This is a genomic window from Microbispora sp. NPDC004025 (genome assembly GCF_053604425.1).
This window is the reverse complement of sequence record NZ_JBSGHN010000002.1, coordinates 226278-283948: the sequence shown is the minus strand read 5'-3', so window position 1 is coordinate 283948 and position 57671 is coordinate 226278. Positions and strand designations below refer to the sequence as shown.

The following is a 57671-nucleotide window of genomic DNA, read 5'->3' as shown; positions in this document are numbered from 1 at the left end:
CCAGCACGCGGTAGCCGTTCGCGGTCAGGCTCTCCTCCACCTCGTCCCGGTCGCGGAACCGGAGAGTCGAGTCCGACGTGACGACCGCGCCGTCCGCCGGGAAGGTGTAGGTGTAGCGGAAGGACACCAGCGGCGGGCTCACATCGGTGACCTCGAGACGCCGCTCCACGACCCCGGCCTCCGGCAGGTCGAGGACGACCGGGCCGGTGTCGGAGGCCCACTCCTCCCAGGCCCGGCGTTCGGGGCGTCTGGTCTCGAACACCAGATGACCCTGCGGGCGGAGCGCGGCGTGGACGCCGCGGAGCGTGCGCGACCATTCGTCGTCGGTGAGGAACACCTGCGCGACGTTCCCCGTCATGACGGCGAGGTCGGCGCCGAACGGCGGCAGGCGGGTGGCGTCGCCGTGGACCCAGGTGACCCTTCCGGCTGGGTCTTTCGATTCGGCGACCCGCAGCGACGCCTCGGCGGGGTCGACGCCCATGACCGTGCGTCCCGCGTCGGCGAGCAGGACCGCCAGGCACCCCGTCCCGCAGCCGACGTCGAGCACCCGCCCGGCGTCCAGCTCGTCGGCGATGCGGAGGTAGGCGCCCAGGTCGTCACGGTCGCCGTCGAAGGCGTCGTAGACGGCGGCCAGGCGAGGGTGGGCGAAGATCGCGTCAGGCACTCGGCGACCATACCCCCGCACGCCGCCCATCACCCTGCGCGGCCCTGCCGCCACTGCTCCATGACCTGCCGGAAGGCCTCGCTCACGAGCAGCAGGAGTTCGGCGGAGTCCTCGAAGCGGGCGCCCGCCGGGGTCGCGGCCCCGAGGATCTCGGCTCCACGCCGCGACGCGGCCACCAGGGCGTCGTTCATCCGCAGGGATGCCTGCATGGACCGCAGCCAGATCTCGTCGTCGATGACGTAACGCTCGCGCCGCGCGCCGGGGATCCGTTCCCGCCTGAGCATCCCCTGCTGTTCGAGGAAGGCGACGGCGTGCGAGATCGACGCGGGGCTGACGCGGAGCCGCTGCACCAGGTCGGCCGCGGTGGCAGCGCCGGAGTCGGTGACGTACAGGCAGGCCAGCACCCTGGCCTCCATCCGGGGCAGCCCCTGCTGGACGAGGAGAGCGATGAAGGTCTCCGTGAAGTCCTCGACCGCCCGGGGGTCGCGTCCGTGGCCGCTGTCGGGGATCGGCGGGGCCGGAGGCTGAGCCGTTCTGCGCCGGCGCGCACGGTGCCGGGTGGCCTCGTGCGCGCGGTCCGCCCCGTAGCCGCCGGGTCCGCCGTTGCGGGTGACCTCCCGCATGATGGTCGAGGCGGGCCGCCCCAGCCGCCGGCCGATCTCCGCGTATCCGAGCCCCTCGGCCAGCCCCGCGGCGATGTGCCGGCGGTCCTCGTCGGTGAGTCTGCCTCCGGGCATCGGCGATGGTCTCCTGTCTGTCACACGCGCGGAGCCGTGCGCCCCACGCCCGCTGCACAGTATGCATTCACTCAGACCCCATTGCAAAGAGCGTCTGATCGTCCATTGCGTTCGCTCGCATTGTCATTGCAATTACATCCACTAAAGGGAGGTAGCGCAGGGCTTCGCATGCTCTTTTCTGTTGACTGATCGATGAACGCAATGTAGCGTCACAGGCGTTCAGAGATTTCCGAATGACAGTGGAGATTCACGATGGGAAACGGTCTTTCCGCGGCAGGGCTGCGCAGAGTGCGTGAGGTGCTGACCCGGCACGTCGAGTCCGGGAGGATTCCCGGCCTCGTCGCGCTGGTGGGCCGGGGTGACGAGACGTATGTCGAGGCGATCGGGACGATGCGCCACGACGGTGGCGCGCCGATGCGCCGGGACACGATCTTCCGGATGGCGTCCACGTCCAAGCCGGTCACGATCGCGGCGGCGATGGTCCTGCTCGACGAGTGCAGGCTGCGGCTGGACGACACCGTGGACGCGTGGCTGCCCGAGCTCGCCGACCGGCGGGTGCTGAGGCGGGTCGACGGCCCGGTGGACGACACCGTGCCGGCACGACGGCCGATCACCGTCCGGGACGTGCTGTCCTCCACCTTCGGGCTCGGCATGGACATGACGTCGCTGGGCACGCCGATCATGAACGCGGTCTTCGAGCGGGGGCTCACGCCGAATCTGCCGGAGCCGATGCCCGAGCCGGATGAGTGGATGCGCCGCCTGGGCGAGCTGCCGCTGATGCATCAGCCCGGGGAGCGCTGGCAGTACCAGATCAGCAGCGATCTGGTCGGTGTGCTCGTCTCCCGGGTCACGGGACAGTCGTTCGAGGAGTTCCTGCGCGAACGCGTCTTCGAGCCGCTGGGCATGAAGGACACCGGCTTTCACGTGCCCGCCGACCGGATCGACCGGCTGCCGGCCCTTTACGCCCCCGATCCGGGGACCGGCGAGTTCCTCGTCTGGGACGAGGCCGAGGGGGGACGGTGGAGCGAGCCCCCGGCGTTCCAGGGCGGTGGCGGCGGGCTGGTCTCCACCGTCGACGACTACCACGCCTACTTCCGGATGCTGCTGAACGGCGGCAGGCACGAGGGCGAGCGGATCCTGTCCCGGCCCGCCGTCGAACTGATGACCACCAACCGCCTCACGCCCGAGCAGAACGCCGCGAGGAACGCGATGGCCGTGAACAACGTCCACATCTCGCACGGCCAGGGGCAGCACGGCGGCTGGGGGTTCGGGATGGCGGTGCGCACCTACCGCGGCGACTACGCCTCCGTCGGCCAGTTCGGCTGGGACGGCGGAAGCGGCACCGCGGCCTACGCCGATCCGGCCGAGGGACTCGCCGGAATCCTGCTCACCCAGGTCGGGGCGTCCACCCCGGATTCGATGCGGCTCGTCCACGACTTCTGGACCACTCTCTACCAGGCGATCGACGACTGACACCGGGCTCGGGCCCGGTGGGCCGCAGCCCGCACCTGGAAGGGCCACGCCGAACTCGGCGTGGCCCTTCCGCATGCGCGGAGGCCGGGGCCGAGCGGGCGCGGCCGGTCGGCGATCCCGCCGGCGGCGAAGCCGGTCACGTTCCGCCCTGACGCGGCTGACCTGGGAGTCCGCCTGTGCGCGGCCATGGGCGGGCGGGGGAGGTGTGACGCCCGATTGCCATCACCCTACTTATTTGGTAGGAAATGCATGTGTATCGGGCATCATGGTTGGTGCGGCGCCGGCACGTCGACCTGTGCCGTCTGAACGGCTCGGCCTGTCGCTCCTGAACCTCGACATCCCGGTCGGCGTGGTCACCCTCGCCGGCCGTCCTCCTTCCGTTGCCGTCCGCCGTGCCCGCCTCCGAGCGGCGCGGCCCGGCGCTCTCGCCCCCGGAGCGACCACTGTGACGTCCTCCCCCTCCAGATCCCTCCCCGCCGCCCGTCCGCCGGACGCCGTGCCCCCGGTCCCGTCACCCGCCGAAGGGCCGCGCACCGGCCCGCCGCCGGCCCGGCGGGGGCGCGGAGCACGCCGGGCCGGCGTACGGGTGCTGTCGCTGCTCGCGCTGCTCGCCCTGTGGCAGCTGGCGGCGGTCGCGGCGGACAACCCGTCGTTCGTGCCCGCGCCCCGGGCCGTATGGGACCAGCTCGTCCTGCTGTCCACCACGCACGACGGCGTCCGCGGCTACGGCGGCCACCTGCTCGTCGAGCACCTGGGAATCAGCCTGCGCCGCATCCTCATCGGCTCGGCGCTCGGCGTCGCGGCGGGGCTCGTCCTCGGCGTCGTCCTGGGCACGGTGCCGTGGATCCGCCTCGTGGCCGAGCCGGTCGTGACCTTCGTACGGGCCCTGCCGCCGCTGGCGTACTTCAGCCTGCTCATCATCTGGTTCGGCATCGACGAGACGCCGAAGCTGTGGCTGCTCGCCATCGCCGCGCTCCCGCCGGTCGCCGTGGCCACCGCCGCGGCCGTCCACGGCGCGCCCACCGGCCTGGTGGAGGCGGCCCGCGCGCTGGGCGCCTCGCGGTGGGACGCCGTCAAGGACGTGGTGCTGCCCGCCGCGCTGCCGGAGATCTTCACCGGAGTCCGGCTGGCCGTCGGGGTCGCGTACTCCTCGGTCGTCGCGGCCGAGACCGTCAACGGCGTGCCCGGCATCGGCGGCATGGTCCGCGACGCACAGCGCTACCTGCAGACCGACGTCGTGGTGCTCGGGCTGCTCGCCATCGGCCTGTCCGGGCTGCTGATCGACGGTCTGCTGCGCGCCGCGGAGACCCGGCTTATCCCCTGGCGCGGCCGCGTCTGACCTCGTCCCGCCCGCCGAACCTCGTCAACCCCCCTTAAGTCCAAAAGGAACTGCCCGCCATGTCACGACCACGCCTCACGCGTCTGCTCCCCGTCGTCCTGGCCGCCACGACGGCCGCCGTACTGGCCGCGTGCGGCAACGGCACCGCCTCCGGCGGAGGCGGGGGCGGCGACGGTACGGCGGAGCGCACCATCCGCATCGCCTACCAGGCGTTCCCCAGCGGCGACCTCATCGTGAAGAACAAGGGCTGGCTGGAACAGGCGCTGCCCGGTTACACGATCAAGTGGACCAAGTTCGACTCGGGCGCCAGCGTCAACACCGCCTTCGTGGCCAAGAGCGTGGACATCGCCGCCATCGGGTCGAGCCCGGTCGCGCGCGGGCTGTCCGCGCCGCTGAACATCCCCTACCAGGTGGCGTTCGTGCTCGACGTCGCCGGAGACAACGAGGCACTGGTCGCCCGTGACGGCGCCGGCATCTCGTCCGTGGCGGACCTGCGCGGCAAGAAGGTGGCCACGCCGTTCGCCTCGACGTCCCACTACAGCCTGCTCGCCGCCCTCGACAAGGCGGGGGTGCCGGAGTCCGCGGTGACCCTGGTCGACCTGGAGCCGCAGGACATCCTGGCCTCGTGGACGCGCGGCGACATCGACGCCGCCTACGTCTGGCTGCCGACGCTGGACGAGATCAAGAAGACCGGCAGGACGCTCATCAGCAGCCGCGAGCTGGCCACGGCGGGCAAGCCGACCCTCGACCTGGGCGTGGTGTCGACCGCGTTCGTCCAGGCGCACCCCGACGCGGTCGACGCCTGGCGCAAGGTCGAGGCCAGGGCGCTCGACCTGATCGCCGGCGACCCCGACGCCGCCGCCCAGGCGGTCGGCGCCGAGCTCAACCTCGGCAAGGACGAGGCCAAGGCGCAGCTCAGTCAGGGCGTCTTCCTCAAGCCGGCCGACCTGGCCTCGCCCGAGTGGCTCGGCACGCCGGACAAGGTCGGCGGCCTGGCGCAGAACCTGGTGAGCGCGGCGCAGTTCCTCAAGGACCAGCAGAAGATCGACGCGGTGCCCGATCTCGCCACGGTGGAGCGGGCGATCTACACCAAGGGACTCCCCGATGTCCTCGCACCCTGACGCGCCCGCTGGCGCGGAAGTCGCCGCCGTGCCCACCGGTCCGGACGTCGCCGCCGTCCGCCTCGAAGAGGTCGAACACGTCTACGGCGGAGGGGGAGGGCCGGTCACCGCTCTCGGGCCGATCTCCCTGACCGTCCCTCCCGGGACCTTCCTCGTGCTCGTCGGGGCCTCCGGGTGCGGCAAGAGCACGCTGCTGCGGCTCGTCGCGGGCTTCGAGAGGCCCACCTCCGGCACCGTGCTGACCGGCGGCGCCGAGCCCGTCCCGGGCAGGGGCGCCGGGATCGTCTTCCAGCAGCCGCGGCTGTTCCCGTGGAAGACCGTGGGCGGCAACGTCGAGCTGGCCCTGCGTTACGCCGGCGTGCCCCGCGCGGAACGCGCCCGCCGGGTGCCGGAGCTGCTGGAACGGGTCGGCCTGCACGACGTGGCGGACCGCCGGATCTGGCAGATCTCCGGAGGGCAGCAGCAGCGCGTGGCGATCGCGCGGGCGCTGGCGGGCGACGACCCGCTGCTGCTGCTCGACGAGCCGTTCGCCGCGCTGGACGCGCTCACCCGCGAGCGCCTCCAGGAGGACCTGCGCCGGGTGAGCGCGCAGACCGGCCGCACGTCGGTGTTCGTCACCCACAGCGTCGAGGAGGCCGTGTTCCTCGGCAGCCGCGTCGTCGTGCTCACCCGGCGGCCGGGCCGGATCGCGCTCGACCTCGACGTCGGCCTTCCGCGCACCGGCGTGGAACCGCACGAACTGCGCGCCCTTCCCGAATACGCCGCGCTCCGCGCCGAGATCGGCCAGGCCGTGCGCGCCGCTGCGGTGTGACGCACCACACCACCAACCACGAGGAGAGTGAGATGACCACACCGACCGCCGTCCGGCTGGACCTGCGACCCCTCGGGCCCCACTTCGGCGCCGAGGTCGAGGGGCTGGACCTGGCGACCGCCACCGACGAGGACCTGGCCGCGGTGCGTGCCGCACTGGTCGACCGGAAGGTGCTGTTCTTCCGCGGGCAGAGCCTGGACGACGACGGGCAGGTGGCGCTCGGGCGCCGTCTCGGCGAGCTGACCGCGTCCCATCCGGTCGTCGGGGGCGTCGACGAGGCGCATCCCGAGATCTACGCACTCGACAGCGCGGACAACGGCTTCGCCGACGTCTGGCACACCGACGTCACGTTCATGCCGCGCCCGCCGCTCGGCTCCATCCTGCGCGCCGTGATCCTCCCGCCCACCGGCGGCGACACGAGCTGGGCCGACGCCCAGCTGGCCTACGACTCCCTGTCCGGACCGGTGAAGGAGCTGGCCGACCAGCTCACCGCGGTCCACGACGGCAACCGGGAGTTCGGCTACTACCTGGCCCAGCGCCGCGGCGGCAGGGGCAACCTCTGGGACGGCGAGGTCGTCACCCGGCTGGAGCCGGTGGAGCACCCTGTGGTCCGGGTCCACCCCGAGACCGGCCGCAAGGGGATCTTCGTCAATCCCGGGTTCACCTCCCACATCGTGGGCGTGTCCGAGGCCGAGAGCCGGGCCATCCTGGACCTGCTCTACGCCCACCTCACCAAGCCCGAGCACATCGTGCGCCACCGCTGGAGGGTCGGCGACGTCGCCATGTGGGACAACCGGAGCACCGCCCACTACGCCAACCGCGACTACGGTGACGCGCACCGCGTCATGCACCGCATCACCCTGCGCGGCGACCGTCCCTACGGCCCCGGCCGCTCCAGCCGCTCCGGCCGTACCGACGGGTGAGGGGGCGCTCCGGCGCGCCGGCGTAAGGCGGCGAGGACGACGCTCATGACGAGCCCGGCCAGGAAACAGGCCATCCCGGCCCAGAACCGCTGCCCGGGCTGGTACCACTGCGCGGGGAGCTCCACCCCGTCGGGTGTGTAGACGTCGTAGAGCGGCTTCGGCTCCACCCATGCCACGAGTGCGAGCACCCAGAAGACCGCCGCGCCCAGGAAGAGGACGACGGGGATCGCGTACCACAGAGCCCTCGGCGCGGGCCGCCGCGTGCGACGTGCGGACATGATTCACGATAGCCGGGCGGCCCCCCGGATCCACGCTTACCCCGAGGCGACGAGAGCGGGTCCGGAGGGTACGGGCGTGTCCCGTGCCGCCGGGGCCCGCGGCGGCCGGCGCCCGAACGCCGCCGTCGTCCGCCGTCGTCCGCGGGCGGTCAGCGTCCGAGGTGCCGGTCGAGGAAGTCGCGGAGGGTCTCGGCGAGCTCTAGGCGGTGGTCCGACAGGGCGTGGTCGGTGTCGAACACCCGGTGCTCCAGAAGCGGCACCGGGTGCGCGGCGTACGCCGCCACCACGGGCTCGTGGTGCTCGGCGGCGGGGGTGACGGTGTCGCGCCCGGCCGTGCCGACGAGCAGGACCGGCCGGTCCGCGAGCCGCGGGGCGAGCCCGGCGAGGCTCCACGCCTCGCCCGCGGAGGTCATCTCCTCGACCAACGCCTCGCCGCTGGTCCCCTTCAGCGGAAGCAGGTCCTCGCCGAACCCCTCGACGTACGCCGCCCGCAGCGTCTCGTCCTTCCGGCAGGCGACCCCGACCCGGCCGAAGTCGAAGGCGGAGACCGACGCGACGGCCCTGATCGACGGGTCGGCCGCCGCGGTGGTCAGCGCGGCGAAGCCGCCGAAGCTGTGCCCCGCCAGCGCAAGCCGGTCCCGGTCGAGGCGGTGCGCCGCCGCGAACTCCCGCTCGCGTACGGCCGTCGCGACGCGGGCCGCGTCCTCCAGCGCGTTCGCCCACGACCAGGTGCCGCCGACGCCCCAGGAGCCGCGGTAGTGGAAGACGAGGGAGGCGTACCCCGCCCGGCGCAGGTCCTGGGCCAGGTCGAAGTTGCGCTCGTGCCCGGGGAAGCCGTGCAGCAGCACCACGATCGGGTGCGGCCCGGGCCCGGCGGGCAGGTGGAGGACCCCCAGCAGGGTCTCGCCGCCGCTGTCGAACGTCACGGCGGCGTTGGCGGCAGGTGTGTCGAGGCTCATCCGACTCCCACTGTCGATCGGACCGGTTGACGTGATCGAGGGTAGAAGCCGGCCGGGAGCCGTCGTCGCGCGGGTCGCCGGTGGTCGCCGGCGCCCCGCGTACCGGGGGCGCCACCGCTAACCACGGCGACCCCCGGAACACCACGGCTACCCCCAGGGCCGCCACGGCCACCTTCCGGAACACCACGGCGACCTTCCGGAACACCACGGCTACCCCCCGGGGCCGCCACGGCGAATCACGGGGCACCATGGCGCTCCGCCGGGCCCGCCCGCGCCTGCGCACGAGCAGGGCCCGGCGGAGCGCCTCCCGCGTGAGGTCGCCCACCGCGCCTCCCGCGTGGTGCCGCCCACGCGCCGACGCGCCGTGTCTACCGGGCGGGGCCCGGCCGGGTGGTCGTGGCGGCACCGGTCACCCGGGCGTAGCCGGCGGGCCGGCTGGTGAAGGCGCCCCTGCCCCGGGTCCGCCCGCGCAGCGCGGTCGCGTACCCGAAGAGCTCGGCCAGCGGCACGGTCGCGGTGACCACCACGGTGCCTGCCGCGGTGCCTGTCACGGTGCCTGCCCGGGCGCCCGCCCGCGCCGCCGAGCCGGTGACCCGGCCGCGCCTGGCCGCCAGGTCGCCCAGCACCCCGCCGACGGCGTCCTCCGGCACGGTGACGGTGACCTCGGCCAACGGCTCCAGCAGAGCCATCTCACCGGCACGCAGCGCCTCCCGCAGCGCGAGCCGCCCGGCCGTCCGGAACGCCATCTCCGAGGAGTCCTTCGGGTGGGTGGCGCCGTCGGTGAGCGTGACCCGCAGGCCGGTCACCGGATGACCGCCGAGCGGTCCCTCGGCGAGGGCGTCGCGGCATCCGGCCTCCACCGCCCCCACGTATTCGCGAGGCACCCGGCCGCCGGTGACCGTGGACCGGAAGACGAAGCCGTCGGCGTCGTCCAACGGCTCCACGTCGAGCACGACGTGGGCGAACTGTCCCGCGCCGCCGTCCTGCTTGACGTGCCGGTAGAGCAGCCCGGACACCCCGCGCACGACCGTCTCCCGATAGGCGACGCGGGGCCGCCCGACGGAGACGTCGAGCCCGTGAGCCCGGCGGAGCTTCTCCACCGCGACCTCCAGGTGCAACTCGCCCATCCCCGACAGCACCGTCTGGCCGGTCTCGGGGTCGGTGCGGACCGACAGCGAGGGGTCCTCGTCGGTCAGCCGGGCCAGCGCGGTCGCCAGCCGGTCCGCGTCGCCGCTTCCGCGCGGCTCGACGGCCACGGAGACCACCGGCGAGGCCGCGACCGGCGGTTCGAGGACCAGCGGCGCGCCGGGAGCGCAGAGGGTGGCTCCGGCACGGGCCGCCTTGACCCCGGCCACCGCGACGATGTCCCCGGCCGTGGCCCGGTCCGTCTCGGTATGCCGGTCGGCCTGCACCCGCAGGATGCGGCCGATCCGCTCGATGCGCCGGGCGCCGGCGTCCAGCACGACGTCCCCCCTCCTGATCGTCCCCGCGTACACGCGCAGGTAGGTCAGCCGCCCGGTGGCGGCGGCGTGCACCTTGAACACCAGCGCGGCGAACGGCGCCGCCGGATCGGCCGGCCGCTCCTGCCCGGCTCCGTCCCACGCGCCGTGTACGGGCGGCACGTCGGGCGGTGCGGGCAGATAGGCCACGACGGCGTCCAGCAGCGGCTCGACGCCCCGGTTGCGGTAGGCCGACCCGCACAGCACCACCACGCCCTCGCCCCGCAGGGTCAGGTCGCGCAGGGCGGCGGCGAGAGTCGCCGCCGAGATCTCCGGCCGGGCGCAGAACTCCTCCAGCGCCGCCGGGTGGAGCTCGGCCACCGTCTCCTCGAGCAGGCGGCGGCGCCGGCGGGCCTCGTCCCCGAGGGCTTGCGGCACCGGTCCCTCCATGGCCGTGTCGCGGCCGGCGTCCCACGTCAGCGCCCGCATCCGCAGCAGGTCCACCACGCCGGTGAACCCGTCCTCGCGTCCGATGGGCAGCTGGACGACCAGCGGCGTGACCCGCAGCCGCGCGCGGATCGACGCGACCGCCGTGTCGAGATCGGCGCCGGCGCGGTCCATCTTGTTGACGAACGCGACGCGCGGCACGCCGTAGCGGTCGGCCTGCCGCCACACCGACTCGCTCTGCGGCTCCACGCCCGCGACGGCGTCGAACACCGCGACCGCGCCGTCGAGCACCCGCAGCGACCGCTCCACCTCGTCGGAGAAGTCCACGTGGCCCGGGGTGTCGATCAGGTTGATCCGGTGGCCGTCCCACAGGCAGCTCACGGCCGCGGCGAAGATGGTGATCCCGCGGTCGCGCTCCAAGGGGTCGAAATCGGTGACGGTGGTCCCCTCGTGCACCTCGCCGCGCCGGTGGACGGCGCCGGTGAGGTAGAGGATCCGTTCGGTGACGGTGGTCTTGCCCGCGTCGACGTGGGCGAGGATGCCCAGGTTGCGGATGCCGGTCGGCGGGACGAGGTGATCGTGTCTCAGGTCGGCGCGCATGGCCATGCCCTTCGGGAAGGTTCCTACGGCGGCGGGCGCGATTGGCCTGACGAGACGGACCGGCCGGATTCAGGCCGGACGGGACCCCTGAAAGGGACGCCATGGGGGAGCTGCCGGAGCCATGACCGGGCCTCCGGTTCGACCCCCTTCGACCAGGGGCGTGGAGTTCGTCAGGAACGTCCGGTGCGGGCCGCGCGGCGGGCACCGGGAAGCGACGTGGACACCAGGATCACCTCGTGCCGCGACCGGAGGACGACGACCGCGATGCGCTGGCGCACGGTCAACTCCTCTCACTCGGTCAGGCGCGCGCAGCGGCATGCGGCGCGCGTGATCATTGCCGAGTGTACGGAAACGGTCCCGGGCCGCAAACGCGTTTTCCGGCCGTTCCCCCGCGTAACGATCTTCACGATCACAAGAGAAGATCTGACGGACACCTTTCACGGGATCCGATGGGAGAGCGCATGCAGGTCCACGACCTGTCCGAGGGCGACGACGTCCTCACCCGCGTCGTGGGGGTCGCCCACCGCGCCACGGAGCGGTACGGCCTGTCCCCGGACGCCGCCGTGACGTTGCTCAACGTGTCGGAGAACGCCACCTTCAAGGTCGACGACGGCGGCACGACGGCGATCCTGCGGGTCCACCGGCTCGGCTACCACTCGCCGGAGGCCATCGCCAGCGAGCTCGCCTGGCTGGAGGCGCTGCGCGACGACGCGGGCGTCGTCACCCCCCGCGTGCTGCCGGCCTGCGACGGGTCGCGGGTCGTCACGGTGGAGGACCCCGGCTTCGAGCCCCGCCACTGCGTGATGTTCGAGTTCCTGCCCGGCGCCGAGCCGGCCGAGGACCGGCTGGTGGAGGAGTTCGAGCGGCTGGGCGCGCTGACCGCCCGCATGCACCGCCACGCCCGCGCCTGGGCGAGCCCTCCGTCCTTCACCCGGTTCCACTGGGACCTGGACGCCGCCTTCGGCCCGGTGCCCCGGTGGGGCAGATGGCAGGACGGCCTGGGCGTGGACAAGGAGGCGCACGCCGTGCTGGCCCGGCTGGAGGCCGAGCTGCGCCGCAGGCTGGAGCGGTTCGGCAAGGGCCCGGACCGGTACGGGCTCATCCACGCCGACCTCCGCCTGGCCAACCTGCTCGTGGACGGCGCGGCGGGGATCGGCGTCATCGACTTCGACGACTGCGGCCTCGGCTGGTACCTCTACGATCTCGGCGCCGCCCTGAGCTTCATCGAGCACCGTCCCGAGGTGCCGCACATGGCGGAGGCGTGGGTGCGCGGCTACCGGTCCGTGCTCGACCTGCCGAAGGAGGACGAGGCCGAGATCTGGACGTTCATCATGTTCCGCCGCCTCCTTCTCGTCGCGTGGATCGGCTCCCATTCGGCCGCCGGCATCGCCGGGGAACTCGGGGCCGGTTACACCCTGGGCAGCTGCGAGCTGGCCGAGCGCTATCTCAGCGGATCATGACGGCGCGGGCGGACTCCTGGGCGGTGCGGGTGGCGAGCGCGCCCGTCAACTTCGGCGTCTACCGCCCCGGCGGCACGCCGCTGAAGCCGGGCGAGATGCTCGCGACGATGCGCGAAGCCGGGTACGACGGCACCGACTCCGGGCCGATCGGCTACCTGGGCACGGCGCGGAGCCTGCCCGCCCGCCTCGCGGAGCACGGTCTCGGGCTCGCGGGCGGGTGGGTGGACCTCCGCTACGGCGACCCGGACGGCTTCCGCGAGGACCTGGCCGCGCTCGACGCCGCCCTCGACGTGTTCGCCGCCGTCCGCGACGCCGCGTACGGCGCCGGGTCCGACGGCCCGGGAGGCGAACGGGACGGGCGGGCGGCGGGGAGGACGTGGACGGCCGACCCGCGGTTCGCGCCGCGGCCCACGCTCGCGTGCCCGGACCGGCCCGAACGGTTCGCCCGGCCCGGCATGCCCCCCGACGCCCGGCTGTCCCTGCCCGACGGCGACTGGCCCGCGTACGCCGCGCGCGTCGGGCAGGCGGCGGCCCGCTGCCGCGACCGCGGCCTGGAACCCGTTTTCCATCACCACCTGGGCACCGACGTGGAGACCCCGGAGGAGATCGAGCGGCTGCTGGGCCTGACCGACGTCTCGCTGTGCCTGGACACCGGGCACCTGTGGCTGGCCGGGGGCAACCCCGTGGCGGCCATCCGCGATTGGTCCCCGCGCATCCGCCAGGTGCACGTCAAGGACGCCTCACGGGACATCCTCGCCCGGGTCCGCGCGAGGGGCGGCGACCTGTGGGATCTGGTCGCGGCGGGAGGTTTCCCGCCGCTCGGGCGGGGCGACCTGGACCTGCCCGCCGTGCTGGCCGAGCTGCGGCGGTCGGGTTACGAGGGCTGGATCGTCGTCGAGCAGGACGTCCCGGCCTTCCGCGCCGCCGACGCCGAGGCCCTCGATCGGGCCGTCGCCGACCAGCGGGCCAACCGTGCCGCCTTCGGCGAGGCCCTGCGCGCCGCCGGCCTCGCCTGACCGCCCGCCTGACCGCCCGCCCGGCCGGAGCGCGGAAGGCGGCGTGAGGCGATCATTGGGACATGACGACCAGCGAGATCTACGCCGGGTTCGCCGCTCGGGAGGCGCGCGGCGTGTCCCCGGCGTACGAGCGCCTGGCGCTCGCGGTCTCCCGCGACCGCGACCTGCTCGCTCTGCTCGGCACGCTCCCGCCGGCGAAGCGGCAGCCGAATCTGCTGTTCGGCGTCGTACGGTTCCTCGGCGGCCCGGTCGAGGACCCCGCCGCGTTCCGCGACTACACCCTGGGAAACTGGCCGGCGGTCGAAGCGGAGATGCACACCCGGGCCACCCAGACGAACGAGGCCGGGCGGTGCGCGGTGGTGCTCCCGCTGCTCGCCGCGCTGCCGCAGCCGCTCGCCCTGCTGGAGGTCGGCGCCTCGGCCGGGCTGTGTCTCTACCCCGACCGGTACGCCTACCGCTACGGCGAGCACCTGGTCGGGTCCGGCGAACCGGTCCTGGACTGTGCCGCGACCGGGGTGGCGCCGCCGGCCCGCCTGCCCCGGGTCGTGTGGCGGGCCGGGATCGATCTGAACCCGCTCGACGTGACCGACCCCGCGGACGTCGCATGGCTCGACGCCCTCATCTGGCCGGAACACGTGCACCGACGGGCCCGGCTGCGGGCCGCGGCGTCCGTCGCCGCGGCCGAGCCGCCGCTGCTCGTGCGCGGCGACCTGGTGGACGACCTGCCGGCGCTGGCCGCGCAGGTGCCGCGGGGCGCGACGCTGGTGGTGTTCCACACCTCGGTCCTGTACCAGGTGCCGGCGCCGAGGCGGCGGGCGTTCGCCGAGCTGGCCCGCGGGCTGCCGGGGCACTGGATCGCGAACGAGGCCCCGGACGTGCTTTCCTACGCCGGGCTGCCGCCCCCGCCGGGCGCGGCGCTGTTCAACGTGCTCGCGCTGGACGGGACCCCGCTCGCCTGGACCCGGTCGCACGGGCAGGCGATCGCCTGGTTCGCGTGACCAGGGACGGCGGCCGGGGTCCGCGTCCGAGGGCTCGACCGGGGGCGGACCGGCCGCGGCGGTCCTACGGCTTCGATCACTGCATGCGGCGCAGTTTGCGCAGGAACGCCCAGAGGCCGGACCTCGGGCGCCAGTCGCCGCCGTCCTCGGCCGCGGGCGACGGCTCGGCGCCGGCCTCGGGTCCCGGCCAGGGCGCGGCGCCGAAGCTCGGGTTGAGCTGGTAGCGCACGTGCAGGGAGAGCGGCGTGCGGATGAAGGGGGAGGGGCGCCAGGCGAGCTCGTCGCGCGGGACCGCGAGTTCGAGCGTGGAGAACCGGTCGAGCAGCCGGCGCACGGCGATCGTGGACATCTGGGTGGCCAGCCGCTGGCTCGGGCACCTGTGCGGGCCCGCGCCCCACGCGAGGTGGGCGCGGGTGCTGCGGACGGTGTCCCGTAGCGCCGCGGTGAGCAGCGGGTCGGTGTGGGCGCCCGCGATGGACAGCATCACCGGGTCGCCGGCCGCGATCGTGAAGCGGCCCAGTCTCAGATCCGTCCTGGCGTAGCGGAAGGTCACGTTGGCCAGCGCCGGGTTGAGCAGGGCGACGCGGTTGACGGTCTCCTCGATCGCGCCGACCGACACGGTCTCCCGCATCCGGGGGTTGGTGACCACCTCGATGATGACGTTGCAGATCAGGCTGCCGGTGAAGTCGAGGAAGCCGGACAGCATGAACAACTCGCGGGCCAGTTCCTCGTCGGTGAGGTCGGGCTTCGCCTCGAGCATGTACGACGGAAGGTCGTCGCCCCGCCGGTGCCGCTTGACCGCGGCCAGTTCGTGAAGGGCGGCGAAGAGCCGCTGGTACGCACCGGCGGAGTCGGGGCCGTCCAGCAGGCGCCACTGGTCCATCACCATGTCCTCGCCCCGCTCGATGGTGACGCCGAGCAGGTGGTTGGCGACGAGCAGCGGGAACGGCCGCCCGTACTGGGTGACGAGGTCCGCCCATCCGATGGGCCCGCCCTCCGCCATCACGCCGATGAGGTCGTCGCAGAACCGCAGCATGGCGCGTTCCAGCCGCTGCGCCTGCCCGGTTCCGGGCTCCTGGAACGGGCGGAGCCCCGCGGTCCAGGCGCCGCGCAGGCCGCGGTGCCTCTCCCCGTCGTGGAAGCCCGAGTTGTCGGCCTGCAGGAGCGCGAGCAGCGGCCAGTCGGCGGGAACGCGCCCCTCCGCGTACGCCCGCCAGTTGTCCACGCGCTTGCTCCACAGGTCGCCCGGGTTCTGCATGACGTGCAGCACCTCGTCGTAGCCGATCGCCAGCCAGACCGGCACGCCGAGGAGGTCGACCGGGGCCACCGGGCCGTACGTCGCGCGCAGGCGCTCGTGGACGAGCGCGGGATCGGTCTCGTAGTCCTTGGTGAGCAGGGGTTCCAGCGGTAACGAGATGAGACCTTCCACGGCCGACGCGGACCGTCTGTCGGAGATCATGGGCGTGCGCCTGCCTTTCGGGTCGCCGAGCCGCTCCTCAGGCGATGCGAACCTCGGTATGCGCGGCGATCTTAGAGCGTCCGCCCGCAAATGTCAGCGGCGGATCTGTCGTAGATCGCTGGTAGGAATGCGCCATCGACCGACGTACAGGAACGAGTCATCCGATGGCATCAGTGATCTTCCGCGAGGAGACCGGGGCAGGCCGCGCGCTGGCCGAGTTCTCCCTGCCGGGGCTGCCCGGACGCGTCACGGCCCGCGAGCTGGTACGGCTGCGCGTCCGTGAGGAGGTGGCCCGCCACAACGCCTCTCCCGCGCGGCCCTCGCGCGCCCCGCTGACTCCGGCCGACGCCGAGGCGGAGCGCACCCGGAGGCCGGACTGGGAGAGGCAGGCCGACGCCGCGGAGGCCGCGTTCGCGCGCAACGGCTTCCTGCTGCTGGTGGGGGACCGGCAGATCGAGGACCTGGACGCCGAGATCGACCTGACCGCCGACCCGGTGGTGTCGTTCGTCAGGCTCGTCCCCCTCGCCGGAGGCTGACATGGACGCACGTGACCACCTGGACGAGGCGGCCGAGGGCGGGATCTACCAGCTCCTCGCGGCCTACAGCCGTGGAGAGCCCGTGTCCGGAGACGACCGGCGGCCGGATCACCGGCCCGCCGAACGCCCGGCGGAACCGGTCGTGGTCGTCGGCGGCACGCGGCTGTCGGCGCAGGGGAGACGCCTGTACGACCTGTTGACCGGCGCGACGGCGGACTTCTCGGAGTGGCCCCGCGCCACCGGGCTGAGCGCGGCCGAGCTGGGCGCCCTGATCCCCGCGGCGTACCGGGTCGTCAAGCGGGGCCACGGCGGCATGGCGGCGCGCTTCGCGGTGGAGAACGAGGCGAAGGAGCGCCAGCCGCTGTTCACCCCGGCGGCGTGCGCGGACCTGTTCGACGCTCTGGTGGACGGATTGGCGACCCGGAACTGGGCGGACCTGTGCGTCGGGGCCGGCGCGCTGGTCCGGTGCCCCGAAGGCGCCCCGATCGACCGGCTGGCCGGTCCGGCCCGCACCGTGGTGGAGTTCCTGCTGGGCAACGGGCGGCGGCTGGACGCGCCCTTCCCGCTGCTGGCGGCGGCCGGTCTGGCCGGGCTGGACGCGCAGGTGGCCGGGCGGCTCACCGCGGGGCGCGGGCCGCTGGCCGCGGCCGAGATGGAGCTGCTGCTCGGGTGGGGGGTGGAACGGCGGGCGCTGTTCGCCGAGACCGTGGGGGACCGCTCCTACAACGCCTCGCCGCCGTTGCCCGACGTCTGGGAACGGCTGGCCGCCGTCGCCGATTACGTCGACTTCGCCCGCGCCACCCTGGAGGCGGCCGAGGCCCGGGTCGCCGCGATCCACGCTGGGGAACTGCCGTACCAGGCCGACAAGGCGTTCGCCGGGGGCGAGAAGGAGACGATCGGGCGGGCCGTACGGCTGGCGCTCTTCCGCGACGAGCCCTGGCTGCCCGACCTGCTGGAACGGCTGGTGCGCGGCGTGGCGGTGGCGCCCTCGAAGGCCAGGACCCTCCCCTCGCAGGGGGTGCTGTTCGAGATCGCCCGCGCGACCGAGGACCACCCGACCCCGGAGGCCGTCGCGGCCCTGCGCGCCGCCAGGCAGGAGATCCGGCACGCGGGGGCGACCAAGCGGCTGGACCGCATGCTCAAGCGCGTCGAGCCGGCGCTGGCCGACCGGGTGGAGGTCGCCTTCCGGCTGCCCGACGGGCGGCTACGGCGGACGCTGGGCGAGCACACCGCGGTCATCTCCGTCGACGGCGAGGTCGAGCTGTCCTGGTGGCAGGGGGACAGGAAGCTCAAGTCGGTCCCCGCCGCCGTCAGACGGGAGCACCCCGACGAGGTCAAACGGCTCCGTCAGCTGGCCAAGCAGGTCCGCCGGCAGCAGGCGACGCTCGTCAGGGCACTGGAGACCGGGTACACCCACGAGGTCACGCCGCACTATCGCCGGCTGGAGGGGCACCCGATCGCGGACCGGCTCATCTGGGACTTCGAGGTGTCGCCGGGGGTGTGGCGCAGCGAGCTCGGGCTGCGCGTGCCGGACGTCCCCGTGCGGCTGTGGCACCCGGCCCGCGCCACGGCGGACGAGGTGCGCTCCTGGCGGGACCACCTGATCGAGACCGGCCTGCGCCAGCCGTTCAAGCAGGCGTTCCGCGAGGTGTATCCGCTGACTCCGGCCGAGGAGGCGACCGCTGTCCACTCCGACCGCTTCGCGGGGCACGTGACCCGCTATCACACGCTGTACGCGCTGTTCCAGCAGCGCGGCTGGCAGGCCGGCTACCTCGGGCCGTGGGACGGCGGCGGCGACGGGCAGGCGCGGCGGACGCTCGCCGGGGGACGCTGGCGGGCGACGCTCTTCCACGACTACCTCTGGGAGGAGGAGGGGTACGCCGCCCTCGGCCAGGTCCGCTTCCACCGCCTGGACGGGGACGGCTGGCGGGAGGCGCCGTTGACGCGGGTGCCGCCGCTCGTGTCCAGCGAGGCCATGCGGGACGTGGACCTGTTCGTCGCGGTGGCGTCGATCGCGGCCGACCCTGAGTGGACCGGCCGGGGCGGAAACGGGCTGCGCGAGTACTGGCACAGCCACGGCTTCGGGGACCTGTCGGAGACCGCGCGGGTGCGCCGCGACGCGCTCGCCCGGCTGCTGCCGCGTCTGGCGGTCGCGGAGCGCTGCTCGCTGACCGACCGTTTCCTGGTGGTCCGGGGCGACCTGCGAACCTACAAGATCCACCTGGGTTCGGGCAACGTCCTGATGGAGCCGGACGACGCCTATCTGTGCGTCGTCCCCCGGAGCTCCGGGAAACGGCTCTTCCTCCCCTTCGAGGAGGACGGGACGCTGTCGGTCATCGTGTCCAAGGCCCTCCTGCTGGCCGCCGACACGCGGATCACCGACCCGTCCATCATCCGGCAGATCGGGCGGTGACCCGGGCCGTGATCCGGGTGGTGATCCGGGCCGGGGCCGGCGCCGCGACGTAGTGTGGCGGCATGACGCTGGAGCTCGACGGCAGGATCGTGAGAATCACGAATCCGGACCGCGTGGTCTTCCCGCGGACCGGGCACACGAAGCTCGATCTGATCTCCTACTACCGGGTGGTCGCCGAGGGAGCGGTGCGCGGCGTGGCCGACCGGCCGGTGATACTGAAGCGCTTCGTGCACGGCGTCGACAAGGAGGCGTTCTTCCAGAAGCGCGCGCCCGCCAAGCGCCCGGAGTGGGTCGAGGTCGTCGAGCTGAGCTACCCCTCCGGCCGCACTGCGGACGAGGTGGTGATCCGCGATCTCGCCTGCCTGCTGTGGACCGTGAACCTGGGCTGCGTCGACCTCAACCCCCATCCCGTACGGGCCGAGGATCTCGACCACCCGGACGAGCTGCGGATCGACCTCGACCCCGTGCCCGGCGTCGGCTGGGAGCAGATCGTCCGGGTCGCCCTGGTCGCCCGCGACGTGCTGGAGGAGCATGGTCTGACCGCCTGGCCCAAGACGTCCGGCTCGCGCGGGTTCCATGTCTACGCCCGCATCGAGCCGCAGTGGACCTTCCGCGAGGTACGGCGGGCCGCCGAGGCGGTGGCCAGGGAGGTCGAACGCCGGGAGCCGGACGTCGCCACCAGCCGGTGGTGGAAGGAGGAACGGCAGGGCGTCTTCGTGGACTACAACCAGAACGCCCGCGACCACACCGTCGCCTCCGCCTACTCCGTGCGGCCGACCGGTCTCGTCTCGGCCCCGCTGACCTGGGACGAGGTGCCCGGGTGCCGGCCGGAGGACTTCACGCTCGCGTCGATGCCCGACCGCTACGCCGAAGTGGGCGACCCGTGGGCCGGGATGGACGAGCGGGCCGGCTCCCTGGACGCGCTGCTCGATCTGGCCGAGGCCCAGGGCCCGCGACCGGACAGGCCTGCGGCCCCGTCCGGGCAGGGGCGGCGACAGCCGGTCATGCCGCTCGTCGAGATCGCCAGGGCGGCCACGCGCGAGGAGGCGATGGCCGGGCTCGAGCGGTGGAAGGCCCGCCACCCCGAGGTGGCCCGGCTCCTGCGGCCGGCCGACGTCCTGGTCGACTCCATGCGGGGGCGCAGCTCCGTGTGGACGAGGATCCGGGTCAACCTCCGGCACGTCCCGGAGCCCGACCGGCCCGGCCAGGAACCGCTGGAGGTCGACTACGACCCCTGGGGCTAGGTCATGTCTCCCTAGCGATCAGCCCGGGCCGTAGACCTCCCACAGCTCGCCGAGGAAGAACCGGCAGAAGCGGGCCACGGCCGTCGCACCGTCCGGGCCTGCCGTACGGAAGGTCGTGAGCATCCGCACGAGGTCGGACGGCAGGATGCGCAGCGTCCCGGCGGCGACCACGGCCGCCCGCTCGTCCCCGTCCTCCTCGACGTGTCCCTCCAGCAGGCGGGTGTGCAGGGTGGAGGTGTCCAGCCACAGGCGGGTCGGCGCGCCCGGCTGGATCTCCTTGCGCCCGGCCAGCGTGCGGGCGCGGCCGTCGGCGTCGTAGAAGTGCAGGCGGTAGCGCATGCACCGCTGCCCGGCCGTCTCCCCGGGGACGAACAGGTTGAACGATCCCCGGGCGAGGGGCCGCCTGCCTCCGCACAGGTCGGCCTCGATCCAGCCCTCCGCCCTGGCCTCGTGCCCGGGCTCGGCGAGGAACCGCTCGATGTCGTCGATCGTGATCGTGAGGCGGAAGGCGAACGGGAAGCCCCCGGCCGCACTTCCACGGGCCGCACTCCCACGGGCCGCGCGGCCGGGCGGGCCGGGCAGCAGGAGCCCCCGCATCTCCTCCACGAACCACAGCGAGGTGCGGCCCTCGAACACGCTCGGCTCGTCCTGCGGGCCCGCCGCGAAGGCACGCGGGCTGTCCGCGGCGGCGGCCGGCGCTTCGGGGGCAGGCGCTTCGGTGCCGTCCGCCGCCGGCCGGGCCGCCGCCCCCACCGGCACGGCCTCCGCCTCGATCGGGGACAGCTTCGTCACGGACGCGGTGACGGACGCGCGGGTCTCCAGGATCCGGGAGCACATGCGGTCGGCGAGCGCGGCGATCGTCAGCGACGGGTTGGCGCCGACCGGCCCGGGAAGGGCCGCGCCGTCCGCGACGTACAGCCCGGGGAACCCGAAGACCTCCCCGTACGCGTCGCACACCCCCTCGCCCGGATGGAGGCCCATCGGCGCGCCGCCCAGCGGATGCACGGTCATGACCCGTTTGCGCCACCACGGCGGGCTGTCGGCGTACTCCGCGCCGAGCACGTCGCCGATCCTGCGCATGATGGCACGCACCCGGTCGAAGTAGTCCTCGCTCGTCTCGGCCGTCCACTCCACGTCGAGGCGGCCGTCACGCAGGCGCAGCCTCCCGTCGGGGACGTCGCGGCCCATGCCGAGCAGCGGCAGCGAGGTGCCCGACAGCTCGCCCCGGCCGATCAGGTCGGCGATCTCCGCCGACAGGTTGGTGTCGTGGGTGACGATGTTGCGCAGCCGCCGCAGCAGGAACCGCGCGACGCGGCCGGGCCCCATGGTCGCGCCCTCGGCCAGGTAGTCGACGAACTCGGGATAGCCGCCGTCCTCGATGTAGGCGCCGCGCCCGTCCGCGCCGTCGTCGAGCCGGATCGCGCTGGTGATGACCGGTCCGCGGCTCGCCCGGATGGGCCGGGTCCTGGTGCGGTCGGTGGCCCGCAGCAGGAACGCCAGCATGTCCCCGTTGCCGCAGAAGCGCGTGCCGAGGGCCGCGCTCAGGCCGGGGAAGGCCGCCCGGTTCTTCAGCAGCAGATGCGACGTGCCGTACGTGCCGGCGGCCAGGACGAGCCGGTCGCAGCTGATCGTGTGCGGCCCGGTCGACCGCGGCGGGGCGTCGCCGTCCTCGGCCGTGTCGTCCCCGCGCGGCATGTGCTCGACGTACTGCACGTCGTAGCCGCCGCCCACCCGCGGCCGGACGCGCCGCACCTCGTGCAGCGCGCGCAGGTCCGCGCCGTGGTGCCGGGCGGCCGACAGGTAGGTGTGGTCGAGGCTGTTCTTCGCGCCGTCGTTGCAGCCGATGTCGCACTCGCCGCACAACCGGCACGTACGGCGCGGCACGCCGTGCAGGTTGCCGTACGCCGCGGCGGCGACCGGCACACCCTGGCAGGGCTCCGCGTCCGGCGACGGCGCGAAGCTGACGGCCAGCGGCGGAAGCCGCCAGTCGAGCCCCAGCTCGGCCGCCGCGTCCCGCATCGCGAGAGTCTTCAGCGTGCCGTCGAAGCCGGGATGGCTGAGCGGGTACGGCGCCACGCCGATCATGCGCTCGACCGCGTCGTAGTGCGGATCGAGGTCGGCCCTGGTCACCGGCCACGACTCGTAGCCGCCGTCCGGCAGGGCCTGCTCGTGGACGAACCAGTCCTCGTCCTTGCGCAGCATGACGTTGGCGTAGATGAGCGAGCCGCCGCCGAGGCCGCTCGCCACCACCGAGTCGCAGTCGGAGAAGCTCCAGATGTCGTACATCCCGTACAGGCCCTCGGCCGGATCCCAGAAGGCCCGGCCGAGCTGTGCCGGGCCGCGCGGGAAGTCTCCCGGCGCGTACGCCCTGCCACGCTCCAGGACGACCACCGACAGCCCCGCCTCGGCGAGACGGTAGGCGGCGACCGCGCCGCCGAAACCCGAACCGACCACGACCGCGTCGACGTGTTCCATGAATGAGGTCTCTCAGTGCCGCTTCAGCGACCGCTGTGTCGCTTCAGGAAGTCGAGGATGTGCGGGAAGACGTCCCGGTGCGCGTTCGCCCCGATCAGGGGGTCGATGTGCCCGTAACCGGGCAGGATCCGCAGCTCGTGCCGTCCCGGCGCCGCCTTGGACAGCACGCGGTGGCAGACGATGTTCGAGTCGGTGAAGACGTCGTTGCGGTCGCCGGTGAGGAACAGGATCGGCGTGTCGACGTCGGCCGCGTTGACCAGGTAGTCGTCGGGCAGCGCGGCGTAGCGCGGATCGCCGGTGTCGGACTTCACCGCCCGCCCGGCCGCCACCATCTTCCGCACGTGCCGGTAGTAGTGCAGGTCGCAGGCGCCGTTGAGGTCGGCGAGCCGCTCGTGCACGTGCGTTCTCCGCGCGAGGTTGCGGTGGCGGTACATCGCGGGCCTGCCGCTGCCCCACATGAAGCTCTGCATGTGGCAGGCGGCCTCCCGGCATTCGGGATGGAGGAAGGAGACGGCGCGGGCCAGCAGCCACCGCCGCGTCAGCGGAGGCGCGTCCCTGAACCGGGGGTCCAGGTACGACAGGCCCGTGCCGTACTCCAGCAGCACCGGACCGAGGGTGAGCTTGAGCCGGGCCCAGGGGTGGACCCTGGGCGTCAGTGCGACGCTGTTGGCGACCACACCGGCGATCCCGCTCACGGCCCCGGAGAACAGGCTCATATGGAAGGTCACCGACCCCAGGCAGTGGGCCACCACGTGGATCCGCCGCGCCCCCACGTGGCGGCGGATCTCGCGCAGTGCTGCCGGGTGGTCGTACTGGGCGATGTCGTCCAGCGTGTCCCTGCGGGTCTCCATGGCGTACGGAAACCTGCTGCTCATCCGGAAGTCCAGCGCCCACACGTCGCCGAACCCGCTGTCGTGCAGGAACCTGACCAGGTTCGTGTGCTCCGGCATCACGAACATGTCGCTCGACGAGGTCAGGCCGTGCACGAGCAGCACGACGTCGTCCGGCGCCCCCTGCGCCCGCGCGTCGTCCCGGCGGAACCGGGTGAGCTGTAACCCCAGTCCGTCCTCGGTGGCGAACGGATGGACCGTGACCTCGGCGTTCCCCACGCCGTCGAGCGTGAACCGGGGTATGCGGTGTCCCATGCGATCGCCTTTCTGCCGGGGATACGATCGCAGGCCGCCCCGTACCGGCGGCATCGTGGAAAACCCGTACTTGTCGGGAATCACCGTTTGAGCGCGGTCGCCACGCCGACCCGGGAGGTGACCTCCAGCTTGGCGAAGATCCGCGACAGGTGCGTCTCCACCGTACGGACGCTGAGGAAGAGCCGCTCGGCGACCTGCTGGTTGGTCAGCCCCTCGGCGACGAGCAGCGCCACCTCCAGCTCCCGGGGCGACAGCCCGAACCGGGGGGCGTCCCCGCCCGCGGCGGTGGTCGCGCCGCCGCCCACCCGTACGCCGAGGCGGCGAAGCTCCCGCTCGGTGCGCGCCTTGAGCGCGCGGGCGCCGCAGGAGTCGAAGATCTCGGCCGCCGCCCGCAGGTGCTCCCGGGCACGGGCGCGGCCGTCCGGCGTCCCGAGGCGCGCGAGCCCGGCGGTGAGCAGCGCCCGGCCCGCGTCGAGCCGCCGCTCGCCCGTGCCCAGCTGGGCGGCCGCCTCCTCGGCGGCCGCGGCCGCCGCGCCCGGGTCCCGGCGCGACAGCGCGTGCGCGCGGGCGAGCGCGGCGAAACCGCAGTACGCCGGCAGACGCGGGTCCTCCAGCCGCGCGGCGAGCGCCGCCCAGCGCGCCGCGCCCGCGGACGCGTCCGCGGGCGTCTCCGTGCCCGTCCCTGCGCCCGTCCCCGCGCCCGTTCCAGTGCTCGTTCCAGTGCTCAGGGAGGCGTCCGCGTAGGCGAGCGTCTCGCACGCCTGGAGCAGCGTCCCCGGGTCCAGGCGCGGCGACTCGAACCGGTTGCACGCGTCCAGCACCGCCTCGACGCCCTCGGCGTACCTGCCCGCGTTGACCAGGGCCTGCCCGCGCGCGTAGCGGGCCGTGGCCTCCCACGTCTCGCCCGCCCCGACACCGCGGTGCACGGCCTCCTCGCCGGCCCGCAGCGCCGCGTCGTCGTCGCCGCTCCACGACTCGACCAGGCAGACCTGGGTGAGCGCGAAGACGAGCTGCTGGCCGGAGTCGAGCAGCCGCGCGCCCTCGACGGACTCCTCGGCGGTGGCCGCGGCCTCCGCCAGGCGGCCCATCGCCACCAGCGTCTTGGCCCGGCCCGCCAGGAGGTTGGTCAGGATGTAGCTCTGGCCGGTCGACCGGGCCACGGCCGCCGCCCGGTCGAAGTGCCGCAGCGCCTCGCCGTACCGGCCGAGGTGGGACTCGGCCCAGCACAGCCAGGCGATGGCGTCCAGCCATTCGGACAGGTGCTCGTCCGGCGCGTCCGCGAGCAGCTTGCCGGCGATCTCGGCGTAGCGCAGCGCGTCGTCCGTACGGCCGGCGGCCAGGGCGGGCATCGGGCGCAGCGCCGCGACCGCGACCGCGAGACCGGGCTCCCAGTCGTCGGCGTTGTCGGGCATCAGGTCGAGCACGGCCTGCGCGGCCCGGAAGTCCACCCGCATCATGCTCTCGGCGACCAGGCGCATCCGCATCGGCACGGCGGCGGCCGCCCGCGGGTTCGGCATGCGGCTCAGCTCGTCGAGCAGCAGCGCCCGCGCCTCGTGCGGGCGGTCCAGCTGGCGCTCCATCAGCGCGCAGACGCGGGCCGCCCGGCCCCGGCGGGGATAGTCGTCCTCGGGCAGCATGCGCAGCAGCTCGCGGGCGGTGTCGCGGCCCTCGGCCAGCCTGCCGCTGATGCCCTGCGCCCAGCTCAGCTCCATCATCAGGGCGAGCCGGCCCTCCCGGGCGGCGGCGTCGTCCGGCATGAGCCGCAGCGCCGCCTGCAGCCAGTGCGCCGAGGCGGCCGGCGCGTGCGCGGTGACCGCGCGGGCCGCCGCCACCAGCACCTCCGCCGCCCGCTGGTCGCCGAACGACCCGGAGTGCTCGACGTGGTGGGCCTGCACGGTCGCGGGAGCCCCCAGCTCCGCCAGGTGGGCCGCGATCCGCGCGTGCGCGCCCAGGCGCCAGCCCGCCGCGGCGGACTCGTAGACCGCGCGGCGCACGAGGGGGTGGCGGAAGCGGAACCGCCCGCCCGCGCTGCGGACGATGTCACGCTCGACCAGCTCGTCCAGCGCGGCGAGCATGCCCTCCGGCGGCACCTCGGCGGCCACGGCGGCGATGGCGGGCTCGAACTCGTCGGCGGCCACGGCGGCCGCCTGGGCCACCAGCAGCGCCCCGGGGGACAGGTCGCCCAGCTCGACCTGGAGCGCCGCGAGCATGGTCGGCGGCAGCTCGGCGACGTCGGTGCCGCCCATCCGGGCCAGGGCCTCGAGGTAGAACGGGTTGCCGCCGCTGGCCTCGTACAGCGCCGTGCCCCGCCCCCGGCTCACGCCGGGACCGAGGAACTGCCGGACCTCGGCCGCGCTGAGCGGGCCGACCGCGACCTCGTGCCCGCGCGGCCCCGCCGCCGCGGCGAGTCTGGCGACGCGCGGGGCGGCCTGGGCCGGACGGTAGGCCACGGCCATCAGCACCGGCCCGGCGGGCGGGTGGCGCACGACGTGGTCGAGGAACTCCATCGTGCCGTCGTCGGCCCAGTGGACGTCGTCGAGGACCAGCAGCAGGCCGGAGGGCCCGGCCAGCGCGCCCACGAGGTGGCGTACGGCCCGGTAGAGCCGGTAGCGGGCCAGGCCGCTGCGGTCGTCGGACAGGGCCGGTTCGTCCCCCGCCGGGCCGCCGCCGGAGGCCAGCCCGGGGAAGACGCCGGACAGCAGAGCGGCCTGCCCGGTCCCCACGGCCCGGGTGACCTCGTCGCGGCGGGCGTCGAGGTGGTCGTCGAGCGCGTCAACCAGGGCGCTGTAGGGCAGCATCTGCTCGTATTCCGCGGCGCGTCCCCACAACGGGGTGAAGCCGTCCCGGCCCGCCATCGCCATCAGCTCGCCGAGCAGCCGCGTCTTGCCCGCGCCCGGCTCGCCGACCAGCGCGAGGAACTGGAACCCGTCCCGCCGGCTCGCGGCCATCGCGCCTCTCAGCGCGGCCAGCGCGTCCCGTCGTCCGACGAGCGGCGCGGCAGTGCCCGAGACGACCGGCCCGGCCGCGCGTCCATCCATCCGCACCCCACACGCGAATACGCGGGCCGCCCCTCACCAGCCGCGCACACAACTCCCAGTAAATGCACTTTACAGATCAACAGAGCGTACAGGGGTGGCAGCTCGGCATTAACCCCTTCTGGAAAGTATTCGAAAAGGAACCGGTCAGTTCGGGCGATTCCGGGATCAGGGGAGCATGGCACCGGGTACGGGACGCCTCGTTCACACATCGCCACCGCGGAGGTGCCAGGTGCTGGACCGGATCGCCGATCCCAGGGGGCGGCGCACGCCGTACGGACCTCCCGACGCGGTGGAGCGGCTGGCGGCGGCCCTGCCGAGCCACATGCGCGACGCGCTCCCTTCGGTCATCCGTCTCGGCAGCCCCTGGCCGGTGCGCGTGGACGTGTTCCTGGAGGACGGCCTCACCGAGCAGCAGGTCGAGCGCTGGGCCCGCGCCGTGTCGGCGGCGGGCTGGGGCGACAACGCCGTCGACCTGGCGGTGCGCGGCGGCCGGGTGGCCGGTGTACGCGGCCGGGCCGGCGACCGCGTCAACCACGGCAGGCTCGACCCCCGGGAGTGGCACGCCTGGCAGCCGCGCGCGGAACGCCTGACCCGCCCGCTGGTTCGTGAGGGCGGGGTACGCGAGGGCGGGCGGCTGGTCGAGGCCACGTGGGAGACCGCGATGGACCGCGTGGTCGCGAGGTCGAGGGAGCTGCTCGCCCGCCCCGGCGGCTGGGGCCGTCTCGCCTTCCACACGGGCACCCGGCTGTTCCTGGAGGAGCACTACACCCTCGCCGTCATCGGCAAGGCCGGGATCGGCACCCCGCACATGGACGGCGACACCCGCTGGGGTGCGGCGGCCGCCGCGGCCGCGCTCGCGGCGAGCTTCGGCGCCGACGGACAGCCCGGCTCCTACACCGACGTGGACCACTGCGACGCGCTCGCGCTGTGGGGGCACGACTGCGCCGCCTCCCATCCCGTGCTGTGGGAGCGGATGCTCGACCGGCGGCTCGGGCCCGGGCCGCCCGCCATGATCGTGGTCGGGCCCGAGGGAACGGCGGCCGCCGCGGAGGCCGACGTCCACCTCGCCGTACGTCCCGGCACCAACGTGGCGCTGCTCAACGGACTGCTGCACGAACTGATCGCGGGCGGCTGGCACGACGCGGCGTACGTCGCCGCGCACACCGTCGGCTTCGAGCACCTGTGGCGAACCGTCGAGGCCTACCCCGCGAAACGGGCGGCGGAGATCTGCGGGGTGCCGGTCGCGCTCATCGAGCAGGCAGCCGAGATCCTGGGCGCGGCCGAGCGGCTGGTGTCGACGGTGGGCCAGGACTTCCTGGGCTCCAACCAGGCGACCGCCGCGGCCTGCCAGGTCAACAACGTCCACCTGCTGCGCGGCATGCTCGGCCGCCCGGGGGCCGGGCTGTTCCAGCTCGGCGGGCCCGGGTGCGACGCGCTGGAGACGGGCTCGGCCGCGGACCTGCCCGGGCTGCGCAACTGGGCCGACACCGGGCACGTGCGCGAGCTGGCGGACCTGTGGAACGTCGATCCCGCCGTCATCCCGCACTGGGGGCCCGCGACGCACGCCGGACAGATCCTCAGGTACGCCGAGGAGGGGTCGCTCGGGCTGCTGTGGATCATCGCGTCCGATCCCGCGGCCACGATGCCCGGTCTCGACCGCGTCCTCGGTCGGGAGGACCTGTTCGTCGTCGTCCAGGATCCGTACCTGACCGAGACCGCGCGGCTTGCCGACGTGGTGCTTCCGGCGGCGGCCTGGGGCGAGAGGACCGGCACCGTCACCGGCGCCGACCGCACGGTGCACCTGTGCGAGAAGGCGGTCGAACCACCGGGGGAGGCCAGGACGGACCTCGCCATCCTGCTCGACTACGCGCGGCGGATGGACCTGCGCGACCGGGACGGCCGGCCGCTCGTGCACTGGACGGACGCCGAGTCGGCGTTCGAGGCGTGGAAGGCGTGCACCAGGGGCCGTCCGTGCGACCACACCGGGATCACCTACGAGCGGCTGCGGGCCGGCGGCATCCAGTGGCCCTGTGTGCCCTCCAGCTCCCACGGCGCCGAACGCCTGTACGCCGGAGGGCGCTTCGCCACCAGCCCGGGGCACTGCCAGACGTTCGGGGCCGACCTCGCCACGGGGGCCGAGTACGGCGAGGAGCGGTACCGCACCGGGGACCCCGGGGGACGGGCCTTCCTCCACGCCGCCGACTTCGAGCCGTCCCCCGAGGTCGCCGACGACGAGCACCCCCTGGTCCTCACCACCCGCCGGGCGCTGCGCCGCTTTCCCGCCCGCCTGGCGCGGCTCGGCGACGCCGTGCCCGAGCCGTGCCTGGAGGTCCACCCCGGCGACGCCGCGGTGCTCGGCGTCGAGGACGGCGACCTCGTCCGGGTCGAGTCGCCCCTGGGCGTGCTGGAGGCCGTCGCGCGCCTGTCGGGCGTACGCCCCGGAGCCGTGGTCCTGCTGCTCGACGGGCAGGGCGAGGCCGTGACGCGGGCGGCGGAGGAGCTCACGCAGACCGCCTGGGACGCGGTGTCCCGCCGGCCGCTGCACACGGCCGTGGCGGTCCGGCTGGTGAAGGCCGGGCGGCGCGGGGACGCCTCGCCGGAGGAGGGTCTGTGCGGCGCCGCCGCGCGCCTCGGCCGCGGTGTGACCGTGCGGCCCGAGGTGACGGCCGCAGCGGGAGGAGGGGAGGCGCCGGAACGGTACGAGGAGGTCTGACGTCCGCGTTCGCCGGAGATGAGGTGGGTCGGCCTACCGGAAGGAAGCGACGAGAGATGGTCCTTGCGCGCACACGTACCGCTGGGGGGGACGTGGCCCGCGGGTGGGGCGCTCCGTGAGCGAGCATCTGGCGCGCTACCTGGAGACGCTCTCCCGGACGCAGCACGAGCTGTCGTCGGGGTTCCGCGCCCTGCGGCGCGGCCATCCCCGTGAGCCCGACCTGTGCGGCGTCTGCGAGCGGCTGGCCGCGCAGTGCCGTGATCACGCCGAGCGGCTGAAGCCCTTCCTGCGACGATACCGTTCCGGCGGATCGCGCGATCCGCGCGCGATCGGGGCCGAGCCGAGGACGGCGGGGCTGAGACCGCCGGCCTTCGAGGCGCCGCGCCTGGAGACCGCGAGTTTCGACGCCGGGGCTCTCGACGCCGGGGGTTTCGACGCCGGGGGTTTCGACGCCGCGGCTCTGGAGACGGCCGATCTCCAGCGGGTCGTCCGCGCGGCCGCTGAACGGGAGCGGGCGGGCGTCGATGCCGCGGACCCCGGAACGGCACGTCGTGCGCGTGTGACACCGGGGCGGGGCGGCGGGGACGGCGGCGGCCTCGTGCTGCTGCGGGACCTGCACGGGCTGTATCTCCTCGCGACGGAGTGCGATCTGTCCTGGAGCGTGCTCGAACAGGCCGCCCGCGGGCTCAGGGACGACGATCTGCTCGACCTCACCCGCCACTGCGCCCCCGAGACGGCCGTCCACCTGCTGTGGCTGCGTACCCGGATGCGCGAGGCCGCACCGCAGGTGCTCGCCGTCCCGCGTTCGGAAAACGACGACAAAGTCCGTCATTTAGAAGAAATCTAGATCTGAGTCGTAAGATTTCCGAAGTAAATTGATTGTGCGCGTACGGGATAATTGGTAGAAGATTATCTCGGTGCTGGAACCGGCAGGGGAGCCGGCCGCGCCCATCGTGACACCGGTGCTCAATGGCGGGGGCCGTACCGGTGGCGGCGGAAAGGTTTCGTCCGGGAATCGGGCTGCCGTGATTTCGACGGTGGCGCCGGCCGTATGTCAGCGGCCGGCGCCGCCACAGGTGGAGGCGTCCACGGGGACGGAGAGGCGGCCGGTCCGCGGCGCCGTCTCCATCACCCGGTTTCCATCGCCCGGCCGGGCCGGATCACTTCGCGGCCTCAAGGGCCTGGAACGCCGAAGGCCGGATCCGCTGATTCCGGATCCGGCCTTCGAACCGTGGTGGACGATACTGGGATTGAACCAGTGACCTCTTCCGTGTCAGGGAAGCGCTCTCCCGCTGAGCTAATCGTCCGTGCCCGGATATGGTCCGGGCTCCGAGCGGAAGACGGGATTCGAACCCGCGACCCTCACCTTGGCAAGGTGATGCTCTACCACTGAGCCACTTCCGCAGCCATCGCTCGGGTTTCCCCGGCGACGCGTGAACAACTCTAGCGGATTCCCGGGGGTGCCGGTGCCAACCGGCCTCGATCCCGTACGCGGACGCGCGGCCGTGACCGAAGTGGGACGAGACGTTGACCTGCCGGGGAGGCCGCGCGCACGATGAGGCCGCGACCGTACGCAGGAGGGGGTTCCGCCATGGCGAAGGTGCTCATCATCACCGGTGACGCGGCCGAGGACCTGGAGGTGATGTATCCGTACCAGCGGCTCCTGGAGGAGGGCTACGAGGCGCACATCGCGGCGCCGTCCGCCAAGAAACTCCAGTTCGTGGTGCACGACTTCGTCGACGGCTTCGACACCTACACCGAGAAGCCCGGCCACACCTGGGCGGCCGACGCGGCCTTCGCCGACGTGGACCCGGACGAGTACGTCGCGCTGGTGATCCCGGGCGGGCGCGCCCCGGAGTACATCCGCGGCGACCGGGACGTCCAGGAGATCGTCCGCCACTTCGCCGACGCCGGAAAACCGATCGCCGCGCTGTGTCACGGGCCGCTGGTGCTCGCGGCGGCCGGGGTGCTCAAGGGCCGGGAGAGCAGCGCGTACCCCGCCTGCGCGCTCGACGTCGAGAACGGCGGCGGCACGTGGGTCGACAGCGAGGCCCACGTCGACCGGAACCTCGTGACCGGGCGGGCCTGGCCGGACCACCCGGCCTGGATGCGCGAGTTCATGAAGGTGCTGCGCGCCGCGGCCCCGGCGATCTGATCGCCGCACCGACCGGCCGAGGGGCGGATCAGGGCTCCTGACCGCCCCGGCCCGGCTCGCATCCCTCCGGCGCGGCCACCAGCGAGCGGTCGCCGGCGACCATCGGGGGCGAGCCGTTGATGATCCGCGGAGCGTGAGCCAAGGGACTAGAGTCGCCCGCCGTGACCGAATCCGTTTCCTACCTCACCGCGACGGCGGAGGCGTACGACGCCGTCGCCGACCTCTACGCCGAGCTCTTCCGGGACTCGCTCGGCGGCCTGCCGCTGGACCGCGCGATGCTCGCCGCGTTCGCCGAGTCCGTACGGACCACCGGTGCCGGGCCCGTGGCCGAACTCGGCTGCGGCCCCGGCTATGTGACCGCGCACCTGCGCGACCTGGGACTGGACGTCTTCGGCGTCGACCTGTCGCCCAGGATGATCGAGCTCGCCCGTGAGGCCTATCCCGATCTGCGCTTCGAGGTCGGGTCCATGGACGCGCTCGACCTCGCCGACGGCGAGCTGGGCGGCATCCTGTCCTGGTACTCGGTCATCCACACCCCGCCGCGGGAACTGCCGCCGTACTTCGCCGAGTTCCGCCGCGTACTGGCCCCCGGCGGCATCCTCCTGCTCGGCTTCTACGAAGCCGAGGGCGGTCCGGTGTCGGAGTTCGACCACAAGGCGGCGCCGGCGTATCGCTGGCCCATCGACGACCTCGCCGAACTGGCCCGCGAGGCGGGTTTCACCGAGATCGGACGGATGCTGCGCCGGCCTCTCGAAGGCGAGCGGTTCCGCCAGGGCCGTCTGCTGATGCGCCGGAAATAAAGGCCTTCGGCGCGACCGTAAATCCGAGCGTACGCGAAATGGGTTAGGGTCCCGCGGTGCCTGAGGTGTTCCGGATGGCCGGTGACGGAGGTGACCGTGCGAGTTCCAGCGATTACGGCGGCAGGAAAGGCCGCTGGGATCCCTGACCCGGCTCCTGCGCGTTTCCGGCGTTCGCGAGTGGCCGGACTGCTCGTTGTCGCGATATGCGTGGCGCTGGGCGGGGTCGCGGTGTGGTTCGTCTCGACGTCCGCCCGGCGCGCACACCGGATGCTGGCGGTCGTCGGGAACGCGACGCGTGTCGCCCATCCGGAGTATCGAGTGCGCCTGCAGCCTCCGGAGGGAATGTTCTCCCTCACCCTTCCTCTGTCCGTCGAGCGCCAGTCCTCCGGCAGTTCGAGTGGGAGGCAGGACGTGGTGGAGAACCCGCTGGGCGATCTCACGGTCGTGCCCTCGTTCCCCAGCACGGATTTGACGAGGTACCTGCGAGAATTCACCGGCGGCCAGGGGCCGGATCCGGCTGTGAAGAAGGCGGCGGAACGGGAGATCGGCGAGCTCGGGGACGCGATGTGGGCGACGGCCCTGGTGGAACTGGCGAAGCCTCTCGCGGAGCCGGACCTGATCGACGAGATGAAACCGTACGGGTTCGGCCCTCAAGGCTGGGACAAGTACTTCTTCATGTCACCGGCGGGTCCCGGGACCAAGCCGATCTTCTGGTCGACTCTGGACAGCTGTGCCGAACGCGGCCTGGACGGATGCGACGACCACTCCGCGACGAAGCAGTTTCAGCAGTGGGTCGGCCTGTTGACCGACGACGATCGCCCCAACCTGCGCAGACTCGGTCTTGATTCGGACGTCTTGCGCGAGGCCGCCGCGGACGGCCATGTGTACGGTTTCGTGGTCAACTGGATGACGAAGGAAGATCTGCTGGGTCTGCTCGCAAAGCCCGCGGTGCGCGACATCCGTGTCGTTGAGGCTGTACCGCGGTCATCGGGCCGGCGCAGCGCCGGGAATTGACAGGCAAGACGTTCACCTGCCGCGAGCTCGAATACGACCGGATTCTCCGGTCCGAGCGCGGCCGGGCCGGCTGCTCGCGGTCGAGAAGCGGCCCATATTCCCGGTCCACTGGGGAGGCGTCCACTGTGGCTGGAATGCAGCGGCGATAACCGTACTCCGGGCGCGTTCCGCATCGGCGGGTTGTGTGAGATGAATGAGCGGGTGCGAATACGAGAAAAGCGGACGCTGCTCGTCGGGCTGGCGGTGATGACGGTGATGACGGTGATGGGGGCCGGCGGATCCTCCGCGCGCTCGAATGACGGGCGCGCGGTCGCGGTCTGGAGAAACCTCCTTTCTGTGACCAATCCCGACTACCGCGTGATCCAATCCGGTGGAGCCGAGGGCTTCGGCTCTGCCGACGGTTGGACCACCATCGAACCCCGGCGGCCGTCGCCCTCCTCCGGCTCGGAATACGGGGGGTGGAGTACGCGGCTCGACGACGTCGAGGACGCCGCGCACGTCTCGATGAACCTGAGCGGGTGGAGCCTGACGGGCGCGCTCGTGAAGCTCGGCGCGGACCCGCTCCAGGATGAGGACGAAAGGCGGGAGGCGCGCCGTGTGCTGCGGTCGCTCGGCCCGTCCGTCAGGTCCGAGGTCGTCGTCGGGTTGCGCGAGCCGCTTTCCGAGCCCGAGGTGGTGAAGGTCGCCGGCAAGCCACCGGACGTGCTGCTGTTCTCCACCGGGCCGAACGGAAAGCCTCTCTCCTGGGACGGCTCCAGGTACTGCGACTCCCGGGGCTTCGACGCCTGGTGCTCGTCGGGCGCCGAGTCGTCGCTCACGAAGGAGTTCGAGACCTGGGTCTCTCTGCTCGGGCCGGGCGACGAGAAGTCGCTGACCGCCTTCGGACTGAACCTGGACGAGTTGAGAAGCCTCCCCGGCCGGGGCGCGCACGGCTTCGTCCTCAGCGGGTGGCCCACGGACCTGCTGCCCCTCGCCGACAATCCCCAAGTCATGTCGCTCAGGGTGGCCGACATCGCCGTGCGTGGGTGAGGGGAGGCCCGCAGCGCCGCGCCAAAATACTTCTGGACTGATCCTGCCCGAAAACGGGCAGGAAACTTGTTAGTCGGCGGCAGCACTGCGTTAGGGTCCTGCTCTGTGTCCACGACACGGCATCCCTTCGAGGATCTGATCGGCCACCTCACCCGGACCACGTCGCTGGGGCCGGGGGAGGCGGCCCGCGTGGTGGCCGACGTTCTGGCGTACTTCGGCGAGCCCGCGGAAGATTACGTGCGGCGCCGCCACGGCGAACTCAAGTCGAGGGGGCTGACCAACGACCAGATCTTCCCCAGAATCTCCGCCGAGCTCGCGGGAAGACGTGTCGCGGCACCGGAGCTGACCCTGCGCCAGCTCCGGCGGATCGTTTACGGATAGGAGCGGTTATGTGCGGAATCGTCGCTTATGTCGGGCCGAAGGATGCGGCGCCCATCCTGCTCGAAGGTCTCCAGCGGCTGGAGTACCGGGGCTACGACTCGGCCGGCCTCGCCGTCGTGAACGCCAAGAGCCTCAAGACGCGCAAGGTCAAGGGCCGGGTCGCCGACCTGGCGGCGGCGGTACCCGCCAAGTTCAAGGGCACGATCGGCATCGGGCACACCCGCTGGGCCACCCACGGCGCGCCGAGTGACGTGAACGCGCACCCGCACCTCGACCAGGAGCAGCGCATCGCCGTCGTGCACAACGGCATCATCGAGAACGCCGACGAGCTGCGCCGCCGCCTGGAGGGCGAGGGCGTGAAGTTCGAGAGCGAGACCGACAGCGAGGTGCTCTCGCAGCTCATCGGGCGGCTGGTCAAGGAGACCGAGTCGCTGCGTGAGGCCGTCCTGCGCGCGCTGAAGAGCGTGGTCGGCACGTACGGCATCGCCGTCATCGACGAGCAGCGCCCCGGCGAGATCGTGGTGGCCCGCAACGGCAGCCCGATCGTGCTCGGCCTCGGCGAGAAGGAGATGTTCGCCGCCTCCGACGTCGCCGCGCTCATCCGCTACACGCGCCAGGTCGTCCACCTGGAGGACGGCGAGCTGGCCGTCATCAAGGCCGACGGCTTCAACACGTTCACCAGTGACGCCAGGGAGACGGCCAAGGAGCCGTTCACCGTCGACTGGGACGCCGGGCACTACGACAACGGCGGCTACGAGCACTACCTGCTCAAGGAGATCTCCGAGCAGCCCGACACGGTCGCCCGCACGCTGCGCGGCCGCATCGACGACCGGTTCCACATCGCCCACCTCGGCGGCCTCAACATGGACGCCCGCGAGATCCGTTCCTTCCGCCGCGTGAAGATCATCGGCTGTGGGTCCGCGTACTACTCCGGGCAGATGGGCGCGCAGCTCATCGAGGAGCTGGCGCGCATCCCCGCCGACGCCGAGCCCGCCTCGGAGTTCCGCTACCGCAGCCCGGTCGTGGAGCCCGACACGCTGTACGTCGCGATCAGCCAGTCGGGTGAGACGTACGACACGCTCGTGGCGGTGCAGGAGCTCAAGCGCAAGGGCGGCCGGGTGCTCGGCATCGTCAACACCGTCGGCAGCGCCATCGCCCGGGAGACCGACGGCGGCATCTACCTGCACGCCGGCCCCGAGGTCTCGGTGGCCTCCACCAAGGCGTTCACCTCCACGGCCGTGGCGTTCGCGCTGCTCGCCCTGCACCTCGGCCGCGTACGGGACCTGTCGCCGGCCGACGGCCGCAGGATCTGCGAGGGCCTGCGCCGGCTGCCGGAGCAGATCAAGGAGATCCTCACGCTGGAGGACCGGATCAGGGAGCTGGCGAAGAAGTACGCCGACTCGCCGGGCATGATGTTCGTCGGCCGGGTGCGCGGCTACCCGGTGGCCCGCGAGGGCGCCCAGAAGCTCAAGGAGATCTCCTACGTCCACGCCGAGGCGTACCCGGCGAGCGAGCTCAAGCACGGTCCGCTCGCGCTGATCAGCCCCGAGCTGCCGACGGTCGCGATCGTCCCCGACGACGAGCTGCTGGACAAGAACCTCACCACGCTGGGCGAGATCCGGGCCCGGCACGGGCGCATCCTCATGGTCGGTCACCGCACCTCCGATGCGGCCGACGACTGCATCGTGGTGCCCAAGAACGAGGTCGAGCTCGACCCCATCCTGCTCACGATCCCGCTGCAGCTGTTCGCCTACCACGCCGCCGTCGCCCTCGGCCGAGACGTCGACCGCCCGCGCAACCTCGCCAAGAGTGTGACGGTCGAGTAGAACCCCTTCCTCCCGTACGGCTCGCGCCCGCCCGGCGCGGGCCGTACGGCGTCGGGGGCGCCCGGACCGGGGACTCGACGGTCAGGCCGGGGAAGCCACGCGCGACCGGGTGGCGGCGACGACCTCGCTCGTGTCCAGGCAGACGATGCCCATGCCGGTCATCTCGCGGTCCGCGTCGGCGGTCCAGCCGGACAGCGCGTCGCGGACGGCGACAGCGCGCAGGTCGCGTTCGGTGGCGTCGACGAGCGTGGAACGCGGGCAGTTCGGGTAGTTGCAGCCGGCGACCACCACCGTGCTCACGGCGCGTTCTGAGAGGTGTTCCAGCAGCCGGGTGCGGAAGAAAGCGCTCCAGCGGGGCTTGTACAGGATGTGCTCGTCCGGGCCGATCTCCTGCGCGTGTCCCGCCAGCAGCAGGTCCGGGTCGAGCTCGCTTCCGGGCGCCAGCCCGTCGGCGAGCTGGGAACCCGGCGAGTGCGGGTTGACCTTGCCGCGCAGCGTTCGCCGGCACAGGTCGGCGTTGCTGCCGTCGGGCAGATACAAGCGCACGATGTGCACGATGGGCCGCCCCGCCTGGCGGAACGCGTGCGCCAGGCGCCGGACCGCGGGCAGCGCCTCGGCGGTGCCCGCGATGTCGGCGACGAAGTCGCGTTGCAGGTCGATCGTGAGCAGGGCGCTGCGGGAGAACTCGGGGCTGGTGTGTTCGTTCACGCCGCAGACGTTAGGCGGGCGAGCCGTACCGGTCTTGTACGTCGTTACGCGCGAACCGGCCGGGGGTGGCCGCGAACGTGCGGCGGAAGTGGCGGTGCAGATGTGCCTGGTCGTAGAAGCCGCTCTCGGCGGCGGCGCGCGCGACGGTGTGCCCGGCGGTCAGGAGCTGCTGGGCACGGCGCAGGCGTAGCTGGAGCAGGTAGCCGTGCGGAGTGACGCCGGTTTCGCGGCGGAAGGCGCGCAGCAGCTGGAATCGGGGCAGGCCCGCCACATGAGCGAGCTCGTCCAGCGCCGGGGTGCGCAGAAGGTCGGCGGCCAGGTGCCGCTGCACCTTCGTCACGGGCGCCGGTGGCGTCGGAGCGATCCCGCGGCGTGTGTAGCGGGCGAGGATCTCGGTGCACAGCGCTTCGAATTCCTCCTGCGCGGCCAGGGAGTTCTGGTCCTGGCGGCGGTGCAGCCGGATCAGGCGGGCGGCCAGACGCGGGTCGTGCGGAGCCGGAACGGGAAAGGTGGGCCGGTGCCCGGCGAGTTCCGCCAGCAGCGCCGGCGGGAGGTAGAAGACCCGGTAGTCCCAGCCCTCGGCGACGCCGGGGCGGCCGGCGTGGATGGTGTCGGCGTCGAGTAGGAGCAGGCTGCCCGCGTGCGCGTGCTCGGTGGCGCCGCGGTAGCGCACGGCCTCCACCCCGCGCTCGATAGCCGCGACGGCGTACTCGCTGTGGCCGTGAGGGACGAAGCGATGCGTGCGGAAGGACGCTTTCACCAGCCGCATGTCGTCCCGGCCGTAACGATGCTCGACGACGTCCTCCATGACTGCCTTTGTAGCTGATCGCGCGATCGAGGGACCCGGGCGGGCCACCCGCACCGATCGCCGTAGCCCTAACGTCCGTTATGTGGTGACATGGTGTAGTTACTCATAGTCTGTGCGTGTAAGGGACTCTTCGGGTAGGAGGGTGCCGAAATGCGACGCCGTACGGTCCTCGCGCTGGGGGTTCTGGCCCTTGCGGGCGCGTGCGGCGTCCAGGCGCCGCCGCGCCGGTGGGGGGAGTTGTCCCTGACCGTCCCCCGTCCGCCGGGCGGGTGCGGGGACGGCGTCGCCGCCGGGTTCAAGGCCCTTGTCGAGGGCCGTGGCTGGGCCCGGGCCGTACGGATCAGGTGGGAGGCCGGCGGCGGGGCGGCCCTCGGCCGGCCCGCCGGGCCGCGGACCGGTCTGGTGGTCGCCGACTCCGCGCTGCTCGCCGCCTGTGCGCTGGCCCGCGACCCGCTCCTGGTCGCCAGGGCCGTCCCGCTCGCGCGGCTGGCGGGGGAGTGGGAGGTGCTCGTCGCCTCGCCCGGGTCGGGCTATCGCACGTTCGAGCAGTTCGCCGCCGCGCTGCTGCGTGACCCGGGCGGCCCCAAGGTGGCCGGCGGCGCCGACCGGGGTCCGGAGCACCTGCTGCTCGGCATGACCGCGCAGGGCCTGGGGGCCGACCCGCGGCTGCTCGACTACGTCGCGTTCGGCAGCAGGGCGCAGGCCGTCGCCGCGGTCCTCGACGGGCGGGTCGCGCTCGGGTTCGGCAGCAGACGTGAGGTCGCCCCGCACATCCGCGCCGGACGCCTGCGGCCGCTCGCCGTCTCCTCCGCCGAACGGCTGCCCGGGGTGGACGCGCCGACGCTGTCGGAGTCGGGCGTACGCGTCGTGTACGCCGACTGGACCGGGCTGGTCGCTCCGGTCGGCACGCCCGGGCAGGACGCCCTGCTCGACCTGTGCCGGGCCGTCACCGCCACCCGCGGGTGGCGGAGCCTGTGCGAACGCAACGACTGGACGCCGATGTGGCTCGACGGCGACGACTTCCGGCAATGGCTGAGCGGCGAGGCGCGCCGTGTGGCCCTGCTGCTCAATGATCTCGGACTCCGCTGAAAAGCACAACTTGTGGGGGCGGTTGCGAGAAGGGCCACAAGATGTAGGATCCATCGCGTCGCTGGTTCACCTTGGTGAGGCAAGAGGGAACCCGGTGTGAATCCGGGACTGCCCCGCAGCGGTGAGCGGGAACGACCGCCGTCACACAGCACCGCGCTGTGTACGAGCACTGGGCGCGAGCGCGCCCGGGAAGCGACGGCCAGTAGGACCGGCGGGCGCGAGCCCGGCCGGACGCCCGCGAGTCCGAAGACCTGCCGGTGACGCGCGCGCATGAGCGCGTGCCCCGCGCCGGGCCCCGAGGGAGGGCTCGCCGTCGGCCGTCACGGCACGGTGCCACCTGCTGGCCTCCCGTGCGCGTGCGCCGCGGCATGCCCCTCCTCCGGCCCGGCCGGGCCACGAGACGACGAGGAGAGGGCATCTGATGACGATCACCGACCCGGTCTCCGCGTCCGCGGACCCCGTGTCAGGGGAAGGCGGCGCGCGGGACGCGGCGGCCGTATGGCAGGCCATCGAGGAGGCGGCGGCCGGGGTCATCGCCGACCCGGAGAACTCGCGCCGGGCGGCCCGGCTGCTGAGCGGGCTGATCGCGGAGGAGGCGGCGGCCGAGGGGGTGCGGGCGTTCTCCGAGTCGGTCGCGGCCGCCCACGCCGCCGGGTTGCTGGGCGACGCCGTCGCCGCGTTCGTGGCCCGCGAGGCCGATGCGCTGGACCCGCTGGTCGACCCGGCGGCCGACGACCGGTTCGAGTACTTCGGGCTGCGCACGGTCTACGACCGCTACCTGCTGCGCCACCCGGTCACCCGGCGCGTGCTCGAACGCCCGCAGCACTTCCTGCTGCGGGTCGCCTGCGGCCTGTCGGACACGGTGGCCGAGGCGGCCGAGCTGTACGGCCTGATGTCCGCGCTGGCCTATCTGCCCAGCTCGCCGACGCTGTTCAACTCGGGCGCGCGCCGCCCGCAGTTGTCGTCGTGCTTCCTGCTCGACTCGCCCCGCGACGAGCTGGAGAGCATCTACGAGCGGTACGGCCAGGTGGCCCGGCTGTCGAAGTACTCCGGCGGCATCGGCGTCGCCTGGACGCGGGTGCGCTCGCGCGGCTCGCTGATCCGGGGCACCAACGGCCTTTCCAACGGCATCGTCCCCTGGCTGCGCACGCTCGACGCGTCGGTGGCGGCCGTCAACCAGGGCGGCAGGCGCAAGGGCGCCGCGTGCGTCTACCTGGAGACCTGGCACGCCGACATCGAGGAGTTCCTGGAGCTTCGCGACAACACGGGCGAGGAGTCGCGCCGCGCACACAACCTCAACCTGGCCAACTGGGTGCCCGACGAGTTCATGCGCCGGGTCGAGGCGGACGGCACGTGGTCGCTGTTCGACCCCAAGGAGACCCCCGAGCTGACCGACCTGTGGGGTGAGGCGTTCGACGTCCGCTACCGCGAGCTGGAGGCCGCCGGGCGATACGTCCGGCAGGTGCCGGCCCGCGCCCTGTACGCCCGGATGATGCGCACGCTCGCCCAGACCGGCAACGGCTGGATGACCTTCAAGGACGCCGCCAACCGCGCGTCCAACCAGACCGCGCTGCCCGGCAACGTCATCCACCTGTCCAACCTGTGCACCGAGATCCTGGAGGTCACCAGCGACGGCGAGACGGCCGTGTGCAACCTCGGCTCGGTCAACCTCGCGGCGCACCTGACCCCCGAGGGCGACACCGTCGACTTCGGCAGGCTGCGCGCCACGGTCCGCACCGCCGTACGGTTCCTGGACCGGACGATCGACCTCGGCTTCTACCCGACGCCGGAGGCGGAGGCGGCCAACCGGAAGTGGCGGCCGGTGGGGCTCGGCGTGATGGGCCTCGCCGACGTGTTCTTCGCGCTGCGCCTGCCGTTCGACTCGCCCGAGGCGCTCGCGCTGTCCACCCGCATCGCCGAGGAGATCGCGCTCGCGGCGTACGGCACCTCGGCCGACCTGGCCGTCGAGCGCGGGCGCCACCCGGCGTACGAGCAGACGCGGGCGGCCGGCGGCGTTCTGCACCCGGACCACTACCCGTGCTCCCCGGCGCACGCGCAGGAGTGGGCGGCGCTGCGCGACAGGATCGCGGAGACCGGGCTGCGCAACTCCCTGCTGGTCGCGATCGCGCCGACGGCCACGATCGCCTCGATCGCCGGCTGCTACGAGTGCGTCGAGCCGCAGGTGTCCAACGTCTTCAAGCGGGAGACGCTGTCGGGGGAGTTCCTCCAGGTCAACCGGTATCTCGTCCGCGACCTCCAGTCGCTGGGCCTGTGGACGCGGTCCATGCGCGACGCGATCAAGCTCAACGACGGCTCGATCCAGGACATCCCCGCCATCCCGGAGGAGCTCAGGACGCTCTACCGCACCGCGTGGGAGCTTCCCCAGAAGGCGCTGATCGACATGGCCGCCGCGCGGCAGCCGTACATCGACCAGTCGCAGTCCCTCAACCTCTTCATGGCGGCCCCCACCATCGGCAAGCTCTCCTCGATGTACGCCTACGCCTGGCGCTCGGGCCTGAAGACCACCTACTACCTGCGCTCCCGTCCGGCGACGAGGATCGCCCAGACGACCGTGCCCGCGGTCGCCCCGGCCGTGCCCGATGAAGGGGCCGTCGCCTGCTCCCTGGAAAACCCCGAGATCTGCGAGGCATGCCAATGAGAACGATGCTGCTCGACCCGGGCATGGACCTGACCCTGCGCCCGATGCGCTACCCCGGGTTTTACGAGAGGTACCGCGCGGCGATCAGGAACACCTGGACGGTCGAGGAGGTGGACCTCGGCTCCGACCTCGCCGACCTCGCGACCCTCGACGAGGGGGAGCGGCACCTGATCAACCGGCTCGTGGCGTTCTTCGCGACCGGCGACTCGATCGTGGCCAACAACCTGGTGCTGAACCTCTACCAGCACGTGAACGCCCCCGAGGCGCGGCTCTACCTGAGCCGCCAGCTGTTCGAGGAGGCGGTGCACGTCCAGTTCTACCTGACCCTGCTGGACACCTACCTGCCCGACCACGACGAGCGGGTCAAGGCGTTCGCCGCGGTCGAGCACATCCCGTCGATTCGCGACAAGGCCGAGTTCTGCTTCCGCTGGATCGACTCGATCAGCGAGCTGAGCCGGCTGGAGAGCCGGGAGGACCGGCGGGCCTTCCTGCTCAACCTCATCTGCTTCGCCGCCTGCATCGAGGGACTGTTCTTCTACGGCGCCTTCGCGTACGTCTACTGGTTCCGCTCGCGCGGCCTGCTCGGGGGCCTGGCGACCGGCACCAACTGGGTGTTCCGCGACGAGTCGATGCACATGGAGTTCGCCTTCGACGTGGTGGACACCGTACGCCGCGAGGAGCCGGACCTGTTCGACGACGAGCTGGCGGCCCGGGTGACGCGGATGCTGGAGGAGGCGGTCGCCGCCGAGCTCGCCTTCGCCCGCGACCTGTGCGGCGACGGGCACGGCGTGATGAGCGCCGCCAACATGCGGTGCTACCTGGAGTACGTCGCCGACCGCAGGCTCGCCCGGCTCGGCCTGCCCGTCCGGTACGGCACGGACAACCCCTTCCCGTTCATGGAGTTCCAGGACGTGCAGGAGCTGGCGAACTTCTTCGAGCGCCGGGTCTCGGCCTACCAGGTGGCCGTCGAGGGCGACGTCAGCTTCGACGAGGCCTTCTGATCCGCCTGTTTCTGATCTGTCTGTTTTCGGCGCTCCCATAAGGGGCAAAGGGAACCCCATGACGACGACAGGGGGCGCCGTCACAGCGGCAGCGTGGAACTGGGCGACCTTGGCGATCGCCGTGACCGCCGCGATCGTCGCGGTGGAACTGGTCCGGCGGGTGCTGAAATCACGCCTCATAGGGGAGCGATGGGCGCTCGCCGGGCCGTTCGCGCGCCGGTGCACCTGGCCGGGTTTCGCCTCGGCCGTGGTGGGGACCGTCAAGGCCGCCTACGACCCGGACATGCCCGGGTCGGACTCGCGCGGCTTCCAGCAGATCCTCTCACTGCTGCTGATCGCCTGCGTGACCTGGCTGCTGATCCAGGCGGCGTACGCGGTGACCGACGTCGTCCTCGACCGGCTCACGCGGGTCGAGGGCGAGCGCAACCGCCGCGCCCGGCGCATCCGCACCCAGATCGCGCTGGTGCGCAGGGTGTCGGCGGCGGTGGTCGTGGTGCTCGCGCTGGGGGCGATGCTGTTCACGTTCCCGCAGGTGCGAGCCCTGGGCGCGGGGCTGCTCGCCTCCGCGGGGATCGCCGGGGTGGTGGGCGGCATCGCGGCCCAGTCGACGCTCGGCAACATGCTGGCCGGGCTGCAACTGGCGTTCAGCGACGCGCTGCGGCTCGACGACGTGGTCGTGGTGGAGGACGAGTGGGGCCGCATCGAGGAGCTGACGCTCACCTACGTGGCGCTGCGCCTGTGGGACGAGCGGCGGCTCATCCTGCCCGTGTCCTACTTCACCGCCAACCCCTTCGAGAACTGGACGCGTCACGAGAGCCGCATCCTCGGCAGCGTGTACCTCCGCGTGGACTGGTCGATCCCCGTCGAGGAGATCCGCACCGAGCTCTACCGGGCACTGCGGGAGAACCCGCTGTGGGACCAGAAGGACTGGACCCTGCAGGTCACCGACATCACCCCGGAGGGGCTGGTCGAGCTGCGCGCGCTGATGAGCGCGGCCGACTCGGCGAGCGCCTTCGACCTGCGCTGCGACATCCGGGAGCACCTGGTGAAGTTCGTCCGCGAGAAGTACCCCGAGAGCCTGCCCCGCCTGCGCCTCGAGACCACGGCTCGCTGAGCGTCTCGTCCGGCCGCTCGAACCGGGCCGGCGGGGTGTCAGGGGGTGCTGGACGGGCGCAGGAGCCTGCTCGCGCCCGCGATGAGCGCGGTCGCGAGGATCCATCCGGCCGCGACCAGCCCGTTGGCCAGCCACTGGGTCCATCCGGCCGGCTCCCAGGCGCCCCGCTGCTCGAACACGCTCACCGGCACGAGCAGGTCGAGCGTGTAGACGAACGCGTTGAAGTGGCGCGACTCGTCCAGCCCGATCTGGTGCGGCGGCCACTGGCTGAAGATGGCCGTGCCCGTCGCGAGGAGCAGCGCGGCCCACAGGCCGGCGAGCCAGGGGCGGTAGCCGTACCCGACGAGCCCGTCGAGCAGGCGGCCCCACAGCCGCCCGGGCAGCCGCAGCGTCCGCCGCCGCGCCCGCTGCCGGGCCAGCAGCACCCGGCGCGCGTCCGGCTCGTGCCCGATACGGCGGCAGTAGGCCGCCAGCTGCTCGTACGGCTGGGGCAGGTAGCCTTCGGGGTCGCGCCGCAACCAGGAGAGCCGGTCCGCGAGGGTCGCGGGCCCGCGCAGCGACTCGTACGTCAGCCCGCTGAGCCGGACGTGGCCCGGATAGCTCTCCGGGTGGTCGAACAGCACCCCAAGACGGGAGTAGCCGAGGTTGACCTCGCCCTCGATCGACTCGGGCAGCAGGATGAGCTCGTCGGCCTGCATGTGGCTCAGGTGCAGCACCCGGCCCGGCGCCCGCAGTACCGCGCCGTGGAACGACAGGACCCCGCCGATGCGCGCGCCGCGCAGCCGTACGGTGCCGTCGGCGGTGAAGCCCGCGCCGAGCTCGGCCGCGGCGGCCTGCAGGTGATCGGCGTGGACGGCGGGGGTGCCGTCCACCGTGACGACGGCGCCCTGGAGGTAGAGCCCGCTGGAGAAGCGCGCGCCGATCAGCCGCAGCCCGCCGGTGGCCCGTAGGTCGCGCAGGAAGGCGCTGCCGTCCACCACGAGCCCGCCGGCCCACAGCGCGACCGACTCCCAGGTCCTCGGCTCCTCCGACCCCTCCGGCCCGTTCCAGCCGCCCAGCTCCCACGGGGCCGCCGCCGGCGCCCGGTACGGCATGGCGCCGGGGGTGCCCAGCCGGGTGCCGGAGAGGCGGAGCTGCCCGGTCACGTGGGCGTTGTCCAGGCGTACCCCCGCGTGGACGACCGATCCGTCGAGGTCGAGGAGCCCGTCGACCGTGGCCCGGCTGGCGCGGAAGTGGAGGACGTCGCAGCGCCGCAGCCGTACGCCCCTGGTCTTGGCGTCGGCGAGCGAGACCGTCCCGGCGATGTGGCAGTCGAGCAGGTGGACCTTCGTCTCGATCGTGGCGTCGGACAGGTTGAGGTCGCCGGCGATCCGGGCCCCGGCGAGCCGGACACCCGGCACCGAGGACGATCCGCCGGCGGTCCGGTCGAGCACCAGAGCGGAGATCACCTCGGCGCGGACCAGGCGGGAGCGGCCCCACGAGCCGCCGGACGAGGAGTCCGTCTCCCGGCCATGGCGGAGGTCGACCCAGGCGCCGGTGGGGTAGGCGTCCCACAGGCGTCGCTCGGCGGGGGTGAGCCGGCGGAAGGGGGGCCGTGATCTTCCCATGGGCCGACGATATCGCCGATCTTCGAAGGACCGGCCCGCGTACCCGCGGAGAGCGTGACACCGGGGAAGAGGAGCGCCATGGACAAGCATCCGAACGGGCGCGCGCGGGCGCGCTCGCTGGGCGTCGTCGTCGGCGCGTCGCCGACGGGGCCGCTGAACGCGATCACCGACGTCGACGGGGTCCTGGTGGGTCACACCACGATCGACGACGGCGCCGACCTCCACACCGGGGTCACCGCGGTCGTCCCCCACCAGCTGATCGCCGGGCGCCGGGGGCTGCCCGCGGCCGTCTACACCGGCAACGGGTACGGCAAGCTGGTCGGCTCGACCCAGGTCGACGAGCTCGGCGTGCTGGAGTCACCCGTCGTCCTGACCGCCACGTTGTCGGTGTTCCGGGCCGCCGACGCGCTGCTCACCTATCTCATGGACCGCCGCCCGGACGGGCTCTCCTTCAACCCCCTCGTGGGGGAGACCAACGACGGCCTCCTGTCCGACATCCGGCGCCGCCCGGTCACCGAACGGCACGTTCTGGACGCGCTGGAGGGAGCGTCCGGCGGGCTGCCCGGGGAGGGATGCGTGGGGGCGGGGACCGGGACGACGGCCCTGGGGTTCAAGGCCGGCATCGGCACCTCCTCCCGGCGGCAGGTGGTGGACGGGGCCGAGGTCACCGTCGGCGTGCTCGTCCAGGCCAACTTCGGCGGTGTGCTGACCGTCCGCGGTGTCCCGATGCCCGTCGGCGAACTCGTCCCGGGGGCCGTTCAGCACGTGCAGGCCGGCGGCTCCTGCATGATCGTGGTGGCCACCGACGCGCCGCTCGACGCGCGCCGGCTCGGCCGTCTCGCCCGCCGGGCGGTCTTCGCGATGGGCCGTGTGGGCGCGTCGTACTCCAACGGCAGCGGCGACTACGCGATCGCCTTCACCACGGCGCCGCCGCGGCTCCCGCCCGTGCCCGACGAGGCGCTGGACCCCGTCTTCGCCGGGGTCATGGACGCGGTCGAGGAGGCACTGCTCAACTCCCTGTTCACCGCGACCACGACCACCGGTTTCCGCGGCCGGACGAGCCACGCCGTCCCCCACGACCGGCTCCCGGGCGCGGGCGGCCGGACCACGCCCGCGTGAGCGCCGCCGTCACAGCCACGCGGAGCGGCTAGGAGCCGCAGTCGCAGCAGCAGCCGTCCCCGCAGCAGCAGCCGTCCCCGGAGCAGCAGTCGGAGCACGCCGAGCAGGCGTCGCAGCATCCCGAGCAGTCGGGGCAGCAGTCGCACCGGTCGCAGAAGCAGCGTTCGTGGCACGGCGCGTCCCGGTAGGTGCTCCACGGGGGGCGGTAGAGCCCGCAGGTCAGGAAGATCGCCGCTCCGGCGGCGGCCGTCAGCGCGATCCCCGGGGGCACGCGGGGCGGCTGCCCGGGCTGCCCGGGGGGTTCCGGCGGCCCGTCGGGCGGGGCGTCGGGCGGGGAGTGCGACGGTGCCGTGGGGGACTCGCCGGCCGGCGCGCGGCGCGTCGCGCAGGCGGAGCCGTGGGCGCGCGTCCCGAACGCCCGGTCGACGGCACGCCGGGTCTCGCCGCACAGCAGCGCCTCGACCAGGTGCCGCTCCTCCAGATCGAGGTCGCGTACGGCGAGGCGCAGCCCGTGCAGCGCCTCCTCGCACACGCGCCGCGCCTGCGCCGGGGAGGTGCCGGTCGCGTCGAGGGGGTTGTACGCCCCGCGCGCCCGGTCCTCGGCGAGGTCCTCCACCGCGTCGATCACGTGCGCGATCCGGCCGAAGAAGCGCCCGGCCTCGCGCAGGTTCTCGGCGTTGCCCGGCCGGTCCGCGAGCACGGCCGTGTGCGCGAAGGCCGCGGCCACGGCGGTCTCAGTGGGCTCGGTGACCTCCAGCAGGGCGCGTCCGGGGGACGCCTCCAGCAGTGCCTGGCGGGCGGAGACCTCGGCCAGGACGGTCGTGTCGAAGCCGATCGACTCCGCGCCGCGCCGGGCGGCGGAGGCCCAGGCGGCGGCCGTCGCGCGCATCGGGACGCCGGCCACGCGCCGGGCCGCGATCCCGTCGCCGTCGGACGCGTGGTCGCGGATCTTTCCGGCGGCGAGGGCCAGCGAGACCACGGCGGCCAGGCGGGCGCCCCCGTCGTCCGACCGCACCACCTCCGCGGAGCGGAAGCCGCGCAGCGCGCAGGGCCCGGCGGTCCGCCGGTTCGGCCCTGTCCGGGCCGGTGATCGGGCCCCTGATCGGGCCCCTGATTGAGCCTCGGTCAGCACGGAGAGGATGAGGCCGTCGTAGTTGGTCGCCATGCGGGCCAACTGCCCGTGCCGGTCCCGCAACGTCAGGCAGAGTCCGCACAGGTGCGCGCGCCAGGCTTCGTGGACGGACGGGCAGGAGTGGCGGGCACACGGCCGGAGGATCCCGAACACCCAGAGACTCCTTGGGGGTCATGCGTACGGGATCATCCCGTTGCGCGGCGATTATGCCATCAGGGGCCGGGACCCTGCCGGAGGAGCCGTGCGGGCGGCCTGCACAATCGAGGAATGGAAGTTACCGACGGGTTCGAACTGACCCTAGAGGAGCACGTCGCCACTCTCACCCTGAACCGTCCCGCCACGCGCAACGCCGTGACGGCCGCCATGTGGCGGGCCCTGCCGGGCATCCTGGCGGATCTCGCCGCGGACCCGAAGGTACGCGTCCTCGTCCTTACCGGAGCCGGGGGAACTTTCTGTTCTGGTGCCGATATTTCAGAAATTCATGAGCTTGGGGATAACGACGATGACACCGGTCTTACCGTTGTCGCGGAGCACGCGTTGGTGACCTTTCCCAAACCCGTGATCGCGATGATCGAGGGATACTGCGTCGGCGGCGGATGCCAGCTCGCGCTCGCCTGCGACCTGCGCGTCGCGGCGGCCGGGGCCCGCTTCGGCGTCACCCCGGCCAAGCTCGGGATCGTCTACCCGCTCAGCTCCACGCGGCGGCTCGCGGAGATCGCCGGGCCCGCCACGGCGAAGCTCCTGCTCTTCTCGGCCGAGCTCATCACCGCAGATCACGCCTTGCGCACCGGCCTCGTCGACGAGGTGCGCCCACCGGAGGAGCTGCGCGAGCGCGTGTACGGCCTGGCGGCCACGATGGCCGGCAGGTCGCGGCTCACGCTGACGGCCGCCAAGCAGATCATCGACGGCCGGGCCGGGGAGGCCGAGGTGCGCGCCTGGCAGCGGGAGGCACGGGAGAGCGGCGAATTGGCCGAAGGTGTCCGGGCATATCGGGAGGGGCGTTCCCCTGGATTCTCTTGGGATGCAAAATAGGCATAAACGGGACTCGCAGTGGTAATGACCCTGTGAGGTGTGAGATGTCGCAGAATCTAATCGCCAGGTTCGCCCGATGGCTGGGCCTAGACAGGAATCCGCTTCGGCGCCGGTGTGACCGGGTCGAAGCGGTGGTCCGGCTTGCCGCGGTGCTGGGAGTCGTGGTCGCGATCGTGCTCGGCGTGATGCTCGGCATCCGCGAGTACGGCAAGGGCCTGAGGACCGAGGCCCAGCAGGCGCGCGACCGGCATCAGGTCGTCGCCACGCTGACGGGCGATGTGACGGCGCCCCGGCTGTCGGTGGCCGGAGCGGCGGTCGGGCACGCCCAGGCCGCCTGGACGGCCCCCGACGGTACGGCGAAGGCCGGGGTCGTCGAGGTCCCACCCAGCAGGCGGGCGGGCGAGACGGTGCGCATCTGGACCGACGACAAAGGCGTGATCGCCCCCCGGCCACAGGACCGCGAGACCACGGTGGTCGCCGCGCTGACCGTCGGCACGGGCGTGCCGCTGGCCGCCGCCGCGATCCTCGCGCTGCTGGTCACCTGCACCCGCCTGGTCAACCAGCGCCGGGCACGCGGTGTGTGGGAGGCCCAGTGGACCGTGGTCGAGCCCATGTGGCGCATCAACGGCCGCTGAGCGCGCCCCACTTACCAGGGCCCATGACGCAGGGCCCATGACGCAGGGCCCATGACGCAGGGCCCACGAGCGACGCGACGCTTCGTGACGCCGCGGCAGGCGCACGTGATCACCGCGGGTGACGTGGATGCCGGCCGGGTCTTCGGGCCGCCTCGACGGTGCCCGAGCGGCCGCCGGCGCTCATCGCCCCGATCGTGATCACCGGTCGCATCTCCACCGCCTGCGGCGCGGTCGCGCCGGCCGCCCGCGACACCACCCGCCAGACCCCCGAAGAGACCCGTGCCGAGCCCCGGCGTTCAGCGGTTGCCGCGCAGGCGCCGACGGGCCTGGTCCACGGTCGTCGAACTCGGCCGAGGTCAGAGAGCGGGCTCGTATCCCTCCCACTCCCGCACAGGGGTCTCAGCGGCCGGGCCGGAGCCTCGCCGGATGAAAGTTTCAGCGACAACACCTGTGGCGAGCGCCGATCGTCACCGAAACCACTGCGACCACCACCATCCACGCCCGGACACGGTGCCGTGGCCGTACGGTGACGGATACCGCCTAGATCGCCAAACGGGGCCTATGTGAATAAAGCCGAAAATCACGATCGTCTCCCTGCCTGCGTGACTTGTCCGCGTGTACGCCATCGAAGGGCCGTGTCACATGTCTGTGGCTGACCTGTCAGACGCCAAGCGAGAACTGCTCCGACGCAGGTTGCGGGCCCGCTCCGCACGCGATCCCATTCCCCGGCGTCCGGAGGGCGTCGAGCCCCCGATGTCCCCGGCCCAGGAGCCGCTGTGGTTCATGGAGCAGTTCACGCCGGGCACCACCACCTACACGCTGGTACTCGCCGTACGGTTACGCGAGCCGCTGGACGAGGACCGGCTGGCGCGCGCGCTCGCCGCGCTGCCGGTCCGGCACGAGGGCCTGCGTCAGCGGTTCCCGGCGAACGAGGAGGGCAGGCCCGCCGTCCACGTCGTGGACACCACGGAAGTGCCGCTGAACCGAACCACGGCGGTCACGGACGAGGAGGCGATCGCGCTCATCGGCGCCGAGACCGCCATCCCGCTGGACCTCGACCGGGGTCCGCTGCTCAAGTGCGTCGTCGTCAGCAAGGGCGAGGACGAGCACATCGTCGCCCTGCTGGTGCACCACATCGTGGCCGACGGCCAGTCGCTGCACCTGCTCATGCGCGACCTGCTCGCGCTCTGCCGCGGCGAGGAGCCGCCCGCGCCCGCCGTACGCTTCGGCGACGTCGCCGCGTGGCAGCGTGAGCGGTCTCCCGACCGCGAGCTGGACTACTGGCGCGGGGAGCTGGCCGGGCTGCCGCGCCTCGAACTCCTCACGGACCGGCCCCGTCCGGCGCTTCAGACACTCGACGGCGCGACCCACGTACGCTCCCTCGCGCCGGATCTGATGGACGGCATCGCCGCGCTGAGCCGGGACCACGGCGCGAGCACGTTCATGACCCTGCTGGCCGCCTACCAGGTCCTGCTCTCCCGGCTGACCGGTCAGGACGACTTCGCCGTCGGCGTGCCGGTGGCCGGGCGGAACAGACCGGAGTTCGAGGACATCGTGGGCATGTTCGTCAACGTGCTGGCGATACGGGCCCGGCTGGACGGCGAGCCCACGTTCGCCGAGCTGCTCGCCCGGACCAGGGGTACGGTCCTCGCCGCGCTCGACCACGAGGAACTGCCCTTCGCCCAGCTCGTCGACGCCCTCGGCGTGCCGCGGGACACCAGCAGGCCGCCCCTGATCGACACGATCGCCACGATGCACGAGTTCGCCCCCGGCGACGGGATCGAGGTCCTCGCGCTGACCCCCACGTCGACCAGGCACGACGTGGAGCTGTACGCCGTGCCCACCGACGAGGGGGGCCTGCACTGCGCGTTCACCTACCGGCCCGAGCTGTTCCGCGAGAGCACGATCGCCCGGATGGCCGGGCAGTTCGAGGACCTGCTGCGCGCGATCGTGCGCGACCCGCACGTCCCGATCAGCCGGCTGCCGCTGACGGGCGACGAGGCGCTGATCGCCGGTTGGAACGCGACCGGCGCGGACTACCCGGACGCGGCCACCCTGCACGGCCTGATCGAGGAGCAGGTGGCCCGCACCCCCGAGGCCGTCGCGGTGACCTTCGCCGGGCAGTCGTGGACGTACCGGCAGCTCGACGAGCGGGCCAACCGGATCGCGCACCGCCTCGTGGGGCTCGGCGTGGAGCTGGGCGGTCTGGTCGCGGTCTGCGCCGAACGCTCGCTCGACCTGGTCGCCGCACTGCTCGGCGTGCTCAAGAGCGGCGCGGCGTACGTGCCGCTCGACCCCGGCTACCCCGCCGACCGGCTGGCGTTCATGCTGTCGGACTCGGGCGCGCCCGTCGTGCTGACCCAGCAGGACCTGGCCGAGCGGCTGGCCACCGGCGGCGCCGTCATCCTGCCGCTCGACCTGGACGCCGTATGGGACGGGCTGCCGGCGACCGCACCCGAGGTGAGGGGCGGGACCGGCACGGCCGCGTACATGATCTACACCTCCGGCTCCACCGGCCGGCCGAAGGGCGTGCCCAACAGCCACCGCGGCATCGTCAACCGGCTCGACTGGATGCAGAAACGCTTCCGGCTCACCGACGCCGACGTGGTGTTGCAGAAGACACCGGCCGGGTTCGACGTCTCGGTGTGGGAGTTCTTCTGGCCGCTGCTCACCGGGGCGCGGCTCGTGCTGGCCGAGCCGGGAGGCCACCGCGACCCCGCGTACCTGCGTGACCTGATCAACACCGAGCGGGTCACCGTCCTGCATTTCGTGCCGTCCATGCTCGGCGCGTTCCTCGCCGAAGAGGGTGTGGAGACCTGCACCTCGCCGCGCGTCATCGTGTGCAGCGGGGAGGAACTGCCCGTCGACCTGGCCGAGCGCTGCCTGCGCACGCTCCCGGCCGAACTGCACAACCTGTACGGCCCCACCGAGGCGGCCGTCGACGTCTCCGCCTGGCAGTGCACGCCGTCCGCGCTGGCGGGCCGGGTGAGGGTGCCGATCGGCTCGCCCATCCAGAACATCACGCTGCACGTGCTCGACCGCCACGGCGAGCCCGTGCCCGTGGGGGTGCCCGGCGAGCTGTACATCGGCGGCGTGGGCGTCGCGCTCGGCTACCACGCCCGCCCGGAGCTGACCGCCGAGCGGTTCGCCGGAGGCCGCTACCGCACCGGCGACGCGGCCCGCTGGCTGCCGGACGGCACGATCGAGTTCCTCGGCCGCCTCGACGGCCAGGTCAAGCTGCGCGGCCTGCGCATCGAGCTCGGCGAGATCGAGGCGGTGCTCCGCGAGAAGGCCGGTGTGCGGGACGCCGCGGTGATCGTGCGCGAGGACGTGCCCGGCGACCCTCGGCTGGTCGCCTACCTCACGGGCGACGCCGTGCCCGAGCCGGCACAGGTGCGCGCGGCGATCAGGGGCACGCTGCCGGAGTACATGCTGCCGTCGATGTTCGTCCTGCTCGACGCCCTTCCGCTCACGCCGAACGGCAAGCTCGACCGGGCCGCCCTGCCCGTCCCGCAAGTCCAGGCCGACGTGCCGTACGCCGAGCCGGAGACCGAGACCGAGCGGGCCGTCGCGGCCGTCTGGGCCGACGTGCTGGCGGCCGAGCGGATCGGGGCCGACGACGACTTCTTCGATCTCGGCGGCCACTCGCTGCTCGCCGTCCAGGTCGTCGCGAAGCTCCGCAGGGCGCTCCCCGCCGGGTCGGCGCAGGTGGGGCTGGTGGACATCTTCACCTACCGGACCGTGCGCGAACTGGCGGCCTACGCCGGGTCCGGCGAGGACGGCCCGCGCCCCCTGCTCCAGCGGCTCACCCCGGCTCGTACGGCGAGCGTCACCTATGTGTGCGTGCCGTACGGGTCGGGCAGCGCCGTGGTCTACCAGCCGCTGGCCGACGCACTGCCGGCCGACCAGGCACTGTACGCGCTCGCGATCCCCGGCCACGACGTGGGCCTGGACGAGGAGCCGATGGAGTTCGCCGAGCTGGCCGCCCGCGCCACCGAGGAGATCCTGGCCATCGAGGGTCCCCTGGTGATCTACGGCCACTGCGGGGTCGGCGCCGCGCTCGCGGTCGAGCTGGCCGCCAGGGCCGAGGCGGCGGGCCGTGCGGTGGACGCCGTCTACGTCGGGGCGATCTTCCCGTTCGCCCGGCCGCGCGGGCTCATGCGGGCGCTGTCGCGAATCGGGGAGTTCGACCGCCTGCGCAGCAGCCAGACCGACATCAACCGTCTCAAGGCCCGTGGGGTGGACCTCGAGGAGCTCGATCCCGGCGTGGCCGACCGCATCGTTCGTACGATGCGTCACGACTCCAAGGCCGCGGAGAAGTACTTCACCGGGCTGTTCGACGCGCCGGACCGGCCACGGTTGCGCGCTCCGATCATCTCGGTGATCGGCGAGCGCGACCCCGCCACCGACTTCTACGAGGAGCGCTACCGCGAGTGGGGCTTCCTCACCGAGGTCACGGCGCTCGTCGTGCTGGACGAGGGAGGCCACTACTTCCTGCGCTACCGCGCGGAGGAACTGGCCGCCGCCCTGCGCACCCACACCCACATGGAGGTCTCCGACCGCTCGGGCGACCCCTCGTGGTGGGTGCAGGCGGTCTCGCGCGGGTCCGCCCCGCCCGGGTCCGATAAGCAGGGGGTGCGGCCCAGCATGGGCCGCTTCCTCACGATCTCCGCCGGGCAGCAGCTCTCGATGATCGGCTCGGCGCTCACCGGGTGGGCCCTGCCGCTGACCGTCCTCATGGATTCCGGCTCGATCGGGCAGTTCTCCACGCTGGCCGTGCTCAACCTGGCCGGGCTGCTGATCTCCCCGCTGGCCGGGGCGATCGTGGACCGGGCGGACCGGCGGCGTGTGATGTTGTTCGCCGACTGCGCCTCGGCCGGGATCCAGGCCGTGCTGGCCGGGCTGCTCCTCTTCGGCGACATACGGATCTGGCAGATCTACCTGCTGATCGTCAGCCTGTCGATGGCGTCGAGCTTCCAGCGGCTGGCCTATCAGTCGGCGGTGCCGCAGCTCGTCCCCAAGCACTATCTCGGTCACGCCATCGGCGTCACCCAGATGACCAACGGTGTCGCGCAGCTCGTCGTCCCCCTCGTCGCGGCCGGGTTGCTGGCCTGGATCGGGCTCGGCGGCATCGTGGCGATCGACATGGCGAGTTACGCGTTCGCCATCGTCACGGTGCTGCTGGTCCGCTTCCCCGACACGCTGCCCTGGCGGCCGCGCGAGCCGCTGAGCACGGAGATCGCCAAGGGCTTCACGTACACGTGGCACGACCGGGGCCTGCGCTCGACGCTGGTGTTCTTCGCCGTGCTCAACGTGTTCCTGTCCCCGCTGCTCCTGCTGGTCTCGCCGCTGGTGCTCTCCTTCGCCACGCTCAAGGACGTCAGCGTGATCTCGCTGGTGTCGGGGCTCGGCGTCATGCTCGGCGGGCTGACCATGTCGCTGTGGGGCGGCCCGCGCCGCGGGCGGTTCCGCGGTGTGCTGGCCTTCGCCGTGGCCATCGCGGCAGGCGGCGTCGTCACCGGCCTCGCCCCGTCGCTTGTCGTGGTCGGCGTGGGGGCGTTCGCGCTGAGCTACTTCCTCACGCTGATGAACGGCATCTACGTCACGATCGTGCAGATCAAGGTGCCCGCGCGGTTCCATGGGCGGGTCTTCGCGCTCAACACGCTGCTCGCCTGGTCGACGCTGCCCGTCGGCATCGGCCTGGTCGCCCCGCTCGGCACCGCGCTGTTCGATCCGATGCTGGCCCCGGGAGGGGCGCTCGCCTCGACCGTGGGCGCACTGATCGGGGTGGGCCCCGGCCGTGGGATCGCCTTCCTCTATCTGGTGTGCGCGCTGGGCATGCTCCTCGTGGCGGCCGGCGCCCTGCGGGTGCGGCGGCTGGCCCGCCTCGACACCGAGATGCCGGACGCGCTGCCGGACGACCTCGTCGGGGTCGAGGCCATCCAGCATCGCGCCGCCGCCTAGGGTCGTGTCTCTCTAGAGGCGCCGGGTCAGCGCGTCGAGGTTGGCCTCGACCCAGCGGAGCCGGGCGAGCGTGCCGGTGGGCTCGTTTCGCCCGGCTCCGTCGAGGAAGGCCAGATAGCCGCGCACCCAGCCGCCGAAGACCCAGGGTTCCGCGGGGATGTCGCCGCCGGCTTTGCGGTAGCCGTACACGGCGGCGTCGAATCGGTCGACGTCGACGCTCCCGTCGAGCCGGGCCGCCCAGTCGAGGGCCATGCCCGCGGCCTCCTGCTCGGCGACGTACGGACCGGCGGTGTCCCAGTCGATGATCGCCAGGCTGCCGTCGAACCGGAGCAGGGCGTTCTTCGGGTGCAGGTCGCCGTGGGACATGGTCAGGGTGCCCACGCCGGCCGGTCGCGCGGTCGCGGCCGCGAGGCCGGCCGGTCCGGACGCCGGTTCCTCGGCCGGGTGGCCGGAAGGGTCCGCCCGCGGTGGTTCCTGCGGAGCGATGTCGCGACCGGCCATGTGAACGGCGGCCACCAGCTCGCCCATCGCGGCCGACAGCTCGGGGCTGAGATCGTCGAGGGCGGGCGCCTTCCCGTCGAGCCAGCGGTGCACCCGGACCGAGCCGTCCCCGATGGGGACCACGTACGCTCCTGTCGCGGGCGACGGGACCGGCTCGGGCACCGGGATGCCCGCCCGCCAGGCGGAGATCTCGATCTCCACGGCGGGCGCGGCCGACGGCGGCAGCCGCTTCACGGCGTACGCGCCGGTGATCGTGTCGAGCCGCCACACCTCGTTGTGGTAGTAGCCGGCCACCCGCAGTCCCTGCGTCACCGCCAGGCCGAGGCCGAACGCATCACAAACCGCGCTGATATCGAGATCCATCCACACATTTTGCCGCGCTCCGGGAGGATGCGGGAAAGGCCGGGCCGCCTGCCCGCAGCCCACGACCGGCACAGGGCGGACGACACAGGGCGGACGGCGCAGGGCGGACGGCGCAGGGCGGACGGGCCGCGGCTCAGCGGTCGATGATCTCGTTCTTCCCGATGACGACGACACCGCTGCGGGTCACCGCGAACCGCTGGCGGTCGTACTCCAGGTCGAAGCCGATCCGGGCGCCGTCGGGGATCACCACGTTCTTGTCGATGATGGCCTTGCGGACGATCGCGCCCCTGCCGACCTTGACCGAGCCCATCAGCACCGAGTCCTCGACGTGCGAGTGGGAGTGCAGCACCACGCCGGGGGACAGGATCGAGCGCAACGCCGTGCCGCCCGACACGATGACCCCGGGCGACACGAGCGACTCCAGCGCGTGCCCCACCCGGTCGCCCTCGTTGTGCACGAACTTCGCCGGCGGCAGCGGGTCGTTGCCCGTGTAGATCGGCCACCGGTCGTTGTAGAGGTTGAAGACCGGCTGCACCGAGATGAGGTCCATGTTGGCCTCGTAGTAGGCGTCGAGCGTCCCCACGTCGCGCCAGTAGCCCCGGTCGCGCTCGGTGGAGCCGGGCACCACGTTGTCCGCGAAGTCGTACACCTCGGCGCCGCCGCTCTTGACGAACATCGGGATGATGTTGCCGCCGAGGTCGTGCTTGCTGCTGGGGTCGAGGGCGTCCTCGCGCAGGGCCTCGATGAGCGCCTGGGTCTTGAAGACGTAGTTGCCCATCGAGGCGAAGATCTGGTCGGGCGCGTCGGGCAGCCCCACCGCGTCCTTCGGCTTCTCGCGGAACGCGACGATCCGGCGGCCCGAGGGGTCGGCCTCGATGACCCCGAACTGGTCGGCCAGTTCGAGGGGCTGGCGGATCGCCGCGACGGTCACGTCCGCGCCCGAGGCGACGTGCTGGTCGACCATCTGGCGGGGATCCATCCGGTAGATGTGGTCCGCGCCGAAGACGATCACGTGGTCGGGCATCTCGTCGTAGATCAGGTTCAGGTTCTGGAACAGCGCGTCTGCCGATCCGGCGAACCAGCGCGGCCCGAGCCGCTGCTGCGCGGGCACCGGGGTCACGTAGTTGCCGAGCATCGACGACAGCCGCCACGTCCGGGAGATGTGCCGGTCCAGGCTGTGGTTCTTGTACTGCGTCAGCACCACGATCTGCCAGTAGTGCGCGTTGGCCAGATTCGACAACACGAAGTCGATGAGCCGGTAGATACCCCCGAAGGGCACGGCGGGCTTGGCCCGGTCCGCGGTCAGCGGCATCAGCCGCTTGCCCTCACCACCAGCGAGCACGATCGCCAGGACCTTCATAGGCAGGACCTTAACCCGCGAAATGGCTAACAAACACCAGGGACACCGGCAAACGGTGCGGATCGGGGACTCTAAGCTCACTCGTA

Annotated in this window: 44 protein-coding genes, 2 tRNA genes and 1 riboswitch (2 of these 47 cut by a window edge); of the genes, 29 read left to right on the top strand and 17 right to left on the bottom strand. The window is 72.8% G+C overall.

The features are described 5' to 3' along the window. Positions 1 to 664: the 5' portion of a class I SAM-dependent methyltransferase gene (locus ACWEQG_RS05700; protein WP_452282049.1), read on the bottom strand. The gene continues 65 nt to the left of window position 1, outside the view; only the first 664 of its 729 coding nucleotides appear in the window; its start codon is at positions 662 to 664; its stop codon lies off the left edge, out of view. A 29-nt stretch (positions 665 to 693) separates the two neighbouring features. Beyond that, positions 694 to 1401, bottom strand: coding sequence for a helix-turn-helix domain-containing protein (locus ACWEQG_RS05695; protein WP_452282047.1), 708 nt, complete (start codon positions 1399 to 1401; stop codon positions 694 to 696). Between the two features lie 252 nt (positions 1402 to 1653). Between ACWEQG_RS05695 and ACWEQG_RS05690 the strand changes: the two genes are divergently transcribed. The 6 genes from ACWEQG_RS05690 to ACWEQG_RS05665 all read left to right on the top strand — a co-directional run bounded on the left by ACWEQG_RS05690 (position 1654) and on the right by ACWEQG_RS05665 (position 7068). Beyond that, a complete protein-coding gene (locus ACWEQG_RS05690; protein WP_452282045.1) occupies positions 1654 to 2874 on the top strand; it encodes a serine hydrolase domain-containing protein in 1221 nt (406 codons plus the stop codon). A 245-nt stretch (positions 2875 to 3119) separates the two neighbouring features. Continuing rightward, positions 3120 to 3203, top strand: coding sequence for a putative leader peptide (locus tag ACWEQG_RS05685; RefSeq protein ID WP_452282862.1), 84 nt, complete (start codon positions 3120 to 3122; stop codon positions 3201 to 3203). Next, positions 3170 to 4213 (top strand): ABC transporter permease, encoded by a 1044-nt coding sequence (locus tag ACWEQG_RS05680; protein WP_452282043.1) that lies wholly within the window; start codon positions 3170 to 3172, stop codon positions 4211 to 4213. The genes ACWEQG_RS05685 and ACWEQG_RS05680 overlap by 34 nt, the downstream gene beginning before the upstream one ends. A gap of 59 nt (positions 4214 to 4272) precedes the next feature. After that, positions 4273 to 5334, top strand: coding sequence for a taurine ABC transporter substrate-binding protein (locus ACWEQG_RS05675; protein ID WP_452282041.1), 1062 nt, complete (start codon positions 4273 to 4275; stop codon positions 5332 to 5334). Continuing rightward, positions 5318 to 6145: an ABC transporter ATP-binding protein gene (locus ACWEQG_RS05670; RefSeq protein ID WP_452282039.1), complete on the top strand. Its 828-nt coding sequence runs from the start codon at positions 5318 to 5320 to the stop codon at positions 6143 to 6145. Before ACWEQG_RS05675 ends, ACWEQG_RS05670 begins: the two co-directional genes overlap by 17 nt. A 32-nt stretch (positions 6146 to 6177) precedes the next feature. Then, positions 6178 to 7068, top strand: a complete 891-nt coding sequence (locus ACWEQG_RS05665) for a TauD/TfdA dioxygenase family protein (RefSeq protein ID WP_452282037.1) — start codon at positions 6178 to 6180, stop codon at positions 7066 to 7068. Here ACWEQG_RS05665 and ACWEQG_RS05660 read toward each other — a convergent pair. The 3 genes from ACWEQG_RS05660 to fusA all read right to left on the bottom strand — a co-directional run bounded on the left by ACWEQG_RS05660 (position 7023) and on the right by fusA (position 10791). Beyond that, positions 7023 to 7346 carry a hypothetical protein gene (locus ACWEQG_RS05660; RefSeq protein WP_452282035.1) on the bottom strand — a complete coding sequence of 108 codons (324 nt, stop codon included), beginning with the start codon at positions 7344 to 7346 and terminating at the stop codon, positions 7023 to 7025. The genes ACWEQG_RS05665 and ACWEQG_RS05660 overlap by 46 nt on opposite strands. Positions 7347 to 7495: 149 nt before the next feature. Continuing rightward, positions 7496 to 8305, bottom strand: coding sequence for an alpha/beta hydrolase family protein (locus ACWEQG_RS05655; RefSeq protein WP_452282033.1), 810 nt, complete (start codon positions 8303 to 8305; stop codon positions 7496 to 7498). 368 nt (positions 8306 to 8673) lie between these two features. Further along, the gene (gene fusA / locus ACWEQG_RS05650) at positions 8674 to 10791 is read right to left on the bottom strand and encodes an elongation factor G (RefSeq protein WP_452282031.1); all 2118 of its coding nucleotides are present in this window, start codon (positions 10789 to 10791) and stop codon (positions 8674 to 8676) included. Between the two features lie 461 nt (positions 10792 to 11252). Between fusA and ACWEQG_RS05645 the strand changes: the two genes are divergently transcribed. The 3 genes from ACWEQG_RS05645 to ACWEQG_RS05635 all read left to right on the top strand — a co-directional run bounded on the left by ACWEQG_RS05645 (position 11253) and on the right by ACWEQG_RS05635 (position 14265). After that, a complete protein-coding gene (locus ACWEQG_RS05645) occupies positions 11253 to 12251 on the top strand; it encodes a phosphotransferase enzyme family protein (RefSeq protein ID WP_452282029.1) in 999 nt (332 codons plus the stop codon). Continuing rightward, positions 12248 to 13267: a sugar phosphate isomerase/epimerase family protein gene (locus tag ACWEQG_RS05640; protein ID WP_452282027.1), complete on the top strand. Its 1020-nt coding sequence runs from the start codon at positions 12248 to 12250 to the stop codon at positions 13265 to 13267. Before ACWEQG_RS05645 ends, ACWEQG_RS05640 begins: the two co-directional genes overlap by 4 nt. Before the next feature lie 62 nt (positions 13268 to 13329). Beyond that, positions 13330 to 14265 carry a DUF2332 domain-containing protein gene (locus tag ACWEQG_RS05635; protein ID WP_452282025.1) on the top strand — a complete coding sequence of 312 codons (936 nt, stop codon included), beginning with the start codon at positions 13330 to 13332 and terminating at the stop codon, positions 14263 to 14265. Positions 14266 to 14341: 76 nt separating this feature from the next. Here ACWEQG_RS05635 and ACWEQG_RS05630 read toward each other — a convergent pair whose 3' ends face one another. Then, a complete protein-coding gene (locus ACWEQG_RS05630) occupies positions 14342 to 15724 on the bottom strand; it encodes a cytochrome (RefSeq protein WP_452282023.1) in 1383 nt (460 codons plus the stop codon). A gap of 164 nt (positions 15725 to 15888) precedes the next feature. On the opposite strand from ACWEQG_RS05630, the gene ACWEQG_RS05625 reads away from it, so the two are divergent. The 3 genes from ACWEQG_RS05625 (at position 15889) to ligD (ending at position 19917) form a co-directional block, all read left to right on the top strand. Continuing rightward, positions 15889 to 16260, top strand: a complete 372-nt coding sequence (locus ACWEQG_RS05625) for a hypothetical protein (RefSeq protein WP_452282021.1) — start codon at positions 15889 to 15891, stop codon at positions 16258 to 16260. A gap of 1 nt (position 16261) precedes the next feature. After that, on the top strand, positions 16262 to 18673 hold the full coding sequence (locus ACWEQG_RS05620; protein ID WP_452282019.1) for a DUF4132 domain-containing protein: 2412 nt from the start codon (positions 16262 to 16264) through the stop codon (positions 18671 to 18673). A gap of 62 nt (positions 18674 to 18735) precedes the next feature. After that, positions 18736 to 19917, top strand: coding sequence for a non-homologous end-joining DNA ligase (gene ligD, locus ACWEQG_RS05615; RefSeq protein ID WP_452282017.1), 1182 nt, complete (start codon positions 18736 to 18738; stop codon positions 19915 to 19917). Positions 19918 to 19935: 18 nt separating this feature from the next. On the opposite strand, the gene ACWEQG_RS05610 is transcribed toward ligD, so the two are convergent. The 3 genes from ACWEQG_RS05610 to ACWEQG_RS05600 form a co-directional block, all read right to left on the bottom strand. Next, complete coding sequence (locus ACWEQG_RS05610; protein ID WP_452282015.1) at positions 19936 to 22392, bottom strand: GMC oxidoreductase; 2457 nt, start codon at positions 22390 to 22392, stop codon at positions 19936 to 19938. Between the two features lie 23 nt (positions 22393 to 22415). Next, positions 22416 to 23537 carry an alpha/beta fold hydrolase gene (locus ACWEQG_RS05605; protein WP_452282013.1) on the bottom strand — a complete coding sequence of 374 codons (1122 nt, stop codon included), beginning with the start codon at positions 23535 to 23537 and terminating at the stop codon, positions 22416 to 22418. An 80-nt stretch (positions 23538 to 23617) separates the two neighbouring features. Continuing rightward, positions 23618 to 26575: a helix-turn-helix transcriptional regulator gene (locus ACWEQG_RS05600; protein WP_452282011.1), complete on the bottom strand. Its 2958-nt coding sequence runs from the start codon at positions 26573 to 26575 to the stop codon at positions 23618 to 23620. Positions 26576 to 26804: 229 nt separating this feature from the next. Between ACWEQG_RS05600 and ACWEQG_RS05595 the strand changes: the two genes are divergently transcribed. Beyond that, entirely contained in the window at positions 26805 to 29288 is a 2484-nt protein-coding gene (locus ACWEQG_RS05595; protein ID WP_452282009.1) for a molybdopterin oxidoreductase family protein, read from the top strand. A 115-nt stretch (positions 29289 to 29403) separates the two neighbouring features. Next, complete coding sequence (locus ACWEQG_RS05590) at positions 29404 to 30135, top strand: hypothetical protein (protein ID WP_452282007.1); 732 nt, start codon at positions 29404 to 29406, stop codon at positions 30133 to 30135. 385 nt (positions 30136 to 30520) lie between these two features. On the opposite strand, the gene ACWEQG_RS05585 is transcribed toward ACWEQG_RS05590, so the two are convergent. Both ACWEQG_RS05585 and ACWEQG_RS05580 read right to left on the bottom strand, forming a co-directional pair. Next, positions 30521 to 30595 (bottom strand) — tRNA-Val (locus ACWEQG_RS05585). Positions 30596 to 30620: 25 nt separating this feature from the next. Beyond that, positions 30621 to 30692: transfer RNA gene (locus tag ACWEQG_RS05580), tRNA-Gly, on the bottom strand. Positions 30693 to 30879: 187 nt separating this feature from the next. Here ACWEQG_RS05580 and ACWEQG_RS05575 point away from each other — a divergent pair. The 6 genes from ACWEQG_RS05575 (at position 30880) to glmS (ending at position 36493) form a co-directional block, all read left to right on the top strand. After that, on the top strand, positions 30880 to 31443 hold the full coding sequence (locus ACWEQG_RS05575) for a DJ-1/PfpI family protein (RefSeq protein WP_452282005.1): 564 nt from the start codon (positions 30880 to 30882) through the stop codon (positions 31441 to 31443). A gap of 161 nt (positions 31444 to 31604) precedes the next feature. Then, positions 31605 to 32243: a class I SAM-dependent DNA methyltransferase gene (locus ACWEQG_RS05570; RefSeq protein ID WP_452282003.1), complete on the top strand. Its 639-nt coding sequence runs from the start codon at positions 31605 to 31607 to the stop codon at positions 32241 to 32243. A gap of 177 nt (positions 32244 to 32420) precedes the next feature. Then, entirely contained in the window at positions 32421 to 33257 is an 837-nt protein-coding gene (locus ACWEQG_RS05565) for a hypothetical protein (protein ID WP_452282001.1), read from the top strand. 336 nt (positions 33258 to 33593) lie between these two features. After that, positions 33594 to 34286 (top strand): hypothetical protein, encoded by a 693-nt coding sequence (locus tag ACWEQG_RS05560; RefSeq protein ID WP_452281999.1) that lies wholly within the window; start codon positions 33594 to 33596, stop codon positions 34284 to 34286. Between the two features lie 105 nt (positions 34287 to 34391). Next, positions 34392 to 34667, top strand: coding sequence for a hypothetical protein (locus ACWEQG_RS05555; RefSeq protein WP_363472692.1), 276 nt, complete (start codon positions 34392 to 34394; stop codon positions 34665 to 34667). An 8-nt stretch (positions 34668 to 34675) separates the two neighbouring features. Beyond that, positions 34676 to 36493 (top strand): glutamine--fructose-6-phosphate transaminase (isomerizing), encoded by a 1818-nt coding sequence (glmS, locus tag ACWEQG_RS05550; RefSeq protein ID WP_363472694.1) that lies wholly within the window; start codon positions 34676 to 34678, stop codon positions 36491 to 36493. 81 nt (positions 36494 to 36574) lie between these two features. Here the strand turns inward: glmS and ACWEQG_RS05545 are convergent, their stop codons facing one another. Further along, a complete protein-coding gene (locus tag ACWEQG_RS05545; RefSeq protein WP_452281997.1) occupies positions 36575 to 37201 on the bottom strand; it encodes a cysteine hydrolase family protein in 627 nt (208 codons plus the stop codon). A gap of 10 nt (positions 37202 to 37211) precedes the next feature. After that, complete coding sequence (locus tag ACWEQG_RS05540; protein WP_452281995.1) at positions 37212 to 38009, bottom strand: AraC family ligand binding domain-containing protein; 798 nt, start codon at positions 38007 to 38009, stop codon at positions 37212 to 37214. Positions 38010 to 38159: 150 nt separating this feature from the next. On the opposite strand from ACWEQG_RS05540, the gene ACWEQG_RS05535 reads away from it, so the two are divergent. From ACWEQG_RS05535 to ACWEQG_RS05520, 4 genes are all read left to right on the top strand, one after another. Continuing rightward, complete coding sequence (locus ACWEQG_RS05535; protein WP_452281993.1) at positions 38160 to 39098, top strand: Bug family tripartite tricarboxylate transporter substrate binding protein; 939 nt, start codon at positions 38160 to 38162, stop codon at positions 39096 to 39098. Positions 39099 to 39143: 45 nt separating this feature from the next. Next, a riboswitch (cobalamin riboswitch) is annotated at positions 39144 to 39371 on the top strand. Between the two features lie 148 nt (positions 39372 to 39519). Further along, positions 39520 to 41757: a ribonucleoside-diphosphate reductase subunit alpha gene (locus ACWEQG_RS05530; RefSeq protein WP_452281991.1), complete on the top strand. Its 2238-nt coding sequence runs from the start codon at positions 39520 to 39522 to the stop codon at positions 41755 to 41757. After that, positions 41754 to 42758, top strand: a complete 1005-nt coding sequence (locus tag ACWEQG_RS05525; RefSeq protein ID WP_452281989.1) for a ribonucleotide-diphosphate reductase subunit beta — start codon at positions 41754 to 41756, stop codon at positions 42756 to 42758. The genes ACWEQG_RS05530 and ACWEQG_RS05525 overlap by 4 nt, the downstream gene beginning before the upstream one ends. Before the next feature lie 58 nt (positions 42759 to 42816). Then, entirely contained in the window at positions 42817 to 43872 is a 1056-nt protein-coding gene (locus ACWEQG_RS05520) for a mechanosensitive ion channel family protein (protein WP_452281987.1), read from the top strand. Positions 43873 to 43910: 38 nt separating this feature from the next. Here ACWEQG_RS05520 and ACWEQG_RS05515 read toward each other — a convergent pair whose 3' ends face one another. Beyond that, positions 43911 to 45479 (bottom strand): hypothetical protein, encoded by a 1569-nt coding sequence (locus ACWEQG_RS05515; protein WP_452281985.1) that lies wholly within the window; start codon positions 45477 to 45479, stop codon positions 43911 to 43913. Between the two features lie 78 nt (positions 45480 to 45557). Here ACWEQG_RS05515 and ACWEQG_RS05510 point away from each other — a divergent pair, with 78 nt between their 5' ends. Continuing rightward, entirely contained in the window at positions 45558 to 46598 is a 1041-nt protein-coding gene (locus tag ACWEQG_RS05510; protein ID WP_452281983.1) for a P1 family peptidase, read from the top strand. A gap of 28 nt (positions 46599 to 46626) precedes the next feature. Here the strand turns inward: ACWEQG_RS05510 and ACWEQG_RS05505 are convergent, their stop codons facing one another. After that, positions 46627 to 47883: a DUF5685 family protein gene (locus ACWEQG_RS05505; protein ID WP_452281981.1), complete on the bottom strand. Its 1257-nt coding sequence runs from the start codon at positions 47881 to 47883 to the stop codon at positions 46627 to 46629. A 114-nt stretch (positions 47884 to 47997) separates the two neighbouring features. On the opposite strand from ACWEQG_RS05505, the gene ACWEQG_RS05500 reads away from it, so the two are divergent. The 3 genes from ACWEQG_RS05500 to ACWEQG_RS05490 all read left to right on the top strand — a co-directional run bounded on the left by ACWEQG_RS05500 (position 47998) and on the right by ACWEQG_RS05490 (position 55361). Beyond that, complete coding sequence (locus ACWEQG_RS05500; RefSeq protein WP_452281979.1) at positions 47998 to 48762, top strand: enoyl-CoA hydratase/isomerase family protein; 765 nt, start codon at positions 47998 to 48000, stop codon at positions 48760 to 48762. A 44-nt stretch (positions 48763 to 48806) separates the two neighbouring features. Further along, entirely contained in the window at positions 48807 to 49397 is a 591-nt protein-coding gene (locus ACWEQG_RS05495) for an Rv1733c family protein (protein ID WP_452281977.1), read from the top strand. 642 nt (positions 49398 to 50039) lie between these two features. Beyond that, entirely contained in the window at positions 50040 to 55361 is a 5322-nt protein-coding gene (locus tag ACWEQG_RS05490; RefSeq protein ID WP_452281975.1) for a non-ribosomal peptide synthetase/MFS transporter, read from the top strand. Between the two features lie 12 nt (positions 55362 to 55373). Here ACWEQG_RS05490 and ACWEQG_RS05485 read toward each other — a convergent pair whose 3' ends face one another. Both ACWEQG_RS05485 and glgC read right to left on the bottom strand, forming a co-directional pair. Further along, a complete protein-coding gene (locus ACWEQG_RS05485) occupies positions 55374 to 56225 on the bottom strand; it encodes a phosphotransferase enzyme family protein (RefSeq protein WP_452281973.1) in 852 nt (283 codons plus the stop codon). Between the two features lie 133 nt (positions 56226 to 56358). Then, positions 56359 to 57666 carry a glucose-1-phosphate adenylyltransferase gene (glgC, locus tag ACWEQG_RS05480; protein WP_363473830.1) on the bottom strand — a complete coding sequence of 436 codons (1308 nt, stop codon included), beginning with the start codon at positions 57664 to 57666 and terminating at the stop codon, positions 56359 to 56361. 4 nt (positions 57667 to 57670) lie between these two features. Here glgC and glgA point away from each other — a divergent pair, with 4 nt between their 5' ends. Next, position 57671 carries a 1-nt sliver of a glycogen synthase gene (glgA, locus tag ACWEQG_RS05475; RefSeq protein ID WP_452281972.1) on the top strand. Its footprint extends 1184 nt past the window's final position, so only 1 of the gene's 1185 nt is visible here; its start codon straddles the right edge of the window (only 1 of its three bases is visible, at position 57671); its stop codon lies beyond the right edge, outside the window.

What these genes read in the sequence shown, in the direction of transcription:
- ACWEQG_RS05515 (WP_452281985.1), bottom strand. Translation starts at nt 45,479, where the DNA reads ATGGGAAGATCACGGCCCCCCTTCCGCCGGCTCACCCCCGCCGAGCGA.
- ACWEQG_RS05620 (WP_452282019.1), top strand. Translation starts at nt 16,262, where the DNA reads ATGGACGCACGTGACCACCTGGACGAGGCGGCCGAGGGCGGGATCTAC.
- ACWEQG_RS05600 (WP_452282011.1), bottom strand. Translation starts at nt 26,575, where the DNA reads ATGGATGGACGCGCGGCCGGGCCGGTCGTCTCGGGCACTGCCGCGCCG.
- ACWEQG_RS05575 (WP_452282005.1), top strand. Translation starts at nt 30,880, where the DNA reads ATGGCGAAGGTGCTCATCATCACCGGTGACGCGGCCGAGGACCTGGAG.
- ACWEQG_RS05490 (WP_452281975.1), top strand. Translation starts at nt 50,040, where the DNA reads ATGTCTGTGGCTGACCTGTCAGACGCCAAGCGAGAACTGCTCCGACGC.
- ACWEQG_RS05695 (WP_452282047.1), bottom strand. Translation starts at nt 1,401, where the DNA reads ATGCCCGGAGGCAGACTCACCGACGAGGACCGCCGGCACATCGCCGCG.
- ACWEQG_RS05625 (WP_452282021.1), top strand. Translation starts at nt 15,889, where the DNA reads ATGGCATCAGTGATCTTCCGCGAGGAGACCGGGGCAGGCCGCGCGCTG.
- ACWEQG_RS05640 (WP_452282027.1), top strand. Translation starts at nt 12,248, where the DNA reads ATGACGGCGCGGGCGGACTCCTGGGCGGTGCGGGTGGCGAGCGCGCCC.
- ACWEQG_RS05495 (WP_452281977.1), top strand. Translation starts at nt 48,807, where the DNA reads ATGTCGCAGAATCTAATCGCCAGGTTCGCCCGATGGCTGGGCCTAGAC.
- ACWEQG_RS05540 (WP_452281995.1), bottom strand. Translation starts at nt 38,009, where the DNA reads ATGGAGGACGTCGTCGAGCATCGTTACGGCCGGGACGACATGCGGCTG.
- ACWEQG_RS05645 (WP_452282029.1), top strand. Translation starts at nt 11,253, where the DNA reads ATGCAGGTCCACGACCTGTCCGAGGGCGACGACGTCCTCACCCGCGTC.
- ligD (WP_452282017.1), top strand. Translation starts at nt 18,736, where the DNA reads ATGACGCTGGAGCTCGACGGCAGGATCGTGAGAATCACGAATCCGGAC.
- ACWEQG_RS05605 (WP_452282013.1), bottom strand. Translation starts at nt 23,537, where the DNA reads ATGGGACACCGCATACCCCGGTTCACGCTCGACGGCGTGGGGAACGCC.
- ACWEQG_RS05530 (WP_452281991.1), top strand. Translation starts at nt 39,520, where the DNA reads ATGACGATCACCGACCCGGTCTCCGCGTCCGCGGACCCCGTGTCAGGG.
- ACWEQG_RS05675 (WP_452282041.1), top strand. Translation starts at nt 4,273, where the DNA reads ATGTCACGACCACGCCTCACGCGTCTGCTCCCCGTCGTCCTGGCCGCC.
- ACWEQG_RS05485 (WP_452281973.1), bottom strand. Translation starts at nt 56,225, where the DNA reads ATGGATCTCGATATCAGCGCGGTTTGTGATGCGTTCGGCCTCGGCCTG.
- ACWEQG_RS05660 (WP_452282035.1), bottom strand. Translation starts at nt 7,346, where the DNA reads ATGTCCGCACGTCGCACGCGGCGGCCCGCGCCGAGGGCTCTGTGGTAC.
- ACWEQG_RS05535 (WP_452281993.1), top strand. Translation starts at nt 38,160, where the DNA reads ATGCGACGCCGTACGGTCCTCGCGCTGGGGGTTCTGGCCCTTGCGGGC.
- ACWEQG_RS05500 (WP_452281979.1), top strand. Translation starts at nt 47,998, where the DNA reads ATGGAAGTTACCGACGGGTTCGAACTGACCCTAGAGGAGCACGTCGCC.
- ACWEQG_RS05690 (WP_452282045.1), top strand. Translation starts at nt 1,654, where the DNA reads ATGGGAAACGGTCTTTCCGCGGCAGGGCTGCGCAGAGTGCGTGAGGTG.
- ACWEQG_RS05630 (WP_452282023.1), bottom strand. Translation starts at nt 15,724, where the DNA reads ATGATCTCCGACAGACGGTCCGCGTCGGCCGTGGAAGGTCTCATCTCG.
- ACWEQG_RS05685 (WP_452282862.1), top strand. Translation starts at nt 3,120, where the DNA reads ATGCATGTGTATCGGGCATCATGGTTGGTGCGGCGCCGGCACGTCGAC.
- ACWEQG_RS05520 (WP_452281987.1), top strand. Translation starts at nt 42,817, where the DNA reads ATGACGACGACAGGGGGCGCCGTCACAGCGGCAGCGTGGAACTGGGCG.
- glmS (WP_363472694.1), top strand. Translation starts at nt 34,676, where the DNA reads ATGTGCGGAATCGTCGCTTATGTCGGGCCGAAGGATGCGGCGCCCATC.
- ACWEQG_RS05635 (WP_452282025.1), top strand. Translation starts at nt 13,330, where the DNA reads ATGACGACCAGCGAGATCTACGCCGGGTTCGCCGCTCGGGAGGCGCGC.
- ACWEQG_RS05610 (WP_452282015.1), bottom strand. Translation starts at nt 22,392, where the DNA reads ATGGAACACGTCGACGCGGTCGTGGTCGGTTCGGGTTTCGGCGGCGCG.
- fusA (WP_452282031.1), bottom strand. Translation starts at nt 10,791, where the DNA reads ATGCGCGCCGACCTGAGACACGATCACCTCGTCCCGCCGACCGGCATC.
- ACWEQG_RS05655 (WP_452282033.1), bottom strand. Translation starts at nt 8,305, where the DNA reads ATGAGCCTCGACACACCTGCCGCCAACGCCGCCGTGACGTTCGACAGC.
- ACWEQG_RS05510 (WP_452281983.1), top strand. Translation starts at nt 45,558, where the DNA reads ATGGACAAGCATCCGAACGGGCGCGCGCGGGCGCGCTCGCTGGGCGTC.
- ACWEQG_RS05665 (WP_452282037.1), top strand. Translation starts at nt 6,178, where the DNA reads ATGACCACACCGACCGCCGTCCGGCTGGACCTGCGACCCCTCGGGCCC.
- ACWEQG_RS05670 (WP_452282039.1), top strand. Translation starts at nt 5,318, where the DNA reads ATGTCCTCGCACCCTGACGCGCCCGCTGGCGCGGAAGTCGCCGCCGTG.
- ACWEQG_RS05525 (WP_452281989.1), top strand. Translation starts at nt 41,754, where the DNA reads ATGAGAACGATGCTGCTCGACCCGGGCATGGACCTGACCCTGCGCCCG.